The sequence below is a fragment of the uncultured Sphingomonas sp. genome, from assembly GCF_936927845.1.
Lineage (GTDB): Bacteria > Pseudomonadota > Alphaproteobacteria > Sphingomonadales > Sphingomonadaceae > Sphingomonas.
The window spans coordinates 228005-285675 of the sequence record NZ_CAKZHV010000059.1 but is presented as its reverse complement, the minus strand read 5'-3'; the positions used below and the strand labels follow the sequence as shown (position 1 = coordinate 285675).

The following is a 57671-nucleotide window of genomic DNA, read 5'->3' as shown; positions in this document are numbered from 1 at the left end:
CTCAAGCGCGCATTGGTGCCGGCACCGCCGATCGAGGCGAGCGACGGCGGCTATATCGCAGCGGGCTATGACGCGGCGCTCGACGAATTGCGCGACGCGGGCGCGGGCGGGCGGCGCGCGATCGCCGCGCTGGAGGCCAAATACCGCGCCGACACGGGTGTCGCGGCGCTCAAGATCAAGCACAACGGCGTGCTCGGCTATCATATCGAGGTGCCCGCGCGCGCCGCCGACCCGCTGATGCGCGCCGATTCGGGCTTCACGCACCGACAGACGATGGCGGGCGCGATCCGCTTCAACGCGCCCGAACTGCACGAGGTCGCTTCGCGCGTGACGCAGGCCGGCGCGCACGCGCTGACCGCCGAGGCCGCGCACCTGGAGGAACTGACGCAGACCGCGCTCGCCGCGCGCGAGGGGGTAGCCGCCACTGCCGACGCACTCGCCCGGCTCGACGTGGCAGCCGGGCTCGCCGAGCGGGCGGCGGAGGGGCATTGGACCAGGCCCAAACTGGTCGAGCAGGCGTGTTTCGAGATAACGGGCGGGCGCCACCCGGTGGTCGAGAGCGCGCTGGCGAGATCGGGCGATCGCTTCGTTGCCAACGACTGCCGCCTGTCGGAGACTAATCGCCTGTGGCTGGTGACCGGCCCCAACATGGGCGGCAAGTCGACCTTCCTGCGCCAGAACGCGCTGATCGCGGTGCTCGCGCAGGCCGGCAGCTACGTGCCCGCGTCGGCCGCGACGATCGGGCTGGTCGACCGGCTGTTCAGCCGCGTCGGCGCGTCGGACAATCTCGCGCGCGGGCGCTCGACCTTCATGGTCGAGATGGTCGAAACCGCCGCGATCCTGGCGCAGGCTTCCCCGCGCAGCTTCGTCATCCTCGACGAGGTCGGGCGCGGTACCTCGACCTATGACGGGCTCGCGATCGCCTGGGCGGTGGTGGAGGCGATCCACGAGGAGAACCGCTGCCGCTGCCTGTTCGCGACGCATTATCACGAGCTGACCAGGCTCGCCGAACGCTGCGACGCGCTGAGCCTCCACCACGTCCGCGCGCGCGAGTGGAAGGGCGATCTGGTGCTGCTGCACGAGGTGGCGGACGGGCCGGCGGACCGCAGCTACGGCCTGGCGGTCGCGCGGCTCGCCGGCATGTCGCCGGGCACGGTCGCACGTGCCAAGTCGGTGCTCGCCAAACTGGAGGCGGGGCGCGCCAAGACCGGCGGGCTCGCCGCGGGCCTCGACGACCTGCCGCTGTTCGCCGCCGCCGCGCAGGCCGAGGAAGCGCAGTGCGACGCGATCCGCGCCGAGGTCGAGGCGATCGACGTCGACGCGTTGACACCGCGCGAGGCGCTCGACACGCTGTATCGGTTGAAGGCGCTCGCGCGGGAAGGATGAGGCGATGTGGTGGCTGGCGGTGATGGCGCAGGCGATGGCACCGGTCATGTCGACACCGCCGCGCACGCATCACTCGTCGGAGGCGCTGATGCTCGCGCGTCGGCTGGCGCAGACGGGCACGCTCACGACCATCATACCCTTGATGGTCGAGAAGGACCTGAGCGATCTCGTGGCCGAGGACAAGACGCTGACCCCGGCTGAGCGGGCGCAGGTGCAGGCAAAGGGACGCGAGCTCGCGCGCGCGAAAACCGCCGAACTGATCGAGCGCATGGCGGCGGGTTATGCCGCGCGGCTGTCGCTCGCCGATCTTCGCCAACTGGCCGCGGCGGCCGCGAGCCCGGCGGCGGCGCGCAAGCGCGCGGCCGACCTGCCGATCACGCTTTCGACGATGCAGGCGATCGGGCCGTTCGACCTGAAAAAGCAGACGGCGGCGGCGACCTGCGCCGCCTACCGGCTGTTGTGCGCGCGCGATTGAGGACCGGAATCGGAGGTGACGCGGCAGGGCGTCACCGCGCATAAGCGCACCATGCGCCGAACTTTCGAGCAATTGCCCAACCGCCGCGCGATCGTCGACCGCCGCGCGCTCGCCGACGCACTCGCCGCACTGGACGAGGGCACTCACGCCCAGCTTCGCCGCGGCGCGACCGCGATCCTCAAGGCCGCGCTAGACGCCGGACGCGCCGAGATCGCGCGGCGCTTGTCGGAGCATCCGTCGCGCGGGCTGGAAGCAGCGAACGCACAGGCGTATCTGGTCGACCAGATCATCGTCACGCTGGCCGATTTCACCACCGCGCGGCTTTATCCCTTGAGCAACCCGACCGCGTCGGAGCGGCTGCTGCTGATTGCGGTCGGCGGCTACGGGCGCGGTGAGATGGCGCCGTTCAGCGACGTCGACCTCGGCTTCGTCACGCCCTGGAAACAGACACCCTGGGCCGAGCAGGCGATCGAATCGATGCTCTACGCGCTATGGGACCTGGGATTGAAGGTCGGCCATTCGAGCCGTTCGCTCGACGATATGGTGCGCCAGGCGAAAGCCGACGTGACGGTGCGCACCGCGCTGCTGGAGGCGCGTTACCTGTGGGGCGACGAGGCGCTGTACGAGGAAGCGGCCGAGCGTTTCGATCAGGAGGTGCGTAGCGGCACCGAACGGCAGTTCGTCGCCGACAAGCTAGCCGAGCGCAACGCGCGCCACGTGCGGATGGGCGACACGCGCTACGTGGTCGAACCCAATGTGAAGGAAGGGAAGGGCGGCCTGCGCGACCTGCACGCGCTCTTCTGGATCGGCAAATACGCCTACAAGGTGCGCAGTTCGCGCGAGTTGAAGGACGCCGGCTTGTTCACGCCGGAGGAATATCGCCTGTTCCACCGCGCCGACAATTTCCTCTGGGCGGTGCGCTGCCACCTCCATCTGATCGCGGGCCGGGCCGAGGACCGGCTGACCTTCGACTATCAGCGCGAGATCGCGGGCCGGATGCATTACGCCGATCGCCCGGGCAAATCCGCGGTCGAGCGGTTCATGCAATTCTATTTCCTGCAGGCGAAGACCGTCGGCTCGCTCACCGGTCTGTTCCTCGCGCACCTGGAGGAGCGCTACAATCGGCGGCACAGCGGCGAGCGGATCAAGCGGCTGCTGCGCTCCCCGCGCAAGCTGAACGGCTTCACCGTCGATCGCGGGCGGCTGGCGATACCGAGCGACGACTTCTTCGCGATCGATCCCGTCCGGCTGATCGAGGCGTTCGCGCTCGCCGCGCAGACGCAGATGGAGATCCATCCGCTCGCGCTACGCTGCGCGACGCGCGACGCGAAGCTCGCCGCTTCGGTCCGGCGCGATCCCCGCGCCAACGCGCTGTTCCTCGACGTGCTGACAAGCCGCAACGACCCCGAGCTGGTGCTGCGCTGGATGAACGAAACCGGTGTGCTGGGGCGCTTCCTGCCCGATTTCGCGCGCGTGGTCGCGCAGATGCAGTTTGACATGTACCACCATTATACGGTCGACGAGCATACGATCCGCGCCGTCGGTTTGCTCAGCCGGATTGAGCAGGGCGCGCTCAAGGACGACCACCCGCTCGCCAGTGCGGTGATGGAGCAGGTCGTGTCGCGGCGCGTGCTCTACGTCGCGGTGCTGCTGCACGATATCGCCAAGGGGCGCGGCGGCGACCATTCGGTGCTGGGAGCCGAGGTCGCACTGCGCGTCGGCCCGCGGCTGGGGCTGACGCGCGCGGAAACCGAGACGGTGGCGTGGCTGGTCCGCCACCACCTGCTAATGTCGGCGACCGCGTTCAAGCGCGACCTGTCGGACTTCAAGACGATCCTCGATTTCGCCGCCACGGTGCAGAGCGTCGAGCGGCTGCGCCTGCTGCTGGTGCTGACCACCGTCGACATCCGCGCGGTCGGACCCGGCACGTGGAACGGGTGGAAGGGGCAGTTGCTCGCCGACCTGTACGACGGTGCGGAAGAGGTGCTCAGGCTCGGCCACAAGCAGAAGGGGCGCGCCGAGCGGATCGCCGCCAAGCAGCAGGCGTTGCAGGAAGCGACCGGCTGGGACGAGCCGACCATGGCCGCGTACGTCCGCCGCCTGCCCGAGCCGTACTGGATCGCCGAACCCGCCGATGTGCTCGCCGCCAATGCCGAGGTGGTGCGCGCCGCGGGCGACGCGCCCTTGTCGATCGCGGCACAGGTCTATCCCGAACGCGGCGCGACGCTCGTCACCGTCTATGCGACCGATCACCCGGGGCTGTTCTTCCGCATCGCCGGCGCGATCAACGTCGCGGGCGGCAACATCATCGACGCGCGCATCCACACGACGCGCGACGGCATGGCGCTCGACAATTTCCTGGTGCAGGACCCGCTCGGCCGCCCATTCGACGAGGCCGAGCAGTTGCAGCGCATCCGCGTGACGATCGAGGATGCGCTGGCGGGCCGCGTGCGGCTGACCGACCGGTTGAAGGCGAAGCCGCTGCCGCGCCTGCGCGCCGACGCCTTCGCGATCGAGCCCGACGTGCTGGTCGACAACAAGGCGTCGAACCGCTTCACCGTGGTGGAGGTCGCCGCGCGCGATCGCCCGGCGCTGCTCAACCAGCTCGCGCACGCGCTGTTCCAGTCAAAGGTGACGATCCATTCCGCGCACGTCTCAACCTATGGCGAGCGCGCGGTGGACACCTTCTACCTGACGGACCTGACCGGCGACAAGATCGCGCTGCCGTCCAAGGTGCGCAGCATCGAGCGCCGATTGCTCGCGGCGGCGGCGGGGAAGGCGGTGGAGGAAGTGGCTTAGGCCTTCGTCACGTCGAGCGACACGAGAAAGGGCCGGCTCGCGGGTGCGAACCGGCCCTTTCTCGTGCCGAAAGCTCAGCCGATCAGAAGCGCGTGCGCACCGTCACGCCGTAGGTGCGCGGCTCGGCCAGGTAGGAGGTGAAGATCTGGTTGGCGGTGGCGAAGCCGCCGGTCGACCCGAATGCCTGCACCTGCGCCTGGCTGCCCGCACCCTGGAACGGCGCGTTGAAGGCGACCTGCTGGTAGTTCTTGTTGAGCAGGTTCTGCGCGAACACCTCGATCGCCCACAGATCGTCACGACCGCGCAGGCCGACGCGCGCGTTCACCACGGTGAAGCCGTCCTGCTCCTTCTCGGGGAAATTGTCCGAGCCAGTGTTATAGTCCGACGAGGTACGCTGATCGATGTAGAACAGCGCCGACATGCCGTTCGAGCCGATGTCGGGAGTCCACGATGCCGAGGTCGTGATGACGTTGCGGGGAGCAAGCGGCATCTGCGCGCCGGGCAGCAGGAACAATGCGGGGTCGAGCGGCTCACCCGAGGCCGAGCCGACGATGTTGCGGCGCACCTTGGTGTCGGCGAACGTGTAGCCCATCGTGATCGCGACCTGGCGTGCCGGATAGAAGCCCGCCTCGACCTCGACGCCCTGGCTGCGCACGCCGGTGCCGACGTCGCCGGTGCAGCGGCCGGTCGCGGCGCTGTTGTCCTTGTCGGCGCCGTTCAGGCTGTCCTTGCAGCTCCCCAGGTTCTGCACGATGAAGTTCGTGCCGTTGAACGTGTTGAGCTGGAAGTTGGTGAAGTCCGACCGGAAGCCCGCCAGGTTGAAGGTGAACTGGCGCGACGAGTACTTCAGGCCAACTTCGTAGGCGTTGACCGTTTCCGGATCGAAGCGCAGCGCAGCGGCATTGGGCGCGAGCGTCGTCTGCGGCAGATAGGCGAGGCCCAGGTCGGAGCGATCGAGGTTGTAGCCGCCCGCCTTGAACCCGCGCGAATAGCTCGCATAGGTCATCAGGCGATCGACCGGCTTCCACGACAGCACCGCGGTGCCAGTAAACTCGTCGTTGTTGAACTTGTCGCTGATCGACTTGCCGTTCAGCGTCGAGCTCGAGTTACCGGTGCAGCTGAGCGTCAGAATGCCCGCGACCGTCGAGGCGAGCTGCGGGTTGGCGAGCAGCGGCGCGAGGTTGTTCAGCTGCTGCGCGCAGACGACGTTGTCGTTGGTGAAGCTGGCGTTCAGGTCCTTCATCTCCTTCGTCCAGCGCAGACCACCGGTCAGCGACAGCCGATCGGTAATCTTCAGGACGTTGTGGGTGAAGAAGGCGTAGCTCTCGCTCTTCTGATCGTAGATGTCGCGGCGCGCACCCAGATCGCTGATCGTCGATAGGCGGTCGATCCCGGCGAGGATCGTGCCGGTGGCGGCACCGAACGCCGGGGTCGTGCCGGGGACCAGGCCCGCCAGCACCGCGCGTCCGGCTTGGCTGAGGCAGCCCGGCTGGCGCGGCGCACGCAGCGCGGCGGCCGGATTGGCGCTCGCGATCACGCGGCAGGCAGCGAACGCGCCGTAATCGGTGCCGAAGCGCAGATTGTCCGACACGCGCAGCTTCTCGTTGCTGTAGAAGCCGCCGATCAGCCAGTTGAGCCGGTCGCCGAACGCTTCGCCGTTCAGCCGCAGTTCTTGCGTGAAGGTGCGGAAACGGCGGAAGGCGTTGCCATCGTCGGCGCGGTAGACGAGGTCGAGGTTACCGTAGTCAAAATCGCCCGCGCCGAACGACTTGTACTCGCGGTAGGCGGTGATCGAGGTCAGCGCCGCGCCGCCGAAGTTCCAGTCGATCTGCGCCGAGCCGCCGTAATCCTTGGTGATGTTCGAGTAAGCGCGGCCGCGCGTCTGCGCGATGCGGCGGTTGTACGGATCGCCCGCGCTCGGGAACACCGCGCCCAGCGACGTCATCACGTCGACGATGCGGTTGCCCGCGGGGTTGACCGCGAAATCACCCGCGACGCCCGGCGTCGGATCGATCTTCTCACGCAGGTCGACGTAAACCGCGCCGCAGCACTTCTCGTCGCGGCGGGTGTAGTCGCCGATCAGCCGGACGGAGAAGTCGCTCGACGGCTCAAGCAGCAACTGGCCGCGCACGAAATAGCGGTTGCGGTCGTTGAAGTCGGTGTTGTTGATGACGTCGCGGTAGAAGCCGTCGCGCTTGGCGTAGACACCGTCGACCCGGAAGGCGAGCAGGTCCTTGACGATCGGCCCGGTCAGCGCGCCCGCGACGCGGACGTTGTCGTAATTGCCGTAGGTCGCCTCACCATAACCGCCGAAGTCGAACGACGGCGCCTTGGTATAGATGTTGATCGCGCCCGCCGACGAATTGCGCCCAGACAGCGTACCCTGCGGCCCGCGCAGCACCTCGACGCGCTCGATCTCGCCGATGTCGTTCAGGCCCGATCCCGTACGGCTGCGATAAACGCCGTCGATGAAGGTGACGACCGAGCTTTCGAGGCCGGGATTGTCGCCGACGGTGCCGATGCCGCGGATGCGTGCCGAGGCGTTCGCTTCCGAGCCGGTCGACGACACGCTGAGCGAAGGGGCGAGCTGCGCCACGCCGCGGATATCGGTCGCCCCCGAATTCTGCAGGCTTTCCTGGTTCACCGCGTTGATCGAGATCGGCACGTCGGCGAGCCGCTCGGCGCGGCGCGTCGCGGTGACGACGATGTCGCCCGCGCCCAATTCGGCGGTCGGGCTCGTCTGATCGGCGGCGGTGTTGGTCTGGCCGTCGACCGCGGCGTTGGTGGTGACGGGGCTGGTCTGTTCCTGCGCCAGCGCCGGATACGCGGCCAGGCAGGCGACGGTGGACATAAGGGTCGCGGTGATGCGCATTGAAACAGCCTCTCCCAGAATTTTGAATATTGGGTTTGGGCCAGCTTCTATGCCGGAGATTTTACGCGTCTAGCAAAACTTACGCGTCGCGTAAGCGAAAGCGGCGCATGTGTAGCGCGCGTGCAACAGTGGGGACGGAAAATGTCAGGGGCAGCGTCGGCGCCGTGGCTGGCATGACGCTACGGAACGCACGCGGTCGAGCCGCGGGTATGGCGCGCCGGCGGTGATCCGGCCGGCGCGCGTCAACTTTATTTCGGCGACAGCACCATCAGCATCTGGCGGCCTTCCATGCGCGGATAGGCCTCGACCTTGGCGATCTCGTTGGTCGCCTCGGCCACGCGTTGCAGCACCGCCATGCCGAGCGAGCCGTGGCTCAACTCGCGACCGCGGAAGCGCATCGTGACCTTCACCTTGTCGCCTTCCTCGATGAACTCGACCACCTTCTTCATCTTGGTGTCGTAATCATGGTCGTCGATGTTCGGACGCATCTTGATCTCCTTGATCTCCTGCGTCTTCTGGCTCTTGCGCGCGGCGTTCGCCTTTTTCTGCGCCTCGTACTTGAACTTGCCGACGTCGAGGAACTTGGCGACGGGCGGGTCCGCATTGGGGGACACCTCGACCAGGTCGAGCCCGACTTCCTTGGCCTGCGCCATCGCTTCGCGCGTGTACATGACGCCGAGATTCTCGCCCTCGTGATCGATCACGCGGACCTTCTGGCTCTGGATCCACTCGTTGAAGCGAGGGCCGTTCATCGGCGGCGCCTGCATGGGGCGGCGCATCATGGGCGGACGGATAGATACTTCTCCTGTTGATTCACTTCCCCCGATATAAGCTTTCGTGCGCAAAATCGGAAGATGTTCGGCGCATTCCTTCGTGCCCGCGACCTCGCGCGTCGCGCGCGGTCGCCGACCGGCGCGCTAGAAGCTGCCGCGCAGCGTCACGCCGTAGGTGCGCGGCTCGCCCGGGAAGCCGATGAACAACTGGTTCGCGCTGCCCGCGAAGCCACCGGAGGCAGCCTGCTGGACGCTGCGAAACGTACCCGATCCTTGAGCGGGTATGTCGGAGGCGAGCTGGAAGTAGCGCTCGTCCAGCAGGTTCTGCGCCCAGATTTCGACGCCCCAGCGCTTGTTCGCGCCGTACAGGCCGACGCGCCCGTTCACGACCGCGAATGCGTCCTGCACCTTTTCGATATCGAGGTCGGAGCCGGTGTTGGTGTCGCTCTGCATCCTGACATCCAGGTAGACGAGCCCCGTCAGCCCGCGGGTGCCGATCGCGGGCGTCCAGCCGATACCCGCGGTGGTGACGACCTCGGGCGCGTTGGACAGATCGTGGTCGGGTAATTGGAACAGCACCGGCGACAGCGGTCGCCCGCCGGTGCCGACGAGATCCTGGCGGTAGCGCGTGTGCGCGTAGGTCAGCCCCAGGTTGACCGCGACATCGCGCGCAGGGCGGATAATGCCCTCCAGCTCGACGCCGGTCGAAAGCACGCCCGGACGGAGCCGGTCGGGCGCGCACGCACCCGTCGCCGCGGACGCATCGGTGTCGGCGCGGTTCAGCGGATCGCGGCACGACTGAATATTTGCGACCTCGAAGCTCGTCCCATTGTAGGTGTTGAGCTGGTAGCCGCTGAACACCTGATGGAACGCGGCGACGTTCACGTCGATGCCGCGCCCGTTCCACTTTGCGCCCAGTTCGTAGGCGGTCACCTTCTCGCTCGCATAGGCGAGGTCCGCCACTTCGGCGCGGCCGTTGCCGGGCGCGTTCGCCGCGCGCGCGAGCAGCGCGGTGCACGCCGCCGCTTGCGCCGCGGTGCCGGCCCCTGCGAAGCACGGGCGATCGAGCCCGGAGAAATCGAGATTGAACCCGCCTGCCTTGTACCCGCGCGAGGCGGAAGCGTAGAGCAGGACGCTTGTCACCGGCTTGAACCCCAGCACCGCGGTGCCGGTCCACTGCCCGTCGTCGAAGGTCGAGCCGGGCGTGCCCTGCGGAATATCGATCCCTGCGCCGTTCACCACGCAGGCGAGCCCGGCGAGCGACTGGAGCGAGGAGTTGAGCAGCGCGGGGCACAGCGTGTTGGTGGCGCGGTAATCGGCACGGACCCGCTTGTGCTCGTCGGTGTAGCGTACGCCGATGGTGGCAAACAGGCGATCGGGAACGATCGCCAGCGTGTTGTGCGTGAACAGCGCCCAATTGCGGCTGACCTGCGTGAAGTTGCCGTCGTTCGCGCCGGTGCCGACGAGCGGGGCGGCGTTCAGCTGTCGCGCAACCGCGTCATAGCCCGCGAACACGCTCGACGGCGCGGTCGAGCAGGTGGGGGAGGCGAGGTTCACCTGCCCCGCACCCGACGCGGCAAACGAAGTCGCGATGATGCAATTGGCGAAGCGGGTGTAATCCTGCCCGTAACGCTGGTCGTCGTCGACGTTCAGCTTCTCGTTGCCGTAATAACCGCCGACCAGCCAGTCGAGCCGTCCGTCGAACGCGCGCCCGGCGAGGCGGAGTTCCTGCGAGAAGTTACGGAAACGCCGGTCGAGGTCCTGCCGGTCGAGCAGGTCGAGACGGTTGAAGTCGTTGTCCTGCCCCATCCGGTTCTTGTAATCGCGCCACGCGGTGATCGACGTCAGCGTCGCGCCGCCCAAACGCCAGTTCACCTCGCCCGACACGCCCCAGTCGCGCACGTCCGACCGGTACGGCACGCCCGCGCTGGTCGAGGTGGCGAAGGCGAAGCGCTCGCCCCTGGGCGGCAGCTGGTAGTTCGCGCCGAGTGCCTGGAGCAGCGGCAGAAGCGTGTTGGCGCCGACCGCGACCGCTCCACCGGCGGGATCGGTGCGGGTCAGGTTGCGCACGGGGCCGAGCAACGTACCGTTGCAGCAATTCTCGTGACGCTCGGCATAGTCGGCGATGAGGCGCACCGACAACGCGTCGCTCGGCGCCCAGGCGAGCTGTCCGCGCATCAGCCAGCGGTCGCGGTCCTGGATGTCGGGCTCGCCCGGGGTGAGCTGGCGAATGAAGCCGTCGCGCTGCTGCCACACGCCATCGACGCGCAAGGCGGCCGTCTGCCCTACGGCCAAGTTCACCGCGCCGTCGACGCGCAGGTAATCGTAATTGCCGTAGCTGATCGAGCCATGCGCGTCCGTGCGACCGAGTTCGGGCGCGCGTGTGACGATGCTGATCGTGCCCGCGGTCGAGTTGCGCCCGAACAGTGTCCCTTGCGGCCCGCGCAGCACCTCGACGCGGTCGACCTCGCCCAATTCGGTCAGCCCGACGCCGCTGCGCGCACGATAGACGCCGTCGACGAACAGCCCGACCGAGCTTTCCAGCCCCGGATTCTCGCCGACCGTCCCGATGCCGCGGATGCGCGCGGTGAAGTTCGCCTCGCTGGTCGCACCCGACACGAGCAGCGAGGGCGCGACCTGGTCGATCCCGCGCAGGTCTACCGCGCCCGTCGCCGCGAGCGTCTCACCCGAGATCGCGGTGATCGCGATCGGCACGTCCGACAGCCGCTCGCTGCGCCGCGTCGCGGTGACGACGACGTCGCCCGGCTCGGCGGCGGCGACGGGCTGATCCCCATCCTGCCCCACTGGCGACTGCTGCGCGGCGGCGGGAAGGGCGAGCAGCAGCGCGGACGAGAGCAGGCTGGCCGCGAAGGCGGGTCGGTACATGGATGCGTTCCCTGGTGACCGCGGCATCTGTGCGCCGCTGGAGGGCGCGGCGGTTAGCGGTCGCGCAGGGAAAGTCACGCGCTTTGTTGATCCATGCGCGCCGGACCGGCGGGTGCGCGCCGCCGGTCTGGCGTGATGTCAGCGCGCCAGATCGGGCGCGCGCGCCTCCTCGGTCAGCCGCTGGGTGATGTCGGCGAGCGTGACGATCTCCTGTCCCTGGCTGCCCAGGCGGCGCACCGCGACATTGCCCTCATCCGCCTCGCGCTTGCCGACGACCAGCAAGACGGGCACCTTGGCGACCGAATGCTCGCGCACCTTGTAGTTGATCTTCTCGTTGCGCAGATCAGTCTCGACCCGCAGCCCGGCGGCGCGCAGCTCGGCTGCGACCTCCAGCGCGTAGTCGTCGGCGTCGCTGACGATCGTCGCCACCACGACCTGCACCGGCGCGAGCCACAGCGGGAAGCGCCCGGCATGATGCTCGATCAGGATGCCGATGAAGCGCTCGAACGTGCCCAGGATGGCGCGGTGGAGCATGACGGGACGGTGACGGTTGCCGTCCTCGCCGACGTACGCCGCATCCAGCCGCTCGGGCAGCACGCGATCGGACTGGATCGTGCCGACCTGCCACGTCCGCCCGATCGCGTCGGTCAGATGGAACTCGAGCTTCGGCGCGTAGAAGGCGCCTTCGCCCGGCAATTCCTCGAACTTGGCCTTGATCGTGTCTGACAGGCTCGACACCTGCACCGCTTCGCGCAGCTCGGCCTCCGCCTTGTCCCACATCTCGTCGGAGCCGAAGCGCTTCTCGGGGCGCAGCGCCAGCTTCACCGCGTAATCCTCGAACCCCAGGTCACGGTACACGCTGTCGAGCAGCTCGCAGAACTTGCGCACTTCCTCGACCAACTGGTCCTCGCGCACGAAGATGTGTGCGTCGTCCTGCGTGAACTGGCGTACGCGCATGATGCCGTGCAGCGCCCCGTGCGGCTCGTTGCGATGGCAGCAGCCGAACTCCGCCATGCGGATCGGCAGATCGCGGTACGATTTGATTCCCTGCTTGAAGATCAGCACGTGCGCGGGGCAGTTCATCGGTTTGAGCGCCATCAGATCGGCGTCGCCGGTCAGGACCGCACCCTCGTCCTCGGTATTCGGAATCTCGTCGGGCACCACGAACATGTTCTCGCGGTACTTGCCCCAGTGGCCCGACTGCTCCCACTGCCGCGCGTCCATCAACTGCGGCGTCTTGACCTCGGCATAGTCGGCGGCGTCCAGCCGGCGGCGCATATAGGCCTCCATCTGCCGCCAAAGCACGAAACCCTTTGGGTGCCAGAACACCGAGCCCTGCGCCTCCGATTGGAGGTGGAACAGGTCCATCTCCTGCCCGATCTTGCGATGGTCGCGCTTGGCGGCTTCCTCCAGCATGAACAGATGCTGGTCGAGCTGCTTCTTGTTCAACCAGCCGGTGCCGTAGATGCGCGAAAGCATCGCGTTCTTCTGGTCGCCGCGCCAATAGGCGCCCGACACGCGCGTCAGCTTGAACGCGGCCGGATCGAGCTTGCCGGTCGAGGCCATGTGCGGCCCGCGGCACATGTCGAGCCACTCGCCCTGACGGTAGATCGTCAGTTCCTCACCGTCGGGCAGTTCGGCCGCCCACTCGGCCTTGAACGTCTCGCCTTGGGCGCGCCACGTCTCGATCAACTGCTCGCGCGTCCACACCTCGCGCGTGAACGGCTCGTTCTTCGCGATGATGCGGCGCATCTCCGCCTCGATCGCGGGCAGGTCGTCGTCGGTGAAGGGACGATCTTTCGCCGCGAAATCGTAGTAGAAGCCGTCGTCGGTCGCCGGGCCGAAGGTGATCTGCGTGCCCGGGAACAGATGCTGCACCGCCTCCGCCATCACGTGCGCGAGGTCGTGGCGCGCGAGTTCGAGCGCGTCGGCCTCGTCCTTCTGCGTGACGAGCGCGAGCCGCGCGTCCTGCGTCAACGGGCGGGTGATGTCGCGCAGCTCGCCGTCAACGCGCGCGGCGATCGCCGCCTTGGCGAGGCCGGGGCCGATCGAGGCGGCGATCTCGGCGGGCGTGGTGCCGGGTGCGACCTCGCGAACCGAACCGTCGGGCAGCGTGATCGAGATGGTGGTCATGGAACGATCCTGAAGAAAATTCATGTGTCGCTTATGGCGGAAGCGCGCCCGGCGGAAGAGGGCGCACGAACGTATCGGGGGCGCCGCCGGTCAGGCGCGCGCGTCGATCGACCCCGGGGTCACCGGGGCGGTGCTAGTTCGCGCGAGGAAATGACACGGCATCATCGTCGGGCAACATAGCGGCCGCGCGCGGGCGATGCCAGCCAATCGGGTCATTGGGGCGGATGCGGCGGCTTCCTATATCGGGCGCACGATGACGACTGATTTCGCGGGCAACACCCATTTCTACATCCTGATCGGCGTGCTGCTGGTCGCCTCGGTGATCGCGAGGCGGGTGCCGGTGCTGCGCACGCTTGTCTCGCTTGCGGTCTGGGCGGGGCTCGCCGGGCTGCTCTACATGGTGGTCGCGCAGCGCGAGCGGTTCGATCCGTGGATGGGACGGCTCGCCGCCGCGCTCAACATCGAGAGCCAGCAGGTCGCGGGCGAGGAAACGCGCATCCGGATGTCGCCCGACGGGCATTTCTATGTCCGCGCAACAATCGGCGGGACCGAGCGGCGGCTGCTGGTCGACAGCGGTGCGACGATCACCGCGCTGTCGCCCGACACCGCCGCTGCGGCAGGCGTCGAGGTCAAGCCGGCGCTGTTCCCGGTCGTGCTGCAGACCGCCAACGGTGCGATCCGGGCCGAGACGGGCGAGGTCAACGAACTGCGCTTCGGCAACGTGGTGGCGCGCGACCTCGCCGTTGTCGTGTCGCCCGCGTTCGGCAACATCGACGTGCTCGGCATGAACTTCCTGTCGCGGTTGAAGAGCTGGCGGGTCGAGGGCCGCACGCTGATCCTGACCCCGCATCACCCGCAGGACGCGCCCGAGGCGTGAGGATCAGGCGGGTGTCGGGTCGGCGCTGAGGCTGGTCCGCGCGGCACGTTCGCGCCCGCGCACGCCCCACAGAAGAAGCGGTACCGACAGTCCGATCGCGATCAGGTCGATGACGATCGGCTCAGCGATTGTCGGCTGCACCAGCGCAAGGTGCCCGATCGCGGTCAACAGGACCGACCCCGCGCAGACCCATCGCAGCGCCGCCGCGTCGGCAATGCGCGGATAGAGGATCGCAACCACCACTGCGGCGGCGAACGCGCTCCAGAACGCGAGCGCGAGCGGCGCTTCGGCCCCCAGCATCGCGCGCAGCCAGACCGCCCAGACGATCAGCGTCGCCGATCCCCACACGGTCATCGCCCAGGCCGCGCGCAACCGCTCGCCGCCGAGTCCGCGCCGCCGGCGCTTTTCCAGCCACAACGTGTTTCCCGTCGCGGTGATCGCGCACAGCGCCAGCCCCATCAGCATGTAGGCGAGCTCGACCGGCAGCCCGGCGAAGTTGCCGAAATGCAGGTTGTACGACGAGGCGGCGACCTGTTGCCCGATCGCGCCGTCCGACAGCCCGGCCTTGGAATGGAACACACCCGAGTGATCGAAGAAGTAGCTCTCGCCGTAGATCAGCCGGCGCGGGTGCGCGACGAGGATCTGGACATGCTGCCCCGCGGTCAACGGTTCGTGGACGATGACGTAGGTCGGCGCGGCACCCGGCACGCGCGCCTCAAGGGTACGCATCGCCGCGGCCGCGTCAGCGATGGGCGCGGGGGCGGGGTTCGACGGTGGCTCGTGGCCGAAGATGTGCGCGTAGACCTTGAGCGTGTCGCCGCCGGTATATGCCTTCGCCAGCATCGTCGTGCCGACGCTGCCGAGCCCGATGAACGCGCCGGTCAGCGCGACCGCGAGCACGAACGGCAGCGTCCACACGCCCAGCCGATTGTGCCAGTCAGCGCCCGCGAGTTGGGGGTCGTGGCGCGTGCGCAGGGAAAAGGCGTCGCGGACGATGCGCGGATGCGCCAGCACGCCCGTCGTCACCAGCGCACACAACATCACGCCCAGCGCGCCGACCAGGACCATTCCCCAGGTCATCGGCAGATGCAGATATTCGTGCATCGCGATCAGGAAGTCGGTCCAGGCGTGGCCCTCGCGCGCGACGATCCGCCCGCCCGCATCGACGTACCAGCCACCCGAGTCGGTCATCACGGTGGCGCGCGGCAGCTCGGCACTCGGCATCCGCACGTAAAGGTGCGTGGTCGCGGGCTTGCCTGCCTCGCGTGCGAGCGCCGCGGTGACCGCGGTCTGTACCGCGGCGGGCGATAGCGCGGTCATCTCCGGCGCGTCGGGTTGTTCCCAGCGTTGCCAGCGATCGTGTATCACGACCAGGGTGCCGCTCAGGCAGATGATGTAGATCAGCGCGCTGGCGAGCAGCCCGATCGCGGCGTGGCCGCCCAGAGCGCGTTTCACCAGCGTGTCGCGCGGCGAGACGGGCGGGGCGCTCACGCTGCGCCCCACAGCATCGTGCCCGCCATCGCGGCGATGAGCGGGGCCGCGACCATCTGCGACGGTCGCGCGCGGGTAAGCTGCACCGTCAGCAGCGCGGTCCAGATCACGGGTTGCAGGAACAGGGTCAGCACCACCGCGTCGCTGTCGAGCGCCGCGCCGCCGCGGATCGCGGCCTGGACACCGAACGCGAGCCATTGTGCCGCCGCAAAGGCGACGGGCACGGCCAGTGCGAACACGGCGAGGCGGCGGATGAGGTCGCGCCGGTGATGCGGGATCGAGATCGCGGGCGCCTCGCGCGGGGCACGCAGGCTGCGCGCGGGCGAGGTCCAGCCGGCGTGGAGGACGCAGGCAAGCGCCACACCCATGCCGGTGACGACGCCGACCGCCAGCCCCCAGGCGCCGTCCTGCCACGCCAATGCCGTGAGCGCCACGAGCGCCAGCGCCCAGCCGAGCAGCGCTAGTCCGCGCGCGCCGTTCCAGCCGATGCGGACGAGCGTCAGCGCAGCAACGACGGCGAGCAGCGCGATCGCGGTCACCGCGTGCGTCCCGCGGTCGGCTCGGTTGTGCGCACCATCCACTCGCTCCACCAACGCGCCCGACGGCGCCTCGTCAGGACGCTATAGCGGGCGCGCTATTGCAAATCAATCGCACGTGTTGACCGGTTAGTGGCCACCCTCGATCCAGCCGATCCCGGCCTCGCCGAGCGCGATCGCGAGCGCTGCTTCGAGCTCGAGCGCTTCCCACCGCTCGACCGGGTTCAGGTGCGCGACGAGGTCGGGCAGCAGTTGCACCCCGAACCGCTTCACCGCGCCGCTCGCCTTGTACCCGGCCTTGTGCTGGTCGAACCGCCAGTCGGGGTCGCGCGCGGTCTGCCCGACATAGATGCCCCACGCGACCCGTCGCGCCGGATTGTGGAGCAGGATCAGGTAGACCGAATAACCCGCGCGTGCGCTGCCGCGCGTCGTCGCACGGAAGGTCGCGGCCGTGCGCGTCGCGCGCGCGATCACCTCTTCACCCGAAAGCGGCATCGTCATCGCGCGTCAGTCGTCCAGCACGATCCACGTCGGCGCGTGGTCGCTCGCGTGCGGCCAGCCGCGGACGTGCCGGTCGACCCCGGCGGCGGAGAGCCTGGGCGCGAGCGCGGGGCTGAGCAGCAGATGGTCGATCCGCAGCCCCGCGTCGCGCGCGTACGCGTCGCGCAGGTAATCCCAGAAGGTGTAGAGCGTGGCATCGGGGTGCAGATGCCGCAGCGCGTCGGTCCAGCCCTGCGCCGTCAGCCGCGCAAAGGCCGCACGGACCTCGGGCGCGAACAGCGCGTCGTCGACCCAGCGCTCGGGCTTGTAGACGTCGCGCGGCGTCGGCATCACGTTGAAGTCGCCCGCCAGCACCACCGGCGCACCGCTATCAATCAGGAAACGCGCCCGCGTGATCAGCGCGTCGAACCAGGCGAGCTTATAGTCGAAGCGTGCGCCGGGGCGCGGATTGCCATTGGGTAGGTACAGTGTGGCGACGATCACGCCGTTCACCGCGGCCTCGAGGTAGCGGCGCTGCGCCGGATCGGGATCGTCGGGCAGACCGGTGTGCGTCGGATGGATCGCGCCGACGCGGCTGAGGATCGCGACGCCGTTCCAGCGCGGCTGGCCGAGCCACGCCGCCTCATAGCCCGCGCTGCGCAACGCTGCGGCCGGGAACTTCCCCTGCGGCGCTTTAAGTTCCTGCAGGCAGACGATATCGGGGCTCGCCTCCGCCAGCCAGCCCAGCAGCACGGCCAGACGGCCGTTGACGCCGTTGACGTTGAAGGTCGCGATCTTCACGCGCTGTGCCCGGCCATTAAGCAGTTAGACGTTCGGTGTTGCTGGTATGTTCCGCATATACGCGGCCAAATGACGAGGAACCAACCCGCGCCACGGCCGTCCAAGCGATCATGGACGCTGCCATCATCCAATTGGGGCTGGTCGAGGACGAGACGATCCAGCTCGACGCCGCTGCCCTCGAACTCGCCGCGCTCGACCATCCCGGGGTCGATCTAGACCCTTATGTCGAGCTGCTGACCGTGATCACCGAGCGGATCGCCGCGCTCGCCGACATCGCGCCGTCCGCCAGCGCGCAGGGCGCGGCGCTGGCCGAGGTGATCGCGGGCGAATACGGCTTCTCGGGCGACCGCGAGAATTACGACGATCCGGACAACGCCGATCTGATCCGCGTCATCGACCGGCGGCGGGGCATGCCGATCAGCCTCGCGATCCTGTTCGTTGCGGCGGCGCGGCGCGTCGGGTGGAGCGCCGACGTGCTCAACACGCCCGGGCATGTGCTGGCGCAGATCGGCCCGCCGACCGCGCCGGTGCTGATCGACCCGTTCAACGACGGGCAGGAGATGAGCCAGGAGGGGCTGTCCGCCTTGCTCAAGCAGATGCTCGGACCCGGCGCCGTGCCGCGCGGCGACCATGTCGCGGCGATGGCGAACCGCGACGTGCTCGTCCGCCTGCTGATCAACCAGGCGACCCGTGCCGAGCGCGCGGGTGATGCTGCGCGCGCGCTGACGTTGTTCGAGCGGATGACGACCTTCGCGCCCGGCAATCCGCACGTGTGGTGGGAATATGCGCGCCTGTCGCTGATGCGCGGCAATATCGCCGCGGCGCGCGCGAGCCTGGGGTCGATGCTGGAGGTGACGCGCGACGCGGCGACGCGGGTCAGGATCGCCGCTGCGCTCGATTCGCTCGCGGGAACCTAGTCGTTCGCCAGTGCCGCGGCGACCGCGTCCTCGCTGAGCTTGAATGCGTGCGCGAGTGCGGCGACTGAGGCGCCGCGGCGATGGAGCAGCCGCAGACGATCGAGGTCGAGCTCGGTCGCGTAATGCCGCGTGTCGCGTTCCTCGGTCGCGTGGCCGGTGCGCGCGAGCGAGCCGGTGCTGCTGCGCCGCTTGGGCCGCGCATCGCGCGCGTCTGCCGCCGCGGCGCGGCGCTGTTCCTCCTCGGCGCGGCGCTGCTCGCGTTGCCGTTCGCGTAGCTGCGCCTGCGCGTCACGCGCGGCGGCGCGCGCCTCGGTTCGCGCCTCGGCCGCCGCGATCCGCTCGGCCACGCGGCGCGCGTGCGCCTCGCCGCGCTGCGCCTCGCGCTCGTCGCGGCTGCCGGTAAGCGGTGCCGCCGCCGGCTTGCCCCAGGAACTGTGCATCTTTCCTCGTTCAACCAGATCAGATCGTGCGCAGCGCGCGCGCCGGCCGCACGCGCATGATCGGCCACGCACCCGCCACGCCGATCAACACCGTCGCCCCCAGTCCCGCGACCAAAGTGACCGCGACCGCCAGGGGATCGGGTGCCCAAGGAAAGTCGAACATCCGCGTCACCACGTACCACGCGCCCGACAGCCCGATCAGCAGCGCAACACCCGCGACTACTGCGCCCAGCAGCGCGTACTCGATCAGTTGCGCCGCGATCAACTGCGCGCGCGTCGCGCCCAGCATCCTCAGCACGACCGCGTCATAGGTCCGCGCCTCGCGTGCCGCCGCGATCGCGCCGACCAGCACCGCGATTCCCGCCGCCACCGCGACGCCGGCTGCCGCCGCGATCGCCAGCGCGACCTGCCCGATGAGGTCGCGCACCAGCGACAGCACGCCGCGTACCTCGATCGCCGTTGACGACGGAAACGGCGCGAGCAGCGCCGCGTTGATCGCGCTCGTCCGCCCGCTCGGCGCGTCGATCGTCGCGGCCAGATTGTGCGGCACGTCCGCCAGCGTGCCCGGAGAGAACACCAGCACGAAGTTGAACCCGAGCGTATCCCACTGGATGCGGCGGAACGAGGCGATGCGCGCGCTCCGCTCGACCCCCAGCACGCTGATCGTCAGCGGATCGCCGATGGTGAGATCGAGCGCTTTTGCCAGCCGCTCGTCGACCGAGACGAGCGGGGGGCCGGCATAGCGGCGCGGCCACCACCGGCCGGCGGTGATCGTGCTGCCCGCGGGCAGCGTGTCGGCGTAGGTCAGCCCGCGCTCGCCGCGCAGCGCCCAGGCGCCCTCGGGCAATTGCTTCAGATCGGCGACGCGCGTGCGGCCATAGGCGGTGATGGTCCCGCGCAACAGCGGCACGGTTGTCACCGCCGCGCCGGGGGCGACGCGTGCGACGATGCGGCGGAACTCGGCCGCACGGTCGCGCGGGACGTCGAGCACGAACAGCGCGGGTGCGCGCGCCGGCACCGTGGTCGCGATCGCCGCGTCGATGCTGGTGCGGATCGCGGTCAGCAGCACGAACAGCGTCAAGCCCAGGCCGAGCGCCACCACCAGCGCCTCGGTGCGCGCGCCGGGCCGGTGCAGCGCGGCGAGCGCGAGCCGCGGCAGCGGACGCCGTGGTGCTGGCAGGCGGCGTGCCGCGACGCGAACGGCCCGGCCAAGCGCGGCGAGCAGCAGCAGCGTCGCGGCGAGCGCGCCCAGGAACCCGGCGGCGAGCGCGGGCTGCGCCGAGGTGCCGATCGCGAGCGCGACCGCCGCACCGCCCGCCGCCAGCGCCACCAGCCGCGCGCGCCACGGGGCTGCGCGGAGCGGCGCAAGCGCGCCGCGCAGCAACCCGGCGGTGGGCGTCGCGCTCGCCGCCGCGATCGGCGGCGCGGCGAAGGCGACCGCGATCAGCGCGCCGTAGAGTGCGGCGCGCGCGAACGGCCATGGCGCGATCGCCAACCCGACCTCGACCGGCAGCACGCGGCCGAGCGCTTCGGCGAGCAGCGGGATCGCCGCGGCGCCTGCCGCCAGCCCCGCCGCCACGCCGATGACCGTCGCGACCCCGATCTCAGCCACGTAGATGCGCGCGATGTCGCCGCCGGTCGCGCCCAGCGTCTTCAACGTCGCGATCCCGCCGCGCCGCGCGCTCAGGAACGAAGACACGCCGCCGCCGACGCCGATCCCCGCAATCGCGAGCGCGGCGAGGCCGACCAGCGTCAGGAACTCGCCCATGCGATCGATGAAGCGCGACGCGCCGGGCGAGGCGCGGTCGCGCGTCTTCGTCTCCCACCCGCCGGCGGGAAAGGCGCGCATGACCCGCGCCGCGATCGCGTCGGGGCTGGTGCTGGCCGGCAGACGAACGCGGTAGCGCGTGTCGTAGAGGCTGCCCGGCTGAACCAGGTTGGTCCGCTCGAGCGTCGCGATCGACACAAGCACGACGGGGCCGAGCGTGAAGCCCTCGCCCAGCCGATCGGGTTCGTCGGCGATGACGCCGTCGACGCGGACCGTCGCGCTGCCGAACCCGATCGTCGCGCCGCGCCTGAGCCCGAGCCGGCTGGCGAGGGCGGGTGCGATCCACGCTGCATCCGCGGGCGGCCGCGTCGCGCGGCGCCCGTCGGCCAGCCGGACCTGCCCGTAGAGCGGGTAGGCATCGTCCACCGCCTTCAACTGGATCGGCGCGCCGCCGGATGGGGTGACCGCGTTCGCCTGCATCCGGATCGTCTCGGACACGTGTCCCGCCGCCGCGAACAGCGCGCGTTCGTCGGCGCTCGCGCGCCGCTGCGAGACGGAGAATTCGACGTCGCCGCCAAGAATCGTCGCGCCGCGTGCCGCCAGCTCGTCGCCGACCGCCGCCGCCAGTCCGCCGATCGCGGCAAGCGCGGCGACGCCGAGGAACAGGCACGCGACCAGGATGCGCAGCCCGCGAAAGCGCCAGTCGAGCTCGCGCCGCGCGACGCCCCACGCGAAGCGCCAGCCGCTCACGCGATCCGCCCGTCGGCGAGCGTCACCGTGCGGTCGCAGCGCGCGGCGAGCGCGTGGTCATGGGTGATCACCACCAGCGTCGCGCCCAATGCCGCCTGCCGCGCGAACAGCAGATCCATCACCGCGGCACCCGTCGCGGTATCCAGATTGCCGGTCGGCTCGTCGGCGAACACGATCGGCGGCCGCGGCGCGAGTGCGCGCGCGATCGCGACCCGCTGCTGCTCGCCGCCCGACATTTGCGCGGGATAATGGTCGAGCCGGTGCGCGAGCCCGACCGCGGCCAACTCGTCGCTCGCGCGGTTCCACGCCTCGGCATTGCCCGCAAGTTCGAGCGGCACCGCGACATTCTCGCGCGCGGTCATCGTGGTAAGCAGGTGAAAGGCCTGCAACACGATCCCGATCCGCCCGCGCCGCGCGCGTGCCAGCTCGTCCTCGCCGAGCGCGCTGAAATTGAGCCCGTCGATCGTTACGCTGCCACCGCTCGCGCGCTCCAGCCCGGTCAGCACCGCCATCAGCGACGATTTGCCCGAACCCGATGCTCCCAGCAGCGCGACGCTCTCGCCTCGTGCCACCCGCAGGGAGATGCCGCGCAGCACCGGCGTCTCGCCCAGCGTCAAGGTGACATCGCGCGCGTCGATCACCATAGGAGGCGTGTCGGTATCGGTCGCCATGAGGAAAACGCCCTTGTTCTCAGCCAAGTCGGTGACGCGCATCGCGGCCGTTATGCTCGCCGCCATGTCGGTGGCGGGTTGCGAGCGTCAAGCCTCCACCCCCGCGCCGGTCGCCAACGTGATGACGAACGACGCGACCGCGGCGGCCCCGGCCGAGGTCGCGCGTCCGCAAGGGCCCGAGCGCGTGGTGCTCGCGTTCGGCGACAGCCTGTACGCGGGCTACGGGCTGGAGCGCGGGCAGAGCCTGCCCGACGCGATCCAGGCGCGCCTGCGCCGCGCCGGCATCAACGCGACGATCGTCAACGCGGCCGTGTCGGGTGACACCACCGCGGCGGGGCGGCAGCGGCTTTCCTTCGTGCTCGACCAGCAGAAACGCGCGCCCGACCTCGTGATGCTGGGGCTCGGCGGCAACGACGTGCTGCGGCAGATTTCGCCCGCGGAAACGCGCGCGAACATGGTCGCGATGCTGGACGAGTTGAAACGTCGCAAGCTGCCGGTGCTGCTGACGGGCATGCGCGCGCCGCCGAACCTCGGCCCCGACTACGTTGCCGCGTTCGACGCGATCTGGCCCGATCTCGCCCGCCGCTACGACGACGCGCTCTACCCGTTCATTCTCGACGGTGTGATCGGGAACCCCGCATTGATGCAGGGCGACCGCGTTCATCCGAATGCGCGCGGGGTGGAGCGCATCGCCGACCGCTTGGCGCCACTGGTCGAACGGGCGCTGCCGCCCGCCCGGTGACGCGTCGGCCATTGTCGCGCCCGCCTTCGCCGTGCACTACGGGTTGGTGAGGGAAGGGACGTCATTGCGCTCGACGATCAAGGACGTGTCGGAACGCGCGGGCGTGTCGATCAAGACGGTCAGCCGCGTGCTCAACAAGGAACGCTACGTCGGCGCCGCGACCCGCGAGAAGGTCGAGGAGGCGGTACGCGCCTTGAACTTCCGCCCCAGCCTCGCCGCGCGCTCGCTCGCTGGGCGACGCAGTTTCCAGATCGGGCTGATCTGCGACAATCCCAGCCCCGCCTACGTTTACGCCATGCAGACCGGCATTCGCGACCGTTGCGAGGCCGACGGCGTCCGCATGATCGCGCAGCCGTACGATCGCAACTCGGGGAAACTGCTGGAGGAGGTCGAGGCCTTGGTCGCGACCAGTCACCTCGACGGGCTGATCCTGACCCCGCCGGTCAGCGACCACGACGACGTGCTCGATTATCTGAAGGAACGCGGCGTACGCGTGGTCCGCGTCTCGCCGGGACGCCGGCCGGAGGCGAGCGCGGCCGTCTTCATCGACAATCGCGCCGCCGCCGTCGAGTTGACGCGCCACTTGCTGTCGCTCGGGCATCGGCGCATCGGTCACATCGTCGGCCAACGCGATTTCGCGACCAGCGCGCAGCGGCATGAGGGCTATCTGGCGGCGCTGGCAGAAGGCGGGATCGCGCCCGAGCCCGAACTGATCGAGCAGGGCGACTATGATTTCGCCAGCGGCGCGCGCGCGGCCGAGGCGATGCTGTCGCTTCCCCAGCCGCCGAGCGCGATCTTCGCGGCATCGGACGACATGGCGGCGGGCGCGCTCGCCGCGGCGCATCGGCGTGGGGTCAAGGTGCCGGGCGAGGTCGCGATCGCGGGGTTCGGCGACGATCCGCTCGCGAGCTATGTCTGGCCGCCGCTCACCACCATGCGCCAGCCGGTGCGCGACCTCGCCTGGAACGCCGCCGACCTGCTGCTGACCCCCGACGAGACGTTCGAGCAGCGCGAACTGCCCCACGCGCTGATGGTGCGCGACTCGACCGGCTAGCCGATCAGAAAGCTTCTGGCGGCAGCTAGCCGATCAGGAACACCGCCGCGCCGAGTGCCAGCAGGAACGCGCACAGCGTCGATGCCGCGATTACCAGCATCGGCCGCGGCCCGGCCTCCAGCAACTGCGACAGCGGCGATCGGATCGCGGTGGCGGTGACCGCGGCGGCGAGCAACGCGGCGGCGACGCGCTCGGCGGTGCCGGTGACGATCGCGGGGATGAACCCGGTCGAGTTGATGCCCGCCAGCATGAAGAAGCCGACGACGAACCACGGCAGCCCCTGCCGCTTGCCCGACGTTTCGCCGCGCGGCAGGAACATCGCGACGATCGCGAGCACGGGGGCGAGCAGCGCGACGCGCGTCAGCTTGACGATGGCGGCGATCTGCCCGGCGGCGTCGGAATAGGAGTAACCGGCACCAAGCGCCTGCGCGACGTCGTGGATCGACGCACCGAGCAGAAACCCCGCCTTCAGGTCGCTCATGTGCAGCCAGTGCGCGACGAACGGGTACGTGACCATCGCCAAAGCGCTCAGCGCCGAGATGCCGACCAGCACCAGTGTCAGTTGCGCCTGGCTCGCGCGGCGCTCGCCCAGCGTCGTCGCCAGCGCCATCGCCGCGCTCGCGCCGCAGATCGCGACCGCGCCGCCCGCCAGCGTGCCGAATGCCGCGTCGAAGCCGAGCCGCCGACCCACCAGCACGCCGCAGCCGATCGTCACCGCGACGATGACCAGCACCGCTAACAACGCGACCGGCCCCAGCGCCACGATCTGCCCGAAGGTGACGCGCAAGCCCACCAGCACGATGCCCCAGCGCAGCAGCGAGCGTGACGCAAAGCCCAGACCCGGCGTCAGCCGCGCATCGGCCGACAGGAAATTGAGCGCCAGCCCGATCAGCAGCGACATCAGCGTCAGCGGCGCGCCATAATGGTCGGAGATGAACCCCGCCGCCAGCGTGCCCGCCGCGACGATGACGAGGCCGGGCACATGGTCGCGCCACGTCGCCTTGGGGCTGGGTTCGAGATCGCCGTACAGGTCGGCCGCCATCGGCAGGGTGCCAGAACGTGTAGCGGCCATCGTCGATCCCAGTGCTAGAGTGCACACGGGACTAGCCTAAGCGGGCACACTCTGACAACGTTGTCGTCAAGCAAATCGGGAGAGGGACATGGCGGTGGACGGCGTTGCCGGCGGAACGGCAGGCGGGGAGGGCAATCGGGCGCGGTGGGTGATCGTGGCGATGGTGTTCGTCGCGATCATGCTCAACTACGTCGATCGGCAGATTCTCGCGCTCCTGAAACCCACGCTGGAGGCCGAGTTCCGCTGGTCGGATCAGGATTACGCCAACATGGGCACCGCGTTCCAGGTCGCGACCGCGTTCGCGTTTCTGGGCACCGGCTGGTTCATCGACCGCGTGGGTCTGCGCCGCGGGTTCGGGATCGGCGTCGGCGTGTGGAGCTTGGCCGGCATGGCGCACGCGTTCGCGACCACCGTGACAGGCTTTCTCGGCGCGCGCGTGGTGCTGGGCGTCGCCGAATCGATCGGCACCCCCGCGGCGGTGAAATCGGCCGCGACCTATTTCAACCACCGCGACCGGCAGATCGCGCTCGGCATCGGCAACACCGCGCCCAACGTCGGCGCGGTGCTGACCCCGGCCCTGATCCCGCCGCTCGCGGTCGCGTTCGGATGGCAGGCGGCGTTCCTGCTCGCGGGCGGGCTCGGCCTCGTTTGGGTCGTCGTCTGGTTCGCGCTGCGCGTGCGCCCGGTCGCGCTCGACGCAGTGGAGGCGGCGCCGATCCGCTGGGGCGACATCCTGCGCAGCCGCCGAACGCTCGCGATCGCGGTCGCCAAGGTGCTGTCGGATCAGGTGTGGTTCTTCATGCTGCTGTGGCTGCCCGACCTGTTCCACCGGCTGTTCGGGTTGCAGCAGGGTACGCTCGGTTGGCCGATCGCGCTGACCTACGGCCTCGCCGCGATGGGCGCGATCAGCGGCGGCGTGCTGCCCGCACGGTTGATGGCGCGCGGGTGGAGCGTCAACGCCGCGCGCAAGATCGCGCTGCTCGTCTACGCCCTGCTGGTGACCCCGGTCCCGCTCGTCATGTCGGTCGACAGCCCGTGGTCCGCGGCGCTGCTGCTCGGGCTCGGCTTGTTCGCGCACCAGGGCTTTTCCACCAACATCTTCGGGCTCGCGACCGACGTGACGCCGGCGCGCGCGGTCGGCTCGACGATCGGCATCGCGGCCTTCTGCGGCAATCTGGGATCGATCGGGATGATCCAGTTCCAGGCCTGGGCGCTGGCGAACGGCCTGGGCTACACGCCCGCGCTGGTGATCTGCGCGACGTCGTACCTGCTCGCGCTCGGCTTCATCCAGCTGCTGATCCCGCGCATCGTGCCCGTGGAGCAGGACGGCGACGCGCCCGCGATCGTCGCACACTGACCGCCCGTACGACGCGCACGAAAAAGCCGGCGAGGGGGCGCCCTCGCCGGCTTTTCTTGTATGGGCGGTGATTAGAAGTTCACGCGCGCGTTGACGCCGTAATAGCGGTCGGCCTCGCGCGGGATGATGTAGCGGTAGCTGCCACCCGGCCCGCCCGAGGTGATCGCCGCGGCGAAGCTCTGGTCGAACAGGTTCTTGACCTGGAAGTTCAGGCGGAAGCGATCGTTCGCCTCCACGATCCCCGCCTGCACGTCGACCAGGCCATAGCCCTTGATCGTGGTCGCGTCGCGCACCGCCTGGCTCGCGTCGAGCTGCGAGAGCTGCTTTGACTGGTACGACCCTTGCGCACCCAGCGCGACGTCGATCGCGCCGCCGGTGCGGATGCGGTAATCGGCGCCGAGCGAGCCTTTCCACTTCGGCGCATAGGCGAGCGTGGTGCCGTTCGGGATCACGCCCGTGGTCACGCCGTTAGCGGGCACGCGGAACTGGTCGATATGCGCGTCGGTGTAGGCGAGACCGCCCGAAAACGACAGGTCGCGCACCGGCTGGAACAGGATGTCGAGCTCGCCGCCGCGCGTCGAGATTTGCCCCGCGTTGGTGAAGCGCGTGACCACCACGCCCTCGATCACGTCTGGGTTGTTCGCCTGGAAGTTGTAATATTTGGCGTAATAGCCCGCCAGGTTGATCACCAGCTTGCCACCGAACAAGGTGTTCTTCAGACCCACTTCGTAACTGTCGGCGGTTTCCGGCTGGATAACATTGGTGCCGGTGCCGGTCAGATTGTAGAAGATGTTGAACGCCGGTCCCTTATACCCGCGCGAATAGGTCGCGTAGGCGGTCGATTGACGTACGATATCGTATTGCAGGCCGACACGCCCCGACCAATTGTCGTTGGTCGTCTTGCCACGGAACGGCACGCCGTTTGAGGCGGGCACCGCCTGCGTCGCTGCGACGACCGGGGAGATGCCGGCGCGGACGAGGCGCACGTACTCGTTGTACACGCCCTGGTCGAAATTGGGCGAGATGCCCGGGCCCGTCAGCGCAGTCTGGCGGCTGTGGAACACGTCCAACTGGTCGGTGGTGTAACGCACCCCGACGATGCCGCGCAGCTTGTCGGTGAAGTTGAGCGTACCCTGGCCGAAGAAGGCGAGGTTCTTGAACACCGATCCGAACACCGCCGTGCCGGTCGGGCGGGTTACGGTCAGGCCCGGCGTCGAGCACGGCACCGGCACCGCCGGGGCAGGGGTGCACACCACGTCGCTGCGCGTGAAGGTTCGCGTCGTCTCCGCGCGCGAGTAGAAAGCGCCGAGCACGTAGGAGAAGAACTGGTCCGACGGGCTCGTCAGCCGCACTTCCTGCGTGATCGTGTTCGACGTCTGCGGGCCAACGTCGTGGAGCTGGTTGAACGTCGTGTACGCGCGCGGAAGCCAGTCGCCGTCGCGGATCTCGGTGTTGTCGTACTCGCGGTAGGAACCGATGTAGGTGATCGTCTGGGTGCCGAGCGTCCAGTCGGCCTGGCCCGACACGCCCCAACTCTTCTCGTCGGTGTGCGTGATCAGGTCCTGATTGATCCGCCGCGTGCGATCACCCTGCGGCGTCGGCAGCACGCCCGAGTTGATGAAGCCATTGACCTGCGCGACCGTGGTGGCGTTGGTCACGGTCGGACCGGTCCCGATCACCTCGGCGCAGCAATCGTCGTTCGACTCGCGGTAATCGCCGATGATCGTGATGGTCAGGTCGGGGGTCGGATCGGCGACGATCATCCCGCGCACGCCCCAATGGTCGTAACCGTTGACGCGGCGACCGCCGTAGGCGTTGTTGCGGATGTTGCCGTCGTAATTGCCGTAGAAGCCGGTGACGCGCGCGGCGATGCCCTCGCTCAGGGGCAAGTCGAGCGCGCCGCGGACGCGATATTCGTTGCCGTTGCCGAAATAATAGCCGCCGTCGACGAAGCCGCCGAAGTCCTTGCCCGGCCGCTTGGTGACGATGTTGATGACGCCCGCCGAGGTGTTCTTGCCGAACAACGTGCCCTGCGGCCCGCGCAGCACCTCCAGCCGATCGATGTCGATCAGGTCGCTGAACGCCTCTCCCGCCCGGCTGTACACGACGCCGTCGACGACCGTGGAGATCGACGGCTCACCCGCGATCGAGAAGGTCGAGGTGCCGACGCCGCGCAGGAACAGCGACTGATTGATCGCGGTACCCGATTTGCGAAAGTTGAGCGTCGGGACGAGATATTGCGCGCCCTCCAGGTTGACCGCGCCCTTGGCCGCAATCGCGTCGCCCGAGAGGACCGACACGGCGATCGGCACGTCCTGCAACCGCTCGGAGCGTTTCTGCGCGGTGACGATGATGTCACCCGGCTCGTTCGCCGCATCCTGCGTGCCCGTGTCGGTGCCGACATCGCCGGCCGCGGTCGCGCTGCCGGTACCCGTCGTCGTCTCGGGCGTGGTCGTCTGCGCGGCGACAGGCACCGCCATCAGCGCGAGCCACGCACTGCCCATGGTCAACATCGTCTTCATCTCTGTCCCTCCCTAAAAACCTACTCTCTCGCTGGAGAATTAGGTCAGCGTTGTCACTCAACTTTGCCTTGTGCGTCTAGAACCCCAGTTCGCTCATCTCCACGACGCGGTGCTCGCGCGCGCTGATCTCGGCGGCGGTGCCGATCGCGACCGCCATCAACCCGTCGCGCGCGGTCACCTCGACCGCGCCTTCACCGCGAACCGCCGCGTTGAAGCGCTGATGCTCGTAGAAGGTCGAGCCGTGGTGACTGCCCGCGTTCAGCGCGGTCTCGTCGACGTGGACGGTCGTGCGTTCGACCTGCTTGGGGTTCATGAACCCGACGCGCGGCGAATAGACGATCTCGCCGTCGGGGATCAGCACGTCGAGCCGCGCCTTGTCGCCGACCGCGGTGATCTCCTCCTGATTGGTCGCGCCGTCGGCGAACATCGACAGGTCGAGTATCGCGCGCACGCCGTTGGCGAAATCGACCGTCGTGTAGCTGTTGTCGAGGATGTCGGGGGTGCGGCCGTCGTAGGTTTCGTCGAGGTGGTTCACGTCCATCGACCCTGAGCAATAGACCCGCACCGCTTCCGACTGCGTGATCAGCCGCATCAGATCGAAGAAGTGGCAGCATTTCTCCACCATCGTGCCACCGGTGTTCGCGTTGAAGCGGTTCCAGTCGGCGACCTTTTCCAGAAACGGAAAGCGATGCTCGCGGATCGACAGCATCTTGAGCGCACCGATGCGCCCGCCGTGCACCTGCTGGATGAACTCGGCGGCGGGCGGCATGTAGCGATATTCCATCGCGGTCCAGAACGGGCGGCTGCTCGCTTCCGCCTGCTCGACGATCCAGCGCGCGTCAGGGATCGTGGTGGCGAGCGGCTTCTCGCATAGGATCGCCAGCCCCTCGCCGAACAAGGGCGTCAGCACGTCGCGGTGGGTGTAGTTCGGGCTGGCGACGATCACCGCGTCGACGAGGCCGCTTCTCGCGAGCTCGGCGGAGGAGGCAAAGGACTGCACACCCTCCGCGCGGCCGCCCAGCGCCTTCTTCGCCCAGCCGAGCGAGCGCTCGGTCGGATCGGCGATCGCGGTCACCACCGCACCCGGCGTGATCGCCAGGTTGTTGAGATGCTCGACCCCCATCATGCCGGTGCCGACCAGGCCGTAACGCACTTGCCCTTCCAAAGCCCTTGCTCCTCTCAACTCGTAGTTCTACGTATGACAACGATGTCTGAAATCACTCTATCGCCCGAACCACGTCCTCTCGGCAAGAGCGGATTGACTGTCAGCCCGATCGCATGGGGGATGTGGCGCTTCGCCGGCGTCTCTCCGGCGGAAGGACGCGCGCTGATCGAAGCGGCGTTCGACGCCGGGGTCACGCTGTTCGACACCGCCGACATCTACGGCTTCGACGGCAGCGGCGGCTTCGGCGATGCCGAGTCGCTGCTGGGTGAGGTGTTCGCCGAATCGCCGGGCCTACGTGACCGCATGGTGCTTGCTACCAAGGGCGGGATCACTCCGCCGGTGCCGTACAATTCGAGCGCGGCCTATCTGGCGAAGGCGCTCGACGATTCGCTGCGCCGCATGAAGGTCGATTCGGTCGATCTGTACCAGATCCACCGCCCCGACATCCTCGCGCACCCGCAGGAGGTTGCCCGCGCGCTCGACGACATGGTGTCCTCGGGCAAGGTCAAGGCGGTCGGCGTATCGAACTATACGCCTGATCAGACGCGCGTGCTCGCCTCGTTCCTGTCGGTGCCGCTCGCCTCGCAGCAGCCCGAATTCTCGCCGCTGTTCCTGGAGCCGCTCACCAACGGGCTGATCGACCAGGCGATGGAGATGGATCTCGCGGTGCTCGCCTGGTCGCCGCTCGGCGGCGGGCGGATCGGCACGCCGGGTAGCCCACGCGAACAGGCAGTGGCCGAGGCGCTCGAGACGGTGGCGGCGCGCTTCGGTGTCAGCCGCGCGGCGGCGACCTACAGCTGGATCATGGCGCATCCGGCGCGGATCATTCCGATCGTCGGCACGCAGAACACCGCGCGCATCGCCGAGCTCGCCGATGCCTTCAAGGTCAGCTGGTCGCGCCAGGATTGGTACGACGTGCTGGTCGCCGCGCGCGGCGAGCGGCTGCCGTAACCGACATACAGCAACGAATGAGAGGGGAGAGGGCGATGAGCGATACCACGCGTGGGCCGTGCGAGATTTCGTGGTTCTCGGCGCTGTGCGACGACGATTACGAGTTTCTGGGCGTGCCCGATCCGAAGCTGAAATCGTCGTGGGAGCATTGCCGCGACATCGTGCAGCAGGCGGAGACGGGCGGGTTCGACAACATCCTGCTTCCCTCGGGCTACGCGCTCGGGATCGACACCACCGCCTTCGCTGCCGCGATCGCGACGCTGACACGGGCCATCCACCTGCTGATGGCGGTGCGCGTCGGTGAAAGCTGGCCGCCGCAACTCGCGCGGCAGATCGCCACGATCGACCAGATCGCGCGCGGGCGATTGAAGATCAACATCATCTCCTCCGACCTGCCGGGTGAGAAGCTCGCCTCCGCGCCGCGCTATCAGCGGACGGTCGAGGCGATGCAGATCCTGAAGACGCTCTTGAACGGCGAGCATCTGAACCACCAGGGCGAGTTCTGGAAGCTCGACGTCGATCCCGCGGGGGTGAAGACCTTCTCAGGCAAGGCGCCGCCGCTCTATTTCGGCGGCCTGTCACCCGACGCGCGCGACGCGGCGGCGCGTGCGTGTGACGTGTATCTGATGTGGCCCGACACCAAGGAAAAGGTGGCGGAAATCATCGCCGACATGACGAAGCGCGCCGCCGACTACGGCCGCACGCTCAGGTTCGGCTACCGCGCGCACATCATCGTTCGTGACACCGAAACCGAGGCGCGCGCCTACGCCGACCGCCTGCTCTCGAAGCTCGACGCGGAGGAGGGCGCGCAGATTCGCGCCAAGTCGCTCGACGCCACCTCGATGGGCGTCGCCGCGCAGGCGGCGCTGCGCGAAGGCGCGTCGGACGACGGCTATGCCGAGGAGAATCTGTGGACCGGCGTCGGGCGCGCGCGCTCGGGCTGCGGTGCGGCGATCGTCGGCGATCCTGATCAGGTGCTCGCCAAGCTGCAGATGTACCGCGACATGGGAATCGACGCCTTCATCCTGTCGGGTTATCCCCATGCGGCGGAGGCGGACCTGTTCGCGCGTCACGTGCTGCCGCGGATCGACCACGCGCCGCTGTGAGGCGGGCAGACAAGGAACGTCGCGGTGAGTAAGCCATTGGTGGTGGGGATCGGCGGCACGATCGGCGGGCTGTCCTCGACCGAGCGCGCGCTCAGGATCGCGCTGGAAGCGGCGGGCGAGCAGGGGTTCTGCACGCGCCTGTTCGGCGGCGACGCACTCGCGCGGCTTCCGCTCTACGATCCCAAGGCGACCAGCCGGACGGACGAGGAACAGGCGTTCGTCGCCGCGGTGCGTCAGGCGTCGGCCGTGATCATCGCCAGCCCCGGCTATCACGGCAGCATCTCGGGCGTGGTCAAGAACGCGCTCGACCTGCTGGAGGAAACCGCCCGCGACGCGGAGCGGCCGTACCTCGCAGACGTGCCCGTCGGGCTGATCGCGACCGCCTATGGCTGGCAGGCGACCGGCTCGACGATCGCGGCGCTGCGCTCGATCGTCCACGCGCTGCGCGGCTGGCCAACGCCCTTTGCCGCCGCGATCAACAGCCAAGTGACCAAGTTCGACGACGAGGGCGGCGCGAGTGACGCCGCCGTGGTCGAGCAGCTACGTCTGGTCGGGCGGCAGGTCGCGCGCTTCGCGCCATTGGTGGTGCACGATGCCGCCGCGCTGGCTTAATCCGGCGCCTGACCGCCGCGAGGCGCTCGCATTGCTCGGGCTCGGCGGTGCCAGCCTGATCGGTGGGGGCCTTGCGACCGGCGCAGCGGCGCAGCAGGTCGATCTCGGCTTCGCCGGCGGCACGCGTCAGCTCGCGGGCGACTGGCCGCAGAAGGGCAGCATGATCGTGCTGCGCGAGCGCGCGCCGCTGCTGGAGACGCCGCTCTCCGCGATGGACGGCGCGGTGTTCACGCCCAACGATCGCTTCTTCGTCCGCTGGCATTATCAGGACATCCCGACCGCGGTTGATCCCGCCACCTTCCGCCTGCGCGTCGGTGGCGCGGTCCGCCGTCCGCTCGCGCTCTCGCTCGCCGACCTCTTGAAGCTGCCGCGCGTCGAGATCGCCGCCATCAACCAATGCTCGGGCAACTCACGCGCCTTGTTCAGCCCTCGCGTGCCCGGCGCGCAATGGGGTGACGGCGCGATCGGCAATGCGCTCTGGAGCGGGGTGCGCCTGCGCGACGTGCTCGACCTCGCCGGCGTCGCGCCCGGTGCGGTGAACGTGCGTGTCTCCGGGCTCGACCGCCCGCCGCCCGGCGCGCCGTGGTTCGCGAAATCGCTCGCTCTCGATCACGCGCGCGACGGTGAGGTGATGATCGCGCTCGCGATGAACGGCGCACCCTTGCCGATGCTCAACGGCTACCCGATCCGTCTGATCGTGCCGGGCTGGTATTCGACCTATTGGGTCAAGGCGCTCGACCGGATTGAGGTGCTGACGCAGCCGGACGACAATTACTGGATGGCGAAGGCGTACAAGATTCCCGCGACGCCGAACGCGGGCGTGCAGCCGGGCGCGAAGGACTTCCCGACCGTTCCGATCAACCGCATGACGCCGCGCGCCTTCTTCACCAGCGTCGACCGTGCAACGAAGGTGGTGGCGGACGATCCCTTCTACGTCCGCGGGCTCGCGATGGGCGGCGCGAGCGCGGTCGCGCGCGTCGATCTGTCGATGGATGCGGGCAAAACCTGGCACGCAGCAAGGCTCGGCCCCGATCAGGGCAAGTACGGCTTTCGGCTATGGGAGGCGACGATTGGTGGGTTGCCGCGCGGTGGCTATCGCCTGTGGGCGCGCTGCACCAACGCTGACGGACAGGCGCAGTCGATGGACGCGATCTGGAACCCCGGCGGCTATATGCGCAGCCAGATCGCCTCAATCGCGGTGACCGCGGCATGAGGGCGCTGATCCTCGCGAGCGCCGCGCTGCTCGCCGCCTGCTCGGCCGAGCCCGACGCACCAGCCACGAAGCCAAGCGGCGCGCTCCAGCCGGTCAGCATCACGCTGCCCGCGGAAACCGCCGCGCTGCCCGCAACCCCGGCGGGCGAGCTCGTCACGCAGCGCTGCACCGCGTGCCATTCCGCCGACATGATCGCGCGCCAGCCCCCGCTGACGGCCGAGAAGTGGCAGGCAACCGTCACCAAGATGCGCGAAGCCTATCACGCGCCGATCACCCCCGCGGACGAACCCGCGATCGTCGCCGCGCTCGTCACCTTGCAGGGCGCACCGCCCCCACGTTGACCACAAATATGCTGACGCCTAGCGCGCGGGCACGCCACCCAGTTCGCCGCTCGCGCGACCGTGACGGCCGTAGACCCACTCGAACAGCGGGCTCGCCATCATCGTCGTGACGATCGCCATCAGCACCAGCATCGCGAACAGCGTCGGGCCGATGATGCCTTTCTGCAGCCCGATGTTGATGATGATCAGCTCCATCAGCCCGCGCGAGTTCATCAATGCGCCGATGCCCAGCGCGGTGCGGTTGTCCTCGCCTGCCAGCCGCGCCGCCAGATAGCACGCACCACCCTTTGCCAGCACCGACGCCGCCAGGATCACCAATGCCACGGCCAGAAGCGCGGGCGAGCTGACCGTGTCCATCCGCGTGTTGAGCCCCGAATAGGTGAAGAACATCGGCAGCAGCAGCACGACGGTCAGCGGTTCGATCTTGCGGCGGATCTCCTCGGTCAGCGTGCCCCGCGGCATCACCACGCCCATGATGAACCCGCCGAAGATCGCGTGGATGCCGACGGCGTCCATCAGAAAGGCGGAGGCGCAGAAGGCGATCAGCACCACCGCCAGCAACGGCGGCGTCAACTCTCCGCTGCGCTCCACCGCGCGCGCCAGCGGGGCGAGCAACCGCGGCCCGGCGAGCAGCACCAGCGCCGCCCACGCCACCCCGCCACCGATCGCCAGGATGGCGACGCCCGCGCCGCCGCCGAACGTCGCCAGCACGATTGCGAGCACGCACCACGAACACGCATCGTCGAACGCACCAGCCGTCAGCGACAGGGTACCGAGCGCCGAGTCCGCCAACCCGCGCTCGTTGATGATCCGCGCCAGCATCGGAAACGCGGTCAGCGCGATGCACGCACCCAGGAACAACGTTGCGTTGAACGGGCTGATCCCGGCTGCAAACAGTCCCGGTACGCCCAACAGCCACGGCGTTAGCAGAATCGCGACCCCGAACGGCGCGGCGATCCCGGCGAGCGACACCACCGACGCGCTGCGTGCCTTTGATCGGAAATGGTCGAGCCTCAGCGTCGTGCCGACCAGAAACATGTAGAGCCCGACGCCGAGCTGCGCCCCGGCGTAGAGGACGTTCTTCGTTTCCTTGGGGAAGATCGCGCCTTGCAACTCGGGAGCCAATAACCCCAGCAGCGAGGGGCCGAGCAAGACGCCCGCGATCATCTCGCCCACCACCTGCGGCTGGCCGAGCGCGACGCGTCCGATCCACCCGACCACGCGACAAGCGATCAGGATAACCGCGAGCTGGAGAAAGAAGTGGATCGAGAAATCGCCCTGCGCGTAGCTGGCACTACCCGCGACGAGCGGTCCGTGCGCGTTCAACACGCCCCCCAGCGTGCGCATCAGACTATCGTACCAATCCTGCATCGTCGCGTTCCCCACCCGATGCGCGACCAACGCCAAACAGCGCGCATTTGCAAGTTGTCGCGGGTCGCAACAATGGCGGCGTTGCTGGTGCCGGCGGTCAGCCAGAGTGGTTAACCTGCATCAAACGCGTAATTTTCTCGGGAACGCGCGGGTCGAACCACGCTTTGTCGCGGCACGTCCGGTTGCGGCGACGGCCTCTGGTCGGGCCGCGCCGGACACCCGCCTTTGCCTTTTCGCGCATGGAGAAACGACATGGCCAGCTACCCCATCGACGTCGTCCAGTCGGTGTTCGTCACCGGATTGAAGAATGCGCACGGCGTCGAGCATCAGGCGCTCGCGCTGATCGATCGCCAGCTCGATCATCTGGAGAATTACCCGCAGGTCGCCGATCGCCTGCGCCTCCACCGCAGCGAAACCGAGCAGCAGATCGAGCGGCTGGAGGAAATCCTCGCGACGTTCGGCGAGACGCACTCGACGCTGAAGGACATCGGCCTGTCGATCTCAGGCAATCTCGCCGCGATCGCGCACGTCTTCGCCCCCGACGAGATACTGAAGAACACCTTCGCCAATTTCGCGTTCGAGAATTTCGAGGCGGCGAGCTACAAATCGCTCATCACGCTCGCCGACGCGGGCAGCTTCGGCAAGGCGACGCCGTTGCTCACCACCTCGCTCAACGAGGAACTCTCGATGGCGAACTGGGTCGACGAACATAATGCGGAACTGACGCTCGCCTACGTTCAGCGCCGCGCGGCGGGCGATACCGCCAGCCACTGACCACCGCCCGTCGTCCCGGCGGCAAGCGATCCAACGACGCCTCGGGCTGTACGGCTCCGGGGCGTCGCTGTAAGTAGGGCATGGCGTCGGCGCGCACCACGTCGATGGCGTCACGCATCCGAACCGGGGGGTCGTTCCAATCCGACAGATCGCTGCCTTGCCGTACCGCATCGATGTCGCGGCAGGTGGTGAGGGCGTGTGCGTGCTGCTCGTCACCTCGCGCGGCACCGGGCGCTGGGTCATCCCCAAGGGCAACATCGGCCCCGGCAGTACCTTGCCCGCCGCCGCCGCGCAGGAAGCGGAGGAGGAAGCCGGCGTGTGCGGCGCACTCTGCCCGGTGCCGCTCGGCGCCTATCGCTATCGCAAGCGGCGCGGCAGTGGCGCATCGCTGATGATCGACGTCGACGTCTTTCCGCTCGCGGTGACGCAGGAACTGCCGACGTGGAAGGAGCAGGGGGAGCGCGAGCGCCGCTGGTTCTCGCTCGCCGAGGCGGCCGAGCGCGTCGACGAACCCGACTTACGCGAACTGATCCGATCGTTCGCGCCGTCGCAGTTCCGCGTTGCAGTGCAACAATCCGGTGCTAGGGCGACCGCGAATCGGACTTCAAACCAAAAGTGGGGTACAATGTTCGCGTGGTTTCAGCGGCTGCTGCCGAAAACCGGTAATTTCTTCGAGATGTTCGAGGCGCATGCCGCGACCGTTCTCGCCGGCGCAGAGGCAACCGCGCGGCTGCTGGAGGGCGGTCCTTCCGCCAAGGAGCATATCCGCGAGATCGTCGAGCGCGAGCACGACGCCGACGCGATCACCCGCGACGTGCTGAAAACGGTGCGCGCGACCTTCCTGACGCCGTTCGACCGCGGCGCGATCACCGCATTGATCGGCGCGCTCGACGACACGATCGACGAGATGCAGGTCTTCGCCGCGGCGTGCGACCTCTACGAAGTGACCGAGTTCGAGCCCGAGATGCGCGACATGGCCGCGATCATCGTCGACGCCGCGCGCGTCACCGCGGAGGCCATACCACTGCTGCGCGACGTCGCGCGCAACGGTGATCGCCTGCACGAACTGACCGAACGCGTGGTGCGTATCGAAGGTCATGCCGACGAAATCCACGCCGCCGGCCTCAAGCGCTCGTTGCAGAAGCACGGCGCCAGCGACACGCTGCGCTTCGTGGTCGAGCGCGAGCTCTACAAGCATCTGGAGCGCATCGTCGACGCGTTCGAGGACGTCGCCGACGAGATCGACGGCATCGTCATCGATCACGCCTGACCGGCCGGCTGCGCTCAGATGCACGAACTCGCCTTTCCGCTGCTCGTCGGCCTGATCGCCGTCGCGCTCGCCTTCGACTATCTGAACGGCCTTCACGACGCCGCCAATTCGATCGCCACCGTGGTCGCGACCCGACTGCTGTCGCCGGTCAAGGCCGTGCTGTTCGCCGCGGTGTTCAACTTCGCGGCCTATTTCCTGACCATCGCCTTCCCCAGCTTGCACGCGGTGGCAGAAACGATCGGCAAGGGATTGATCGACAAGGATGTCGTTACCCCCGCGGTCATCTTCGGCGCGCTCGGCGGGGCGATGACGTGGAACGTCATCACCTGGCTACGCGGCATTCCGTCATCGAGCAGCCACGCACTCGTCGGCGGGTTGATCGGCGCAGGCGTCGCGCACGCCGGGATCGGCGGTATCCAATGGGGCGGGCTCAACAAGACCGTGCTCGCGATCGTGTTGTCGCCGCTCCTCGGCATGATCCTCGCCATGCTCGTCATGCTGCTGTCGAGCTGGGCGTTTCGCCGCTCGACCTCGGTCCAGGCCGAGCGGAGCTTTCGCGCGCTTCACCTCTTGTCGTCCGCCGCTTACTCGCTCAGCCACGGGTTGAACGACGCGCAGAAGACGATGGGGATCATCACCGTGCTGCTCTACTCGACCGGTCGCCTGTCGGGTCCGTTCGAGGTGCCGCATTGGGTCGCGATCAGCTGCTACGTCGCGATCGCGCTCGGTACGATGACGGGCGGGTGGAAGATCATTGAGACGATGGGCTCGCGCATCACCAAACTGTCGCAGCACCAGGGTTTCTCTTCTTCGCTCGCGGGATCGATCGTGCTGTTCACCGCCAGCGCGCTCGGTATCCCCGTGTCGACCACGCACACGATCACCGGCGCGATCATCGGTGCCGGCACCGCGCGCCGCGCCTCCGCGGTCCGCTGGGGCGTCGCGCAGAGCGTGGTGATCGCGTGGATCATCACCATTCCGGCCTCTGCCGCCGTCGGCGCATTGTTCTACGGCCTGACGCGCCTTTTCTGACCGGGCTGTTCTGATCCTTGCCTCGCCCGCCGTCACGCGACATGACGGCGGGCAGGGGAGGACGGGCAGATGGCCGCAGCAATGATCGACGGTGAAGAGGCGCCGAGCCACGGTGACATCCGGCTCGTCATCTCCGCCTCCGCGCTCGGCACCGTGTTCGAATGGTACGATTTCTTCATCTACGGCACGCTCGCCGCCTCGGGGATCATCGGCCGCGCCTTCTTCCCCGCGGGTAACGAGACGGTGCAGACGCTGCTCGCCTGGGCGGGCTTCGCGGTCGGCTTCGGGTTCCGCCCGCTCGGCGCTGCGCTGTTCGGCTATCTGGGCGACCGGCTCGGGCGCAAATACACCTTTCTCGTCACGATCACTTTGATGGGTATTGCAACCGCCGGCGTCGGCCTGACGCCGTCCGCCGCCTCGATCGGTTACGCCGCGCCTGCGATCGTGCTGCTCCTGCGGATCGCGCAGGGGCTGGCACTCGGCGGCGAATATGGTGGCGCGGCGATCTACGTCGCCGAACATTCGCCGCCGGGACGCTCGGGCTTCTACACCAGCTTCATCCAGGCAGGCGTCGTCGGCGGGTTCATCCTCAGCCTCGCAGTCATCCTCCTGTTCAAGGCGCTGGTGCCCGGCGCGGCGTGGGAGGCGTGGGGCTGGCGATTGCCGTTCCTGTTCTCGCTCCTGCTGCTCGCGATCTCGCTCTGGATGCGGTTGAAGTTGTCGGAGAGCCCCGTCTTCCAGCGGATGCGCGCCGCGGGTGAGCGCGCGGTCAATCCGCTGAAGGAAAGCTTCACCTATCCCGGCAACATCCGCCGCATGGTCGTCGCGCTGTTCGGGATCGCCGCCGGGCTGACCGTGATCTGGTACACCGCGATGTTCACCGTGTTGTCGTTCCTGCAGACGACGATGCGCGTCGAGGAAACCACCGCGCAGCTCATCACCGGTTTCGGCGTGCTGATGGGGACGGGCTGGTTCCTGCTGTTCGGCCACGTCAGCGACCGGGTCGGGCGCAAGAAGCCGATCGTCCTCGGCTACGTCCTGACCCTCGCGCTGCTGTTTCCGATCTTCTGGACGATCGGTGCCGCGGCCAATCCCGCCCTCGCCCGCGCGGCGCAAGCGAACCCGGTGGTCGTCGCCGGTGCCGACTGCCGCTACAGCCCGTTCGACAAGCAACAGGCGACCGCGTGCGGCAAGCTGCTCGACGCACTGTCTAAGAAGGGCGTGCCCTATACCACGCAAGCCGCCGCGCAGACCCGCGTCACGATAGGGCAGGCATTGGTCACCGACACCTCGCCGGCCGGGCTCGACGCGGCACTCGCGCGCGGCGGCTATGACCTTGCCAAGGTGAAGCCGTCGGCGGCCAACATCGCGCTGATCCTGCTCGCGATCCTTGCCATGTCGATGCTGTCGGGGATCACCTACGGTCCCGTCGCTGCCTTGCTGGCCGAGATGTTCCCGCCTGCGATCCGTTATTCGTCGCTGTCGATCCCCTACCACCTCGGCACCGGCTATTTCGGCGGCTTCCTGCCCTTCATCAGCCAGTACATCGTCGCCAAGACCGGCGATCCCTATGCCGGGCTGTGGTACACCTGGGGCGTCACGTTGCTGGCGCTGGTCGTCACGGTGATCGGGCTCAAGGAAACCCGCCCCACCGACGTGGACGCGCCCGACGCGGTGGCGTGATCGCGCGCGAGGGCGTAGGGGCGCGCGGATGATCGATCAGTGTTGCCCCGACTTGCCCACCGACCTGACATGAACGCGCCGCACCGCCTCGCGCTCGACGGCGCCGCCTTGACGGCCAACTGGCAAGCCCTCGCGCGTCTGAGCGGCACGGCCGCGTGCGGCGCCGCGGTCAAGGCCGACGGCTACGGCCTCGGCGCGCGCGCGGTGGTCGCGCGACTGCTCGCCGCGGGTTGTCGCGACTTCTTCGTGTCGTCGTGGAACGAGGCGCGGGCGCTCGCCGACATCGACTTGGCGAGTGCGGGCGCGACGCTGTCGGTCCTTCACGGCGTGCGCGACGAGGACATGGCGGTGGCGCGTGAACTGGGTGCACGCCCGGTGCTCAACACGCCGGCGCAGGTGCAACGCTGGTGCGATGCGGGCGGGGGGGCATGCGACGTGATGGTCGATACGGGCATGAACCGCCTGGGTATCGCCGCCGCCGACGTCGCCTCCGGATTGCTCGACGGGCTCGCGCTCGACACGCTGATGAGTCATCTCGCCTGCGCCGACGAGGCAAGCGCGATGAACGAGCGCCAGCGCGACCGCTTCGCGGCGCTCGCCGGTCGGACGCGTGCGAAGCGGATGAGCCTCGCCAATTCCGCCGGCATCACGCTTGGCGCCGACTATCATTTCGACCTGACCCGGCCCGGCCTCGCGCTCTACGGCGGCCTGCCGGTCGCCGCGCTCGGCGAAGCGATCCGTCCGGTGGTGCGGGTCGAGGCGCAGGTGCTGCAACGCCGCACCGTCGCTATGGGCGAGAGCGTCGGCTACAACGCCACCTGGATTGCGCCTGCCGAAACCGAGGTCGCGATCGTCAACCTGGGCTACGCCGACGGATATTGGCGCGGCTTCTCCGACACCGGTACCGCCTTCGCCGCGGACGCCGTGTTACCGGTGATCGGGCGCGTGTCGATGGACCTGGTCGCGCTCGACGTGAGCCACGCCAACCTGGCGGAAGGCGACTGGATCGCGTTCGACCCCGACCTGCCGCGCGCCGCCGCTGCCTCGGGCATGAGCCAATATGAGCTGGTCACGGGCCTCGGCCACCGCTTCGATCGCATCTGGCGCGACTGAGCGCGCGCGCGCATGCTGCGCAGCATCAACTGTCCCACGCTGCAACGCCGCGGACGTGTTGCAGCGCGGCAGCGGGTACGATAGCCTCGTTCAACAAGCTGAAAAGGCGAGGGCGAGGATGAAGAAACAACGTACCGACGGCACCGTCATCATCAAGAAATACGCCAATCGCCGGCTCTACAATACCGAGAGTTCGTCCTACATCACGCTCGATCACCTCGCCGCGATGACGCGCGCGGGACGCGACTTCAAGGTACTCGACGCGAAGACGGACGAGGACATCACGCACAATGTCCTGACCCAGATCATCATGGAAGAAGAGAGCCGCGGGCAGACGATGCTGCCGGTGCCGTTCCTGCGCCAATTGATCGCGCTGTACGGCGATTCCATGCAGGCGATGGTGCCAGGTTACCTCGAAGCATCGATGGATAGCTTCCACCGCAACCAGGCCGAGTTCAAGACCGCGGTCGAAGGTGCCTTTGCCGGGTCGCCCTTCGCCGAGATCGCGAAGCGCAACATGGAGATGTTCGAGGCGGCGGCGAACGCGTTCACGCCCACCGCCGCCAAGCCGGCCCCCTCGGCGTCGTCCTCGTCGTCCTCATCGACCACCAAGGACGACGAGATCGCCGCGCTCAAGGCCGAACTCGCCAAGCTGCAGGACAAGGTCGAGAAGCTGGTCCGGTGAGCAACGCCGCCGCGCCGCCCACCGGCGCGCGGCTCAGCGCGGCTTGACGAAGCGCAGCGTCATGCGGTCGCTCTCGCCGATCGCGGCATATTTCGCGCGGTCCGCGTCTCCGGCGGCATAGGTCGGCGGCAGCGTCCACACGCCTTTGGGGTAATCCGCCGTGTCCTTGGGGTTGGCGTTGACCTCGGATGATCCCGCCAGCTTGAAGCCGGCCTGCTCCGCCAGTTGGCGAACCGTTGCCACCTTCAGATAGCCGCTCTCGCGCTCGCGCGCGGTGTCGGCGGAGGCGGGCAGGCGGTGGTCGACGATCCCCAGCGTGCCGCCGGGCTTGAGCATTGTGTACCATGACTTGAACACGTTCGCGGCCGATTGCCCGCCCGCCATCGTCAGATTGTGGACGTTGCGAAAGGTGAGCACCACGTCCTGGCTGTTCGCGGGAACGGTGGATGCGCCCGTCGCCGGATCAACGGTCGCGACCGCACCGCTCGCCCCTTTGCTCGCCAGCATCTGCCGCACGCCCTCCGCCGCCTTCGCCGAGGTGACGAGCGCGGTGTAACTGCCTCCATTCGCGGGGATGCGTGCCAGGATCTGGCTGTACCAGCCGCCGCCCGGGCTGTACTCGACCACCTTCTTGGTCGGGGTTACGCCGAAGAAGGCGAGCGTTTCGACCGGATGGCGATAGCGATCGCGCGCGCGATCGGCTTCGCTGCGCGCGGGATCGGCGACCGCGCGTGCGACTGCGGGATCGGCCTTGGGCGCCGCGGCATGGACGCCGACCGCGAGGGCGAGTGTGACGGGAAGGGCGGCGAGGGTGAGGCGGCGCATGGCAACTCCTTTGATCGTGGCGCGCAGGCTGGACGAGCGATGAACGTGTTTCAAGTGGTCGCCGACGCGAGCGAGCGGCAGATCGCGAGTGGGATCGTTGCTGCGCTCTGCCTCGTCGTCGCGGTTGTCGCATCGTTTCGCGAACGTCGCCGCGCGACCCGGCACGATCCCGATGCGGTGGGCTGGGTCGACTGGACCAACGTGCAGATGCTCGCGCTCATCACACTGGCGGGTGCGCTGCTGGTGTTGGGGAAGGGTTGAGAGGGTAATGGTCGGGTGTCGCGACCTGACCGGCGGCGTGGCAGTCCGCGGTCAGTAGAAATTGGCGAGCGTCAGGCGGCGCTCGGTGCCGTTGCACAAGCGCAGCGTCACGGTGCGACCGGGCGTGCCCGCACTCCAGCGTGCAAGCGCGCTGGTCGGATAGGCGGGCGTGATCGCCTCGCCATCGATCCGGCAGATCAGATCGCCAACGCGCCACCCTGCGACGGCTGCCGGCCCGCCGCGCATGACGTGGAGCACTTTCAACCGATCGCGCGCGATGCCCAGCAACAGCCCGCTGGTCGACCGCAGCGGCGGCTTGTCGGCGTCGGGCCCGGGCAACAGCAGCATCTGCCCCGCCGCAGGGTCCAGCAGCACGCGGTAGTTCTGCAAAAATCCGGATCCTATCCGTCCGGCGACGCCGATCTTGTCGGAAAAGCCGCCGCTCGGCTCGACACGCACCTCAACGTTGCGCGCCACGGTCTTGCCGACGACCATCTGCGGCACGATCGCGACCTCGCTGACCACCGGGCCGGCGAGCCCGAAAGACACGGTTGTCGTCGTCGTGCGGCTCGGCATCCGCGCGGTGTTCCATGCGGCAGTGCCAAGCGTCACCGCCGATCCGTCACCGGTGTCGACCACCATCGGGCGCAGCTCCGCGCCGCCCAGCACGACCGAACTCACGTACACCAGCCGGTCGGGTGCGATCGTCAGCTGCGATGACGTGCCCGCGAACGGGGTACGGCCCGAGCGCAGGAAGCGGAACCGTCGTTGCGCGTAGTCGATGTCGAGCGCGTAGTCGGCGGTCAGATCGCGCCCGACCAGCAGGTCGACTGCGGTGGCGCTGCCCGTCGCAGTCGCGGGCAGGTCGGCGACCGCCAGCCCGCCGCCATCGCGCCGCAAGCCGCCGATCGCGAGCGTGCGCGTCGCCACCCAGCCCACCGGCACCGATCCGCCGATCACATCGGCCTTGGCTTGCCCCCGCACGCGCAGGTGTTGCGCCTCCGCGTAGCGCCGCGCGACCACCGAGTAACTGACGCCGGTGTCGAGAATGGCGCTGACTGGGCGGCCTTCCAGCGACATGACGAAACGGATCTGGTTGCCCGGCGTGAACTCGAACGGGATCCAGCGCTCCTCGTGATCGGCCGACAAGGCCTGCGTGCCCGCCGGCACGGCCGAGGCCGGCGCTGCGGCGAGGAGGAAAAGGGCAGCAAGAAACGACACGCCGCCCGTGTAGCGCGACGAGGCGCGCCGCGACACGGCTGATTTATGTCATGACCGGCCCGTGCCTCCGGAAGGGCACGGGCTCATGGTCAGCCGCGTTTACAGGCAGGCTTCGAGGAACGCCTGGTCGAACCCGAACTGCTTGGCCTTGTCGATCGTGTACGGGCGAAGCCCCATCGCGCGATACTCGCCGATGATCTTGCCGTCGGCGCTCTCGTCGAGATACTCGAACTTGAACAACTCCTGCGTGACGATCACCGGGCCTTCCATACCGATCACCTCGGTGATGTTGGTCACGCGGCGCGAACCGTCGCGCAGGCGCTTCACCTGGATGATCATGTCGACGCTGTCGGCGATCTGGCGGCTGATCGCTTCCTTCGGCACCTTGATGTCGGACATCATCACCATGTTCTCCATACGCGCCAGCGCCTCGCGCGGGGAGTTGGAGTGGAGCGTACACATCGAGCCGTCGTGGCCGGTGTTCATCGCCGCGAGCATGTCGAAACACTCGGACCCGCGAATTTCGCCCAGGATGATGCGGTCGGGGCGCATACGTAGCGCGTTTTTCACGAGGTCGCGGATGCTGATCTCGCCCTGACCCTCCAGGTTCGCCGGCCGCGTCTCCAGCGGCAGCCAGTGCGGCTGCTGCAGCCGAAGTTCGGCCGCATCCTCGATCGTCAGCACGCGCTCGCCCGGATCGATCATCTTGGACAAGGCATTCAGCATTGTCGTCTTGCCCGAGCCGGTACCGCCCGAGATCACGACGTTGAACCGGCACGCGCCCGCGATCTTCAGCGCGGTCGCCATCTTGGTGCTCATGCTGCCGAACCCGGCCATCATGTCGAGCGTGATCGGCTTGGCGGAGAATTTGCGGATCGAGATCGCGGTGCCCTTGAGGCTCAAGGGCGGCACGATCACGTTGACGCGGCTACCGTCCTTCAGGCGCGCGTCGGCAAGCGGGCTGGTCTGGTCGACGCGACGGCCGACCGAGTTGCAGATGCGCTGCGCGATCTGGAACAGATGCTCCTCGTCGCGGAACTGGATCTGCGCGAGCTCCAATTTGCCCTTGCGCTCGACAAAGGTCTGGTCGGGGCCGTTGACCATGATGTCGCTGATGTCGGCGTCGGCGAGCAGTTCCTCGAGCGGCCCGAGGCCCAGCAACTCGTCGACCAGCACCTTTTCCAGCGCAAACTGCTCACGCCGGTTGAGCGTGAGGCGCAGCTCGGCCAGCACCTCGCCGATGATCGGGCGGAATTCCTCTGCCAGCTCGTCCTTGCCCAGCGTCGCCGCCGCCTCGGGGTCGACGCGTTCGAGCAGACGGGGCAGCACCTGCTCCTTGATGCGGTGGATCGATGCTTCGAACCCTTCGACGCGGCTCGACCCCGATTCCGCCGACGCGGCCTGCCGGTCGGCCAGACGCTGCATCGCGTCCATCTGCAACGCTGGCACCAGCGACTGGTCGTCGCCCGCGACTGTTCCCGCCGCCTGCAAGGTGTCGAGCGGCGGAAACTGCTCGCCCGCCGGATCGGGCTTTTGAAAGCCGCCGCCCTGCATCGGCCGCGCCACGCCGAAGCCGGGCCGCGCGCCTGCGCCACCGATGTTGTTACGACGCCCGAACGCGTTCATTCACCACGATCCTTACGGTTCCTTGATGGTGAGGTAGCGCGGCAAGGCTTGCGAATTACCTAATGGGGTGTTTGGCATCACATGCAGGTGCGCATGACACCATGCGTTGGATCACGCGCATGCCTTCGCGACCTTTTACGAACATGAAAACGGGATCATCTGCCGTTCACCGTCGTTTCACCCGGCTACGCGTCCCCGGTTGTCAACGCCGGGGACCGATGCTACGCGCCCGCCAACCCTTGCGAGGTGCCGTTCGTGCGCCATCCGTTCGCTCGGGGAGAAACCCTTAGCGGCCAGCACCCTTGGACGCGGACACTGTTAGGCAAGGAATTCGGATCGCGTGGATAGTTCCAGCGGCACACATGGTAGCAGCATCCAGGCGAGCCTGGGCGGACGCTACGCCACCGCTTTGTTCGATCTCGCGGTCGATGCGCGCCAGGTGAACGAGGTCGAGCAGAGCCTGTCGCGCGTCCGCGACGCGCTCGACCAGTCGGCCGATTTCCGCGCGCTGACCTCCTCGCCGCTCGTCGCGCGCGGGGAGGCGGCCAAGGCCGTGCTCGCGACCGCCGACGAACTCGGCGTCGACCAGACCACCAAGAACTTTCTCGGCGTCCTCGCCGAAAACCGTCGCCTGGGCCAGCTGTCCGCGATCATCCGCGCCTTCCGTCAGCTCGCCGCGCGTCACCGCGGTGAGACGACGGCCGAGGTGACGAGCGCGCACCCGCTCACCGACGATCAGGTTGCCGAGTTGAAGCAGCAGCTGCGCACCCGCGTCGGCCGCGAGGTGTCGGTCGACCTGTCGGTCGACCCCGACCTGCTCGGCGGGCTCGTGGTCCGCATCGGCTCCCAGATGATCGATTCGTCGATCCGCACCCGTTTGAATGCGCTCGCCAGCGCGATGAAAGGCTGAGTAATGGACATCCGCGCCGCTGAAATCTCCCGCGTCATCAAGGACCAGATCGCCAATTTTGGCACCGAGGCCCAGGTCAGCGAGACCGGCCAGGTGCTGTCGGTCGGCGACGGCATCGCGCGCATCTACGGCCTCGACAACGTCCAGGCGGGCGAGATGGTCGAGTTCGCCAACGGCGTGCAGGGCATGGCGGTGAACCTTGAAGCTGACAACGTCGGCGTCGTGCTGTTCGGCTCGGACTCGGAGATCAAGGAAGGCGACACCGTTCGCCGCACCGGCACCATCGTCGACGTGCCCGTTGGCAAGGGTCTGCTCGGCCGCGTGGTCGACGGCCTCGGCAACCCGATCGACGGCAAGGGGCCGATCCAGGCCGAGCAGCGCAGCCGCGTCGAGGTCAAGGCACCCGGCATCATCCCGCGCAAGTCGGTGCACGAGCCGGTGCAGACCGGCCTCAAGGCGATTGACGCACTGGTGCCGGTTGGCCGTGGTCAGCGCGAGCTGATCATCGGCGACCGTCAGACCGGCAAATCGGCGATCGCGATCGACACCTTCATCAACCAGAAGCAGGCGAACGCCGGCACCGACGAGTCGAAGAAGCTCTACTGCGTCTACGTCGCGATCGGTCAGAAGCGTTCCACGGTCGCGCAGCTCGTCCGCACGCTGGAGGAGCAGGGCGCGATGGAATATTCCATCGTCGTCGCCGCGACCGCGTCGGATCCCGCGCCGCTCCAGTTCCTGGCGCCCTACACCGGCACCGCGATGGGCGAGTATTTCCGCGACAACGGCATGCACGCCGTCATCGTGTTCGACGATCTGTCGAAGCAGGCGGTCGCTTATCGCCAGATGTCGCTGCTGCTTCGCCGTCCGCCGGGTCGTGAGGCCTATCCGGGCGACGTCTTCTATCTCCACTCGCGCCTGCTCGAGCGCGCGGCGAAGATGAACGAGGACAATGGCGCGGGCTCGCTCACCGCGCTGCCGATCATCGAGACGCAGGCGGGCGACGTGTCGGCCTATATTCCGACCAATGTGATCTCGATCACCGACGGTCAGATCTTCCTCGAAACCGACCTGTTCTTCGCCGGCATCCGCCCCGCGATCAACGTCGGCCTGTCGGTCAGCCGCGTCGGCGGCGCCGCGCAGACCAAGGCGATGAAGAAGGTGTCGGGCTCGATCAAGCTCGAGCTCGCGCAGTACCGCGAGATGGCGGCGTTCGCGCAGTTCGGCTCGGACCTCGACGCCTCGACGCAGAAACTGCTCAACCGCGGCGCGCGCCTGACCGAGCTGCTCAAGCAGCCGCAGTTCAACCCGATGCCGTTCGAGGAGCAGACTGCGTCGATCTACGCCGGTACCAACGGCTATCTCGATCAGGTCGCGGTACACGACGTGGTGCGCTACGAATCGGCGATGCTCAGCTACATGCGCGAGCAGCACGCCGACGTGCTGGCCGCGATCCGCGACAGCCGCGAGCTGAGCAAGGACAGTGAAGCCAAGCTCAAGGCCGCGCTCGACTCTTTCGCGAAAACCTTTGCGTAAGATACCAAGGCCCTCTCCCTGCCGGGGAGAGGGTTGGGAGAGGGGCCGCCCAAAGCGACACGGCCCTGGCGAACGCTGACCCCGATCCGCTCGCGGTGACGGCAAGAGGAAACGAATGGCGTCTCTCAAGGCCCTCAAGATCAGGATCAACTCGGTCAAGTCGACCCAGAAGATCACCAAGGCGATGAAGATGGTCGCCGCCGCCAAGCTGCGCCGCGCGCAGGAAGCGGCGATGGCTGGTCGCCCGTACGCCGAGCGGATCGAGAGCGTGGTCGCGAGCCTCGCCGCGCGCGCCGGCGGTGAGGGCGCATCGCCGTTGCTCGCGGGCACCGGCCGCGATCAGGTTCACATGCTGGTGGTCGTCACGTCCGAGCGCGGCCTGGCGGGTGCGTTCAACACCAACATCGTCCGCGCGGCGCGTCGCAAGGCCGAGGAGCTCGAAGCGGCGGGCAAGACCGTCCACTTCTACACCGTCGGCCGCAAAGGCCGCGTCATCAAGCGCTTCTACCCGACCGGGGTCGTCGCTGACCACGATCTGTCGACCATGAAGGTCGCGCGCTTCGATGAAGCGAAGGCGATCGCCGACGATCTGCTCGCGCGCTACACCGCGGGCGAGTTCGACGTCGCACACCTGTTCTACGCCAAGTTCCAGTCGGCGCTGGTGCAGATCCCTACGACGCAGCAGATCATCCCCGTGTCGGTCCCGACGCGCGATCCCAAGCTGGCGCCGACGCTCTCCAACGACGGCGATGCTGCGGTCGAGTATGAGCCGAGCGAGGAACAGATCCTCGCCGACCTGCTGCCGCGTAACGTTGCGGTTCAGGTGTTCCGCGCGCTCTTGGAAAATGCGGCGTCGGAGCAGGGCAGCCGCATGAACGCGATGGACAATGCGACCCGCAACGCCGGCGACATGATCAATCGCCTCTCGATCCAGTACAACCGCACGCGCCAGGCCGCGATCACGACCGAGCTGGTCGAGATCATCTCTGGCGCCGAAGCGCTCTAAGCATTCAGAAGCAGGAACCAGAACATGGCCACCGTCCCCGACGCCAACATCTTTGATGATCGCCCCCATGTGTCGGGCAGCAACAATGTGGGCCGCATCAGCCAGGTGATCGGCGCGGTCGTCGACGTGTCGTTCGACAACCACCTGCCCGCGATCCTGTCGGCGCTCGAAACCGACAATAACGGGAACCGACTCGTTCTCGAGGTCGCGCAGCACCTCGGCGAGAACACCGTCCGCACGATCGCGATGGACTCGACCGAAGGACTGACGCGCGGTCAGAACGTGACCGACACCGGCAATCAGATCACCGTGCCGGTCGGCCCGGCGACGCTCGGCCGCATCATGAACGTCGTCGGCGATCCAATTGACGAGCGTGGGCCCGTCGGCACCGACCTGCGCGCACCGATCCACGCCAAGGCGCCCGAGTTCATCGACCAGTCGACCGAGAGCGCGATCCTCGTTACCGGCATCAAGGTCATCGACCTGCTGGCGCCCTATGCGAAGGGCGGCAAGATTGGCCTGTTCGGCGGTGCGGGCGTCGGCAAGACCGTGCTGATCCAGGAACTCATCAACAACATCGCCAAGGGCCACGGCGGCACGAGCGTTTTCGCGGGCGTGGGTGAGCGTACCCGCGAGGGCAACGATCTCTACCACGAGTTCCTCGACGCGGGCGTCATCGCCAAGGACGAGGCGGGTAACGCGATCAGCGAGGGCTCGAAGGTCGCCCTGGTATACGGCCAGATGAACGAGCCGCCGGGCGCGCGCGCGCGCGTCGCGCTCTCGGGTCTCGCGATTGCCGAGTATTTCCGCGACCAGGAGGGCCAGGACGTGCTCTTCTTCGTCGACAACATCTTCCGCTTCACGCAGGCGGGCGCAGAGGTGTCGGCGCTGCTCGGTCGTATTCCGTCGGCGGTGGGCTATCAGCCGACGCTGTCGACCGACATGGGTGCGCTGCAGGAGCGGATCACCTCGACCAACAAGGGCTCGATCACCTCGGTGCAGGCCGTGTACGTGCCCGCGGACGACTTGACCGATCCGGCGCCGGCGACCTCGTTCGCGCACTTGGACGCGACCACCGTGCTCAACCGCGCAATCTCGGAGCTGGGCATCTACCCCGCGGTCGATCCGCTCGACTCGACCAGCCGCGTGCTCGAGCCGCGCACGGTCGGCCAGGATCACTACGAGACCGCCCGCGCGGTGCAGGCGACGCTGCAGAAGTACAAGTCGCTGCAGGACATCATCGCCATCCTCGGCATGGACGAGCTGTCCGAAGAGGATAAGCTGACCGTCAGCCGCGCGCGCAAGATCCAGCGCTTCCTCAGCCAGCCGTTCCACGTCGCCGAGGTGTTCACCAACATCCCAGGCAAGTTCGTCCAGCTCGACGACACGATCCGCTCGTTCAAGGCGGTCGTGAACGGCGAGTATGATCACCTGCCCGAGGCAGCGTTCTACATGGTCGGCGGCATCGACGAGGTCGTCGCCAAGGCCGAGAAGCTGGCGCAGGACGCGTAATGGCGCTGCACTTCGAGCTGGTCACGCCCGAGCGCCTCGTGCGCTCGGACGAGGTCTATATGGTGACCGTGCCGGGCACCGAGGGCGATTTCGCGGTGCTCGAAGGCCACGCGCCGCTGATGGCGACAATCCGCGATGGCAACGTGTTGGTGCAGATGACGCCGAACGCCGCGCCTGAGACGATCGCGGTGCGCGGCGGCCTTGCCGAGGTCAATGCACGCGGGCTGACCGTACTGGCCGAACACGCCGACTGATCGAAAGGGGCAGCGGAGCCGCGACGATGCGCTCCGCTGCTGCGATCATGGGCCATCCCATGCCGCTGGACTGTCCTACCCTCGCTAACGTCGCTAGCGCGAGGCCATGATCGCTCAGTCGCTTCGCGCGCAGATGTTGAGAACGCGCGACAACCTCAACTTTCTCAACTTCGGCCCTGCTCAGTACGCCTTAGCCCTATGGATCAGGCGCGCGGGTGGGCGTTTCGGTACACATCCAGCAGGCGCGCGGCATCGACCTGGGTGTAGATTTGCGTCGAACTGAGGCTCGCATGGCCGAGCAGCTCCTGCAACGCCCGCAGGTCCGCACCGCGGCCGAGCAGGTGCGTGGCGAAGCTGTGGCGCAAGGCGTGCGGCGTAGTGCGCTCCGACAAGCCGAGCCGCGCGCGCGCCCGCCGGACCTTTGCTCGTACGATCCCGCCGGACAGCGCTCCCCCGCGTACGCCGCGAAACAACGGCTGATCGCTCGCAACAGGCCAAGGCATGCGCGCGACGTAATCCTCGATCGCTGCACGAACCTCTGGAAGCAACGGGACGATCCGTGTCTTTGCACGCTTGCCGGTGACGGCCAGCGTGTCGCCGAGCGGAAGTGCGCCCCCAGTCAGCGACAGCGCCTCGCCGATCCGCAACCCCGCACCGTACAGCAGCAGCAGCACCGCCCAGTCGCGTGCGGCGATCCACGGCTCATCACTCTCCTCCGCCACGTCCCTGGCGAGCCACACGGCTTCCGCCGGCGCGACCGGGCGCGGCAGCCCCTTCTTCACGCGTGGACCCTTGAGGAGCGGTGCCGAACCAGTGCCGTTCGCCCATTCGAGGAAGGCGCGCACCGCCGACAGCTCGCGCGCCGCCGACGCGTTGGTCAGCCCCCCTAAGCCACCGCTCACCCCGCGACGCTGCGCGAGATAGGCGCGCACATCCGCCGCCCCAACCCGCAAGAGCGCTGGTCGATCGACCATTGCCCCCCAGTGTTCGGCGAGAAATTGGATGAAGCGCTCGGCCGTCGTGCGATAGGCGCGCACGGTGTGAGCGGAGCGGCGGCGCTGCTGCGCTAGATACAGGCTGAAGTCAAAAGCCAGACCGGTCATGCGCGCAATGCTAGCAAGTCTCAGCCGCGCAGGCGACCGGCAGCGAACACCGACTCGACCAGCGGATCGCGGGCTGATCGCGAGTCAGTGCGGATTGCCGCTTCCTCGCGCCCGATCGCCCGCCACAGCCCGCGCGCGGCTTGTGTCGTAATCACCCGCTGCAAGCCAACGACGTTGACGCCGGTGGCTGCGCCGATCACCGGGCCGAGCACACCGTTGCTGCCAAAGCTGCGAAGCGCCTCGCCGACCTCGGGGAGCATCGCGTCGATAATGCGCGGGCCGATCGCACGTTCGAGGTAATCGGTGCCTGCCGTTGGCCCGCCTCGGGCAATTGCGACCGCGTCGGAGAAGCTGAGGGTGCGGATCGAGTCGAGGATGATCGGCGCGGCGCGGTCTGCGGCCTCGCCGGCGGCCTTGTTGATCAGCCGTGATAATTGATCCTGCACGGGACGCGAGCGTAACAATGCGCCGAGCACCGCCCCTGATCGATCGCCCCGCGTCTCCGGAATGGTAACGCGTGCCAAAGCGTCATTCAGGTAGCCGTTGTCCTGAACCAGCCTCGTCACTGCGCGCTGCGTCGAGATTGTCAGCAAGCGACGCAGCGCCTCGTCCAAGCCACCGCTCGTGCCAATCGTCGCGCAACCTGACAGCAAGGCAACGGATCCGAACAACACACCGGCAACGAACCCTCGTCGGCTCGTGTTGGCGGCATCGCGTTGCAGCGCAATCGGCATCATCGAACGTCTCCTTTGGTCGTGCCGATCATTGCGCGCCTAGCGGTAACGTCGGCTGAACGACTTCGCGGTTTCGCGAGTTGCCAGCACTTCCTACATAAACGCCGCAATGTCGCGTGCCCGTGTTCTCGTCCTCAACTCCGCGCTTGGACCGCTTGATTACCGCGTGCCCTACGGCATGACGGTCGAGCCGGGTTCGATCGTGATCGCGCCGCTGGGACCTCGTCAGTTGATGGGGGTGGTCTGGGAGGCGGAGCGACTGCCCTCCGAGGCGGAAGTCGGCGACAATCGCCTGCGCAACCTGCTTGGCGTCGCCGACGTGCCCGCCCTTAAAGCGCCGCTCAGGCGGTTGGTCGAGTGGACGGCGGACTATTATCTCGCGCCGCCCGCCGCGGTGGTACGTATGGCGCTGTCCTCGACCGCGCTGGAGCGGTCACGCACTGCTATAGAGTATCGTGCGACTGGCCACGTTCCCGAACGACTGACGCCGAAACGCGCGCAGGCGCTGGAGCGGATCGGTGAGCGACAGGGCCTCATCCGCGAACTCGCCGGTATCGCCGAGGTGAGCGACGCGGTGATCCGCGGGCTGGTTAAGGCGGGTGCGATCGAGGCGATCGAGGTCGATATCGACAATCGCTATCCAGAGCCTAACCCTATGCACGCGCCGCCCGACCTGTCGCGCGAGCAGGGTCAAGCCGCCGCCCGCCTCGTCGGCGACGTGGCGGCGCGCACTTTCGCCCCCACGGTTCTCGACGGCGTCACAGGATCAGGCAAGACTGAGGTCTATTTCGAGGCGGTAGCGGAGGCGATCCGGCAAGGGCGGCAGGCACTAGTGCTCCTGCCCGAGATCGCGCTGACCGAGCCGTTCCTGAAGCGTTTTCACGACCGCTTCGGCTGCGAGCCGGTAGCATGGCACTCGGGCCTGCGTGCAACGCAGCGTCGCCGCGCGTGGCGTGCGATCGCCAGCGGCGAGGCGCGGGTGACGGTGGGTGCTCGTTCGGCGCTGTTCCTACCATACGCCAATCTGGCGTTGATCGTCGTCGACGAGGCGCACGAGACTAGCTTCAAGCAGGAGGACGGCGTCCACTATCACGCGCGCGATGTGGCGGTGATGCGCGGCAAGTTCGAGAAATGTCCGGTGATCCTCGCCTCCGCCACGCCCGCAATTGAGACACTCCAGCAAGTCGAGCGCGGACTCTATGCCGAGGTAAAGCTGCCGCAGCGCTTCGGACCTGCGGAGATGCCCGCGATCGAAGCCATAGACTTGATCACCGAGCCGCCGCCGCGGGGACGCTGGCTCGCACCCAAGCTGGTCGCGGCGATCGACGAAGCGCTGGGTAAAAGCGAGCAGTCGTTGCTGTTTCTCAATCGCCGCGGCTACGCGCCACTTACTCTTTGTCGAACCTGCGGACATCGTTTCCAGTGTCCGAACTGCACAGCCTGGATGGTCGAGCATCGGCTAACGCGGCGGCTCGCCTGCCATCATTGCGGCCATATCGAGCCGATACCGCGCCTATGTCCCGAATGCCATGAGGAGGACACGCTCGTCGCGTGTGGACCAGGCGTTGAGCGCATCGCGGATGAGGTCGCGGCCTTGTGGCCGGAGGCCCGGATCGCGCTCGTCACCTCCGATACGATCTGGTCACCAGCTAAGGCTGCCGAGTTCGTCGGGCGGATGGAGGGGGGGGCGATCGACATCGTCGTCGGGACACAGTTGGTGACCAAGGGCTATCACTTTCCCAACCTGACGTTGGTCGGTGTGGTGGACGCCGATCTCGGGCTGGAGGGCGGCGACCTGCGTGCGTCGGAGCGAACGTTTCAGCAGATCCGTCAAGTCTCCGGGCGTGCGGGACGCGGTGAGAAACCGGGGCGCGTGTTCATCCAGACGCATAGCCCAAGGGCGCAGGTCATGCAGGCGTTGGTAACGGGTGACGCCGACGCCTTCTATGCCGCCGAGGTGGAAGCGCGACGCGATGCAGGCGCGCCGCCGTTCGGTCGCTATGCAGCAATCATCGTATCGAGCGAATATAAGGCCGCAGCGCACGACACGGCGCTGTTGATCGGCCGCACCGCGCCCGAGGTCGATGGCATGCATGTCTATGGTCCGGCGCCGGCGCCGCTGGCGATGCTGCGCGGGCGGCATCGCTTCCGCCTGCTCGTTCACGCGCGCCGCACACTCGACGTACAGGACGTGATCCGTGCTTGGCTCGCCGAACTAAATTGGCCGGCGAAGGTTCGAGTAGCCGTTGACGTTGACCCCTACAGTTTTGTCTGAGTCAGCTTCTTGCCGCCTGTTTTGCAGGCCGATGGGCGAGCGACAGCCTGAACGTCAGCGTTCCACAGATGAGCTTTAGTACGAGAAGGTGATCGTCATGGGGTTTAATCCTCCAAAGTGACGGTGGAGACGCCAGATTACGTTCTCTACAGTATGATCCTAGAGGCTGGGTCCGTAATGGAGGGAATGACTGCAGCACCTTCGAAGAACGACGTACGAACGATTCGTGAACAATCTACATGCCATCCCACTTAGTGTGATCATCCAAGGTCCTCGTGCGTGTTTCAGACGACCAGAGTTCACTACGGATCTCGTTTCCTATGACGTGATGCCGCCTTACGTCGCTGAGCAAATTCTTCGAAGCGTCTGCAACGTGGACGGAAAACGGTGGCGCATCGACTGCATACGGGTGGTCAGACCGATTAGGTTCATTTTGGACGAAGTCACTAGCGCACGTGGGCCCCGGCGAACTTTGGTGCTCCGCGATGTTGAATATGTGATCGACGCACATGTGAATTGCTCTGAGAGGGAACGCGACGATCTTGAGAGGCTAGTCAGCGAAGCCTTCGATGGTGAGCAGGACGTATATCTCGGAGCCTCCATCTATCCAGCGACACTTAGATTGGCCAGCGTATCTGACGAATCAGACGGCATGATCGAGCCGCAGGTGATTGATCTCGGCTGGATGATCAATGAGCAGAAAAGCACCAGTGTCCGCTTCCCAATCTTTTTCCGGGCTCGCCTTATCGATGGCTGCGTGCGGATAGACGATCGGTGCTTGACCGCCAGTTAGACGATCAGCGCTACGCGGCAAGGTTCCGCTAGACTTAAGGTAAGCTATGAATTCGATTGGCTTCTTTATCTCGCGCGTATTCTTGTGTTCCTCGGGTGAGTAGATTGTCCTCGGGAAGAATATGCGCGACCGGCAAATCTGGTTGTTGCTTGAGAGTTTCATAGAGCGGCGCGAAGTCGGTTTCCACCGTTGCGCGGAGTAGGTCGTCAAAGCTGTTAATGACGAAGTAGTTCTGCTGGAAATCGTCGATCCGGTATTCGGTGCGCATGACGCGGACGAGGTCGAAGGCGATACGATGCGGGCTGGGATCATCAAGGGCGAAGCGGCTCTCCGCGGCCGAGGAGACGATCCCTGAGCCGTAGATGCGCAGTCCGTCGTTCTCCTTCACCAGTCCGAACTCGACCGTGTACCAGTAGAGGCGTCCGAGGTATTTCAGCGCGTCCATGCCAAGCGCGCGTTGACCGCCCTTGCCATAGGCTTCGAGATAGTCGGCGAATACCGGGTCGGCGAGCATGGGGACATGGCCGAAGACGTCGTGAAACACGTCGGGTTCTTGCAAATAGTCGAGCTGGTCGGGGCGGCGGATGAAATTGCCGGCGACGAAGCGGCGGTTTGCCATATGATCGAAGAACACATCGTCGGGAACGAGGCCGGGGACGGCAACGACCTGCCATCCGGTCAGCTTCATCAGGCGTTCGGACAAGACGTCGAAGTCGGGGATGCCGGGCTTGTCGAGGCGCAGCACGTCGAGCCCACGCAACCAGGCTTCGCTTGCGCGGCCGGGGAGCAGTTTCGACTGGCGGGCGAACAGCGTATCCCACGTGGCGTGTTCTTCGGGCGTGTAGTTCGACCAGTTCTGCGCGATCGTCCAGTCGGCGGCGGCGTCGGCGGGCGGGGCGGTGAGAACGTGCGTTTCGTCAGACATGGCGTTGTTCTAGCATGAGCGGGTGAAGCGCCAAGTCCATCGTCTGTCTTTCGTGTTGCTCGGGTTGGCGGGCGTGGTTGCGGCGTATCTGCTGGCTGGACTGGTGGGCGCGGCGTGGGTGGTGAACCGTACGTGGCAACCGCCCGCGCAGGGCGTGACCGTCTTGGTCGAGGACAATGGCATCCACACCGATCTGGTCATGCCGAAGCAAGTGGCGGGGGTCGATTGGCGAAGTGTGTTCGGAGGCGAGGCGTTGCGGGATGCGCGATATGCCGCGTTCGCGCACGTCGCGGTGGGATGGGGGGAGCGGCGTTTCTTCGTCGAGACGCCGACTTGGTGGGATCTGCGTCCTGCCACGGTGATCGCGGCGGGGTTGGGGAGCGAGAATACCGTGCTGCACGTCGAGCATATCGCGCGACCGGTGGCGGGAGAGCATGTGCGGGCGGTTGTGCTGACGCCGGAGCAATACCGGCGGCTGGCCGGCTTCGTGCGGGCGAGCCTGGCGCCGGGCGAGGTGACGGCCGGCTATGCCGGCCATGATGCCTTTTACCCGGCGCACGGGCGGTATGATGCGT

General features: G+C 67.7%; 49 protein-coding genes (2 of these 49 running past the window's edge). 28 read left to right on the top strand and 21 right to left on the bottom strand.

The features are described from left to right. The 3 genes in view from mutS to Q0579_RS11685 are tightly spaced (at most 51 nt apart) and all read left to right on the top strand, a layout consistent with a single transcriptional unit that may run on beyond the window. Positions 1–1386, top strand: the 3' portion of a protein-coding gene (gene mutS, locus Q0579_RS11695) for a DNA mismatch repair protein MutS (protein WP_298812486.1). It extends 1188 nt beyond the left edge of the window; only the last 1386 of its 2574 coding nucleotides appear in the window; its start codon lies beyond the left edge, outside the window; the stop codon is at positions 1384–1386. A 4-nt stretch (positions 1387–1390) separates the two neighbouring features. Next, entirely contained in the window at positions 1391–1861 is a 471-nt protein-coding gene (locus Q0579_RS11690; protein ID WP_298812395.1) for a hypothetical protein, read from the top strand. Positions 1862–1912: 51 nt separating this feature from the next. Further along, on the top strand, positions 1913–4660 hold the full coding sequence (locus tag Q0579_RS11685; RefSeq protein WP_298812392.1) for a [protein-PII] uridylyltransferase: 2748 nt from the start codon (positions 1913–1915) through the stop codon (positions 4658–4660). 82 nt (positions 4661–4742) lie between these two features. Here the strand turns inward: Q0579_RS11685 and Q0579_RS11680 are convergent, their stop codons facing one another. The 4 genes from Q0579_RS11680 to thrS all read right to left on the bottom strand — a co-directional run bounded on the left by Q0579_RS11680 (position 4743) and on the right by thrS (position 13324). Beyond that, positions 4743–7532, bottom strand: coding sequence for a TonB-dependent receptor (locus Q0579_RS11680; protein WP_298812389.1), 2790 nt, complete (start codon positions 7530–7532; stop codon positions 4743–4745). Between the two features lie 248 nt (positions 7533–7780). Beyond that, entirely contained in the window at positions 7781–8314 is a 534-nt protein-coding gene (infC, locus tag Q0579_RS11675; protein ID WP_174193308.1) for a translation initiation factor IF-3, read from the bottom strand. A 135-nt stretch (positions 8315–8449) separates the two neighbouring features. Next, positions 8450–11191, bottom strand: coding sequence for a TonB-dependent receptor (locus tag Q0579_RS11670; protein WP_298812382.1), 2742 nt, complete (start codon positions 11189–11191; stop codon positions 8450–8452). Positions 11192–11329: 138 nt separating this feature from the next. Then, complete coding sequence (gene thrS / locus Q0579_RS11665) at positions 11330–13324, bottom strand: threonine--tRNA ligase (protein ID WP_298812379.1); 1995 nt, start codon at positions 13322–13324, stop codon at positions 11330–11332. 253 nt (positions 13325–13577) lie between these two features. Between thrS and Q0579_RS11660 the strand changes: the two genes are divergently transcribed. Continuing rightward, positions 13578–14201: a TIGR02281 family clan AA aspartic protease gene (locus Q0579_RS11660; RefSeq protein ID WP_298812377.1), complete on the top strand. Its 624-nt coding sequence runs from the start codon at positions 13578–13580 to the stop codon at positions 14199–14201. A gap of 3 nt (positions 14202–14204) precedes the next feature. Here the strand turns inward: Q0579_RS11660 and Q0579_RS11655 are convergent, their stop codons facing one another. From Q0579_RS11655 to Q0579_RS11640, 4 genes are all read right to left on the bottom strand, one after another. After that, complete coding sequence (locus tag Q0579_RS11655) at positions 14205–15692, bottom strand: PepSY-associated TM helix domain-containing protein (RefSeq protein WP_298812375.1); 1488 nt, start codon at positions 15690–15692, stop codon at positions 14205–14207. After that, a complete protein-coding gene (locus Q0579_RS11650; protein ID WP_298812373.1) occupies positions 15689–16231 on the bottom strand; it encodes a hypothetical protein in 543 nt (180 codons plus the stop codon). Before Q0579_RS11650 ends, Q0579_RS11655 begins: the two co-directional genes overlap by 4 nt. A 126-nt stretch (positions 16232–16357) precedes the next feature. Next, positions 16358–16729 carry a hypothetical protein gene (locus tag Q0579_RS11645; RefSeq protein ID WP_298812370.1) on the bottom strand — a complete coding sequence of 124 codons (372 nt, stop codon included), beginning with the start codon at positions 16727–16729 and terminating at the stop codon, positions 16358–16360. 6 nt (positions 16730–16735) lie between these two features. Next, positions 16736–17509, bottom strand: coding sequence for an exodeoxyribonuclease III (locus Q0579_RS11640; protein WP_298812366.1), 774 nt, complete (start codon positions 17507–17509; stop codon positions 16736–16738). A 110-nt stretch (positions 17510–17619) separates the two neighbouring features. On the opposite strand from Q0579_RS11640, the gene Q0579_RS11635 reads away from it, so the two are divergent. Next, positions 17620–18426, top strand: coding sequence for a transglutaminase-like domain-containing protein (locus tag Q0579_RS11635; protein WP_298812364.1), 807 nt, complete (start codon positions 17620–17622; stop codon positions 18424–18426). Here Q0579_RS11635 and Q0579_RS11630 read toward each other — a convergent pair. Genes Q0579_RS11630 through Q0579_RS11620 form a run of 3 tightly spaced genes read right to left on the bottom strand, consistent with a single transcriptional unit; the run spans position 18423 to position 22055 of the window. Further along, positions 18423–18866, bottom strand: coding sequence for a hypothetical protein (locus Q0579_RS11630; RefSeq protein ID WP_298812362.1), 444 nt, complete (start codon positions 18864–18866; stop codon positions 18423–18425). The two genes, Q0579_RS11635 and Q0579_RS11630, sit on opposite strands and share 4 nt — an antisense overlap. 19 nt (positions 18867–18885) lie before the next feature. Next, a complete protein-coding gene (locus tag Q0579_RS11625; RefSeq protein ID WP_298812359.1) occupies positions 18886–21384 on the bottom strand; it encodes an FtsX-like permease family protein in 2499 nt (832 codons plus the stop codon). Then, the gene (locus tag Q0579_RS11620; RefSeq protein ID WP_298812357.1) at positions 21381–22055 is read right to left on the bottom strand and encodes an ABC transporter ATP-binding protein; all 675 of its coding nucleotides are present in this window, start codon (positions 22053–22055) and stop codon (positions 21381–21383) included. The genes Q0579_RS11625 and Q0579_RS11620 overlap by 4 nt, the downstream gene beginning before the upstream one ends. Positions 22056–22068: 13 nt before the next feature. On the opposite strand from Q0579_RS11620, the gene Q0579_RS11615 reads away from it, so the two are divergent. After that, positions 22069–22797 (top strand): arylesterase, encoded by a 729-nt coding sequence (locus Q0579_RS11615; protein ID WP_298812355.1) that lies wholly within the window; start codon positions 22069–22071, stop codon positions 22795–22797. 64 nt (positions 22798–22861) lie between these two features. After that, a complete protein-coding gene (locus Q0579_RS11610; RefSeq protein ID WP_298812354.1) occupies positions 22862–23851 on the top strand; it encodes a LacI family DNA-binding transcriptional regulator in 990 nt (329 codons plus the stop codon). A 25-nt stretch (positions 23852–23876) separates the two neighbouring features. Here the strand turns inward: Q0579_RS11610 and Q0579_RS11605 are convergent, their stop codons facing one another. Continuing rightward, positions 23877–24893, bottom strand: coding sequence for a putative sulfate exporter family transporter (locus Q0579_RS11605; protein WP_298812483.1), 1017 nt, complete (start codon positions 24891–24893; stop codon positions 23877–23879). 118 nt (positions 24894–25011) lie between these two features. Here Q0579_RS11605 and Q0579_RS11600 point away from each other — a divergent pair, with 118 nt between their 5' ends. Further along, complete coding sequence (locus Q0579_RS11600) at positions 25012–26280, top strand: MFS transporter (protein WP_298812351.1); 1269 nt, start codon at positions 25012–25014, stop codon at positions 26278–26280. 71 nt (positions 26281–26351) lie between these two features. Here the strand turns inward: Q0579_RS11600 and Q0579_RS11595 are convergent, their stop codons facing one another. Further along, entirely contained in the window at positions 26352–28802 is a 2451-nt protein-coding gene (locus tag Q0579_RS11595; RefSeq protein ID WP_298812349.1) for a TonB-dependent receptor, read from the bottom strand. 76 nt (positions 28803–28878) lie between these two features. Next, entirely contained in the window at positions 28879–29955 is a 1077-nt protein-coding gene (locus Q0579_RS11590; RefSeq protein WP_298812346.1) for a Gfo/Idh/MocA family oxidoreductase, read from the bottom strand. Positions 29956–30009: 54 nt separating this feature from the next. Between Q0579_RS11590 and Q0579_RS11585 the strand changes: the two genes are divergently transcribed. Genes Q0579_RS11585 through Q0579_RS11565 form a run of 5 tightly spaced genes read left to right on the top strand, consistent with a single transcriptional unit; the run spans position 30010 to position 34190 of the window. Then, positions 30010–30918 carry an aldo/keto reductase gene (locus Q0579_RS11585; RefSeq protein ID WP_298812343.1) on the top strand — a complete coding sequence of 303 codons (909 nt, stop codon included), beginning with the start codon at positions 30010–30012 and terminating at the stop codon, positions 30916–30918. Positions 30919–30953: 35 nt separating this feature from the next. Further along, positions 30954–32024: an LLM class flavin-dependent oxidoreductase gene (locus Q0579_RS11580; protein ID WP_298812340.1), complete on the top strand. Its 1071-nt coding sequence runs from the start codon at positions 30954–30956 to the stop codon at positions 32022–32024. Positions 32025–32048: 24 nt separating this feature from the next. Continuing rightward, on the top strand, positions 32049–32636 hold the full coding sequence (locus Q0579_RS11575; RefSeq protein ID WP_298812339.1) for an NADPH-dependent FMN reductase: 588 nt from the start codon (positions 32049–32051) through the stop codon (positions 32634–32636). After that, positions 32617–33849: a molybdopterin-dependent oxidoreductase gene (locus tag Q0579_RS11570; protein ID WP_298812337.1), complete on the top strand. Its 1233-nt coding sequence runs from the start codon at positions 32617–32619 to the stop codon at positions 33847–33849. The genes Q0579_RS11575 and Q0579_RS11570 overlap by 20 nt, the downstream gene beginning before the upstream one ends. Continuing rightward, positions 33846–34190 (top strand): cytochrome C nitrite reductase, encoded by a 345-nt coding sequence (locus tag Q0579_RS11565; RefSeq protein ID WP_298812331.1) that lies wholly within the window; start codon positions 33846–33848, stop codon positions 34188–34190. The genes Q0579_RS11570 and Q0579_RS11565 overlap by 4 nt, the downstream gene beginning before the upstream one ends. 18 nt (positions 34191–34208) lie before the next feature. Here the strand turns inward: Q0579_RS11565 and Q0579_RS11560 are convergent, their stop codons facing one another. Continuing rightward, positions 34209–35537: a cation:proton antiporter gene (locus Q0579_RS11560; RefSeq protein ID WP_298812328.1), complete on the bottom strand. Its 1329-nt coding sequence runs from the start codon at positions 35535–35537 to the stop codon at positions 34209–34211. Between the two features lie 276 nt (positions 35538–35813). Between Q0579_RS11560 and Q0579_RS11555 the strand changes: the two genes are divergently transcribed. The 6 genes from Q0579_RS11555 (at position 35814) to phaR (ending at position 42118) form a co-directional block, all read left to right on the top strand. After that, positions 35814–36335 carry a ferritin-like domain-containing protein gene (locus Q0579_RS11555; RefSeq protein WP_298812325.1) on the top strand — a complete coding sequence of 174 codons (522 nt, stop codon included), beginning with the start codon at positions 35814–35816 and terminating at the stop codon, positions 36333–36335. 157 nt (positions 36336–36492) lie between these two features. Beyond that, positions 36493–37605: a DUF47 family protein gene (locus Q0579_RS11550; protein WP_298812322.1), complete on the top strand. Its 1113-nt coding sequence runs from the start codon at positions 36493–36495 to the stop codon at positions 37603–37605. An 18-nt stretch (positions 37606–37623) separates the two neighbouring features. Then, entirely contained in the window at positions 37624–38637 is a 1014-nt protein-coding gene (locus Q0579_RS11545; protein ID WP_298812319.1) for an inorganic phosphate transporter, read from the top strand. Positions 38638–38706: 69 nt separating this feature from the next. Continuing rightward, positions 38707–40320, top strand: a complete 1614-nt coding sequence (locus tag Q0579_RS11540; protein ID WP_298812317.1) for an MFS transporter — start codon at positions 38707–38709, stop codon at positions 40318–40320. 69 nt (positions 40321–40389) lie between these two features. Next, positions 40390–41433 carry an alanine racemase gene (alr, locus tag Q0579_RS11535; protein ID WP_298812314.1) on the top strand — a complete coding sequence of 348 codons (1044 nt, stop codon included), beginning with the start codon at positions 40390–40392 and terminating at the stop codon, positions 41431–41433. A gap of 118 nt (positions 41434–41551) precedes the next feature. Continuing rightward, positions 41552–42118: a polyhydroxyalkanoate synthesis repressor PhaR gene (phaR, locus tag Q0579_RS11530; protein WP_298812312.1), complete on the top strand. Its 567-nt coding sequence runs from the start codon at positions 41552–41554 to the stop codon at positions 42116–42118. 33 nt (positions 42119–42151) lie between these two features. On the opposite strand, the gene Q0579_RS11525 is transcribed toward phaR, so the two are convergent. Further along, a complete protein-coding gene (locus Q0579_RS11525; protein WP_298812309.1) occupies positions 42152–42943 on the bottom strand; it encodes a methyltransferase domain-containing protein in 792 nt (263 codons plus the stop codon). 39 nt (positions 42944–42982) lie between these two features. Between Q0579_RS11525 and Q0579_RS11520 the strand changes: the two genes are divergently transcribed. Further along, complete coding sequence (locus Q0579_RS11520) at positions 42983–43204, top strand: hypothetical protein (protein WP_298812307.1); 222 nt, start codon at positions 42983–42985, stop codon at positions 43202–43204. Positions 43205–43255: 51 nt separating this feature from the next. Here Q0579_RS11520 and Q0579_RS11515 read toward each other — a convergent pair whose 3' ends face one another. Next, positions 43256–44461, bottom strand: a complete 1206-nt coding sequence (locus tag Q0579_RS11515) for an aspartyl protease family protein (RefSeq protein ID WP_298812304.1) — start codon at positions 44459–44461, stop codon at positions 43256–43258. Between the two features lie 63 nt (positions 44462–44524). Beyond that, positions 44525–46051 carry a CpaF family protein gene (locus tag Q0579_RS11510; protein WP_298812300.1) on the bottom strand — a complete coding sequence of 509 codons (1527 nt, stop codon included), beginning with the start codon at positions 46049–46051 and terminating at the stop codon, positions 44525–44527. 340 nt (positions 46052–46391) lie between these two features. Here Q0579_RS11510 and Q0579_RS11505 point away from each other — a divergent pair, with 340 nt between their 5' ends. From Q0579_RS11505 to Q0579_RS11485, 5 genes are all read left to right on the top strand, one after another. Next, positions 46392–46961, top strand: coding sequence for a F0F1 ATP synthase subunit delta (locus Q0579_RS11505; protein WP_298812297.1), 570 nt, complete (start codon positions 46392–46394; stop codon positions 46959–46961). A 3-nt stretch (positions 46962–46964) separates the two neighbouring features. After that, a complete protein-coding gene (gene atpA / locus Q0579_RS11500) occupies positions 46965–48494 on the top strand; it encodes a F0F1 ATP synthase subunit alpha (protein ID WP_298812295.1) in 1530 nt (509 codons plus the stop codon). A gap of 115 nt (positions 48495–48609) precedes the next feature. Continuing rightward, on the top strand, positions 48610–49500 hold the full coding sequence (locus Q0579_RS11495) for a F0F1 ATP synthase subunit gamma (RefSeq protein ID WP_298812293.1): 891 nt from the start codon (positions 48610–48612) through the stop codon (positions 49498–49500). 24 nt (positions 49501–49524) lie between these two features. Next, complete coding sequence (gene atpD / locus Q0579_RS11490) at positions 49525–51012, top strand: F0F1 ATP synthase subunit beta (RefSeq protein ID WP_298812291.1); 1488 nt, start codon at positions 49525–49527, stop codon at positions 51010–51012. Continuing rightward, complete coding sequence (locus tag Q0579_RS11485; RefSeq protein ID WP_298812289.1) at positions 51012–51266, top strand: ATP synthase F1 subunit epsilon; 255 nt, start codon at positions 51012–51014, stop codon at positions 51264–51266. Before atpD ends, Q0579_RS11485 begins: the two co-directional genes overlap by 1 nt. Before the next feature lie 203 nt (positions 51267–51469). On the opposite strand, the gene Q0579_RS11480 is transcribed toward Q0579_RS11485, so the two are convergent. Then, positions 51470–52369 (bottom strand): tyrosine recombinase XerC, encoded by a 900-nt coding sequence (locus Q0579_RS11480; protein ID WP_298812287.1) that lies wholly within the window; start codon positions 52367–52369, stop codon positions 51470–51472. Positions 52370–52389: 20 nt separating this feature from the next. Beyond that, positions 52390–53106 (bottom strand): DUF4197 domain-containing protein, encoded by a 717-nt coding sequence (locus tag Q0579_RS11475; RefSeq protein ID WP_298812285.1) that lies wholly within the window; start codon positions 53104–53106, stop codon positions 52390–52392. A gap of 106 nt (positions 53107–53212) precedes the next feature. Here Q0579_RS11475 and Q0579_RS11470 point away from each other — a divergent pair, with 106 nt between their 5' ends. Together Q0579_RS11470 and cas5 are read left to right on the top strand one after the other, a co-directional pair. Then, complete coding sequence (locus Q0579_RS11470) at positions 53213–55378, top strand: primosomal protein N' (protein WP_298812281.1); 2166 nt, start codon at positions 53213–53215, stop codon at positions 55376–55378. Between the two features lie 226 nt (positions 55379–55604). Then, entirely contained in the window at positions 55605–56171 is a 567-nt protein-coding gene (cas5, locus tag Q0579_RS11465; RefSeq protein WP_366522285.1) for a CRISPR-associated protein Cas5, read from the top strand. A 34-nt stretch (positions 56172–56205) separates the two neighbouring features. On the opposite strand, the gene phhA is transcribed toward cas5, so the two are convergent. After that, positions 56206–57096: a phenylalanine 4-monooxygenase gene (phhA, locus tag Q0579_RS11460; protein ID WP_298812279.1), complete on the bottom strand. Its 891-nt coding sequence runs from the start codon at positions 57094–57096 to the stop codon at positions 56206–56208. A gap of 22 nt (positions 57097–57118) precedes the next feature. Here phhA and Q0579_RS11455 point away from each other — a divergent pair, with 22 nt between their 5' ends. Then, on the top strand, positions 57119–57671 hold the 5' portion of the coding sequence (locus Q0579_RS11455) for a TIGR02117 family protein (RefSeq protein WP_298812274.1). It continues 101 nt past the right edge of the window; 553 of the gene's 654 nt are visible here — the first part of the coding sequence; its start codon is at positions 57119–57121; its stop codon lies beyond the right edge, outside the window.

Excerpts from the sequence above, each read along its gene's own strand:
- Q0579_RS11555 (WP_298812325.1), top strand. The coding sequence starts at position 35,814 with ATGGCCAGCTACCCCATCGACGTCGTCCAGTCGGTGTTCGTCACCGGA.
- Q0579_RS11605 (WP_298812483.1), bottom strand. The coding sequence starts at position 24,893 with ATGGCGGCCGACCTGTACGGCGATCTCGAACCCAGCCCCAAGGCGACG.
- Q0579_RS11670 (WP_298812382.1), bottom strand. The coding sequence starts at position 11,191 with ATGTACCGACCCGCCTTCGCGGCCAGCCTGCTCTCGTCCGCGCTGCTG.
- Q0579_RS11685 (WP_298812392.1), top strand. The coding sequence starts at position 1,913 with ATGCGCCGAACTTTCGAGCAATTGCCCAACCGCCGCGCGATCGTCGAC.
- atpD (WP_298812291.1), top strand. The coding sequence starts at position 49,525 with ATGGCCACCGTCCCCGACGCCAACATCTTTGATGATCGCCCCCATGTG.
- alr (WP_298812314.1), top strand. The coding sequence starts at position 40,390 with ATGAACGCGCCGCACCGCCTCGCGCTCGACGGCGCCGCCTTGACGGCC.
- Q0579_RS11660 (WP_298812377.1), top strand. The coding sequence starts at position 13,578 with ATGACGACTGATTTCGCGGGCAACACCCATTTCTACATCCTGATCGGC.
- Q0579_RS11585 (WP_298812343.1), top strand. The coding sequence starts at position 30,010 with ATGTCTGAAATCACTCTATCGCCCGAACCACGTCCTCTCGGCAAGAGC.
- thrS (WP_298812379.1), bottom strand. The coding sequence starts at position 13,324 with ATGACCACCATCTCGATCACGCTGCCCGACGGTTCGGTTCGCGAGGTC.
- Q0579_RS11485 (WP_298812289.1), top strand. The coding sequence starts at position 51,012 with ATGGCGCTGCACTTCGAGCTGGTCACGCCCGAGCGCCTCGTGCGCTCG.
- Q0579_RS11525 (WP_298812309.1), bottom strand. The coding sequence starts at position 42,943 with ATGCGCCGCCTCACCCTCGCCGCCCTTCCCGTCACACTCGCCCTCGCG.
- infC (WP_174193308.1), bottom strand. The coding sequence starts at position 8,314 with ATGATGCGCCGCCCCATGCAGGCGCCGCCGATGAACGGCCCTCGCTTC.
- Q0579_RS11510 (WP_298812300.1), bottom strand. The coding sequence starts at position 46,051 with ATGAACGCGTTCGGGCGTCGTAACAACATCGGTGGCGCAGGCGCGCGG.
- Q0579_RS11470 (WP_298812281.1), top strand. The coding sequence starts at position 53,213 with ATGTCGCGTGCCCGTGTTCTCGTCCTCAACTCCGCGCTTGGACCGCTT.
- Q0579_RS11545 (WP_298812319.1), top strand. The coding sequence starts at position 37,624 with ATGCACGAACTCGCCTTTCCGCTGCTCGTCGGCCTGATCGCCGTCGCG.
- Q0579_RS11630 (WP_298812362.1), bottom strand. The coding sequence starts at position 18,866 with ATGCACAGTTCCTGGGGCAAGCCGGCGGCGGCACCGCTTACCGGCAGC.
- Q0579_RS11690 (WP_298812395.1), top strand. The coding sequence starts at position 1,391 with ATGTGGTGGCTGGCGGTGATGGCGCAGGCGATGGCACCGGTCATGTCG.
- Q0579_RS11475 (WP_298812285.1), bottom strand. The coding sequence starts at position 53,106 with ATGATGCCGATTGCGCTGCAACGCGATGCCGCCAACACGAGCCGACGA.
- Q0579_RS11595 (WP_298812349.1), bottom strand. The coding sequence starts at position 28,802 with ATGAAGACGATGTTGACCATGGGCAGTGCGTGGCTCGCGCTGATGGCG.
- phaR (WP_298812312.1), top strand. The coding sequence starts at position 41,552 with ATGAAGAAACAACGTACCGACGGCACCGTCATCATCAAGAAATACGCC.
- phhA (WP_298812279.1), bottom strand. The coding sequence starts at position 57,096 with ATGTCTGACGAAACGCACGTTCTCACCGCCCCGCCCGCCGACGCCGCC.
- Q0579_RS11645 (WP_298812370.1), bottom strand. The coding sequence starts at position 16,729 with ATGACGATGCCGCTTTCGGGTGAAGAGGTGATCGCGCGCGCGACGCGC.
- Q0579_RS11635 (WP_298812364.1), top strand. The coding sequence starts at position 17,620 with ATGGACGCTGCCATCATCCAATTGGGGCTGGTCGAGGACGAGACGATC.
- Q0579_RS11680 (WP_298812389.1), bottom strand. The coding sequence starts at position 7,532 with ATGCGCATCACCGCGACCCTTATGTCCACCGTCGCCTGCCTGGCCGCG.
- Q0579_RS11570 (WP_298812337.1), top strand. The coding sequence starts at position 32,617 with ATGCCGCCGCGCTGGCTTAATCCGGCGCCTGACCGCCGCGAGGCGCTC.
- Q0579_RS11565 (WP_298812331.1), top strand. The coding sequence starts at position 33,846 with ATGAGGGCGCTGATCCTCGCGAGCGCCGCGCTGCTCGCCGCCTGCTCG.
- Q0579_RS11495 (WP_298812293.1), top strand. The coding sequence starts at position 48,610 with ATGGCGTCTCTCAAGGCCCTCAAGATCAGGATCAACTCGGTCAAGTCG.
- Q0579_RS11580 (WP_298812340.1), top strand. The coding sequence starts at position 30,954 with ATGAGCGATACCACGCGTGGGCCGTGCGAGATTTCGTGGTTCTCGGCG.
- Q0579_RS11540 (WP_298812317.1), top strand. The coding sequence starts at position 38,707 with ATGGCCGCAGCAATGATCGACGGTGAAGAGGCGCCGAGCCACGGTGAC.
- atpA (WP_298812295.1), top strand. The coding sequence starts at position 46,965 with ATGGACATCCGCGCCGCTGAAATCTCCCGCGTCATCAAGGACCAGATC.
- Q0579_RS11620 (WP_298812357.1), bottom strand. The coding sequence starts at position 22,055 with ATGGCGACCGATACCGACACGCCTCCTATGGTGATCGACGCGCGCGAT.
- Q0579_RS11600 (WP_298812351.1), top strand. The coding sequence starts at position 25,012 with ATGGCGGTGGACGGCGTTGCCGGCGGAACGGCAGGCGGGGAGGGCAAT.
- Q0579_RS11560 (WP_298812328.1), bottom strand. The coding sequence starts at position 35,537 with ATGCGCACGCTGGGGGGCGTGTTGAACGCGCACGGACCGCTCGTCGCG.
- Q0579_RS11480 (WP_298812287.1), bottom strand. The coding sequence starts at position 52,369 with ATGACCGGTCTGGCTTTTGACTTCAGCCTGTATCTAGCGCAGCAGCGC.
- Q0579_RS11520 (WP_298812307.1), top strand. The coding sequence starts at position 42,983 with ATGAACGTGTTTCAAGTGGTCGCCGACGCGAGCGAGCGGCAGATCGCG.